52 protein-coding genes and 2 pseudogenes (1 of these 54 running past the window's edge) are annotated in these 56,552 nt (G+C 61.7%); 33 read left to right on the top strand and 21 right to left on the bottom strand.

What is annotated here, in order from left to right:
• From ACTDI4_RS22710 to ACTDI4_RS22645, 14 genes are all read left to right on the top strand, one after another.
• Window positions 1–40, top strand: the 3' end of a protein-coding gene (locus ACTDI4_RS22710; RefSeq protein WP_026227913.1) for a DUF1419 domain-containing protein. Its footprint begins 566 nt before the window's first position; only the last 40 of its 606 coding nucleotides appear in the window; its start codon lies off the left edge, out of view; its stop codon occupies window positions 38–40.
• Between the two features lie 12 nt (window positions 41–52).
• On the top strand, window positions 53–454 hold the full coding sequence (locus ACTDI4_RS22705) for a DUF3085 domain-containing protein (RefSeq protein ID WP_018431447.1): 402 nt from the start codon (window positions 53–55) through the stop codon (window positions 452–454).
• A 123-nt stretch (window positions 455–577) separates the two neighbouring features.
• Window positions 578–5,674, top strand: a complete 5,097-nt coding sequence (locus ACTDI4_RS22700) for an Eco57I restriction-modification methylase domain-containing protein (protein ID WP_442843471.1) — start codon at window positions 578–580, stop codon at window positions 5,672–5,674.
• 336 nt (window positions 5,675–6,010) lie between these two features.
• On the top strand, window positions 6,011–7,750 hold the full coding sequence (locus tag ACTDI4_RS22695; RefSeq protein ID WP_374818587.1) for a ParB N-terminal domain-containing protein: 1,740 nt from the start codon (window positions 6,011–6,013) through the stop codon (window positions 7,748–7,750).
• An 89-nt stretch (window positions 7,751–7,839) separates the two neighbouring features.
• Entirely contained in the window at window positions 7,840–8,316 is a 477-nt protein-coding gene (locus ACTDI4_RS22690; protein ID WP_374818584.1) for a hypothetical protein, read from the top strand.
• Window positions 8,313–9,197, top strand: coding sequence for a DUF7007 domain-containing protein (locus ACTDI4_RS22685; RefSeq protein ID WP_374818581.1), 885 nt, complete (start codon window positions 8,313–8,315; stop codon window positions 9,195–9,197). Before ACTDI4_RS22690 ends, ACTDI4_RS22685 begins: the two co-directional genes overlap by 4 nt.
• On the top strand, window positions 9,197–9,520 hold the full coding sequence (locus tag ACTDI4_RS22680) for a hypothetical protein (protein ID WP_374818578.1): 324 nt from the start codon (window positions 9,197–9,199) through the stop codon (window positions 9,518–9,520). The genes ACTDI4_RS22685 and ACTDI4_RS22680 overlap by 1 nt, the downstream gene beginning before the upstream one ends.
• A 480-nt stretch (window positions 9,521–10,000) precedes the next feature.
• Entirely contained in the window at window positions 10,001–10,588 is a 588-nt protein-coding gene (locus ACTDI4_RS22675) for a hypothetical protein (RefSeq protein WP_442843470.1), read from the top strand.
• Between the two features lie 334 nt (window positions 10,589–10,922).
• Entirely contained in the window at window positions 10,923–11,849 is a 927-nt protein-coding gene (locus ACTDI4_RS22670; RefSeq protein ID WP_374818572.1) for an ArdC family protein, read from the top strand.
• On the top strand, window positions 11,849–12,790 hold the full coding sequence (locus ACTDI4_RS22665; RefSeq protein ID WP_442843469.1) for a hypothetical protein: 942 nt from the start codon (window positions 11,849–11,851) through the stop codon (window positions 12,788–12,790). Before ACTDI4_RS22670 ends, ACTDI4_RS22665 begins: the two co-directional genes overlap by 1 nt.
• A gap of 646 nt (window positions 12,791–13,436) precedes the next feature.
• Window positions 13,437–13,682, top strand: a complete 246-nt coding sequence (locus ACTDI4_RS22660) for a PSK operon transcription factor (protein WP_026227915.1) — start codon at window positions 13,437–13,439, stop codon at window positions 13,680–13,682.
• A complete protein-coding gene (locus ACTDI4_RS22655; RefSeq protein ID WP_018431454.1) occupies window positions 13,682–14,086 on the top strand; it encodes a type II toxin-antitoxin system VapC family toxin in 405 nt (134 codons plus the stop codon). Before ACTDI4_RS22660 ends, ACTDI4_RS22655 begins: the two co-directional genes overlap by 1 nt.
• Before the next feature lie 678 nt (window positions 14,087–14,764).
• Window positions 14,765–15,073, top strand: coding sequence for a DUF736 domain-containing protein (locus tag ACTDI4_RS22650; protein WP_018431455.1), 309 nt, complete (start codon window positions 14,765–14,767; stop codon window positions 15,071–15,073).
• A gap of 301 nt (window positions 15,074–15,374) precedes the next feature.
• Window positions 15,375–15,539 (top strand): hypothetical protein, encoded by a 165-nt coding sequence (locus ACTDI4_RS22645; protein WP_198292933.1) that lies wholly within the window; start codon window positions 15,375–15,377, stop codon window positions 15,537–15,539.
• A gap of 46 nt (window positions 15,540–15,585) precedes the next feature.
• On the opposite strand, the gene ACTDI4_RS22640 is transcribed toward ACTDI4_RS22645, so the two are convergent.
• Both ACTDI4_RS22640 and ACTDI4_RS22635 read right to left on the bottom strand, forming a co-directional pair.
• Window positions 15,586–15,870: a WGR domain-containing protein gene (locus ACTDI4_RS22640; RefSeq protein ID WP_018431457.1), complete on the bottom strand. Its 285-nt coding sequence runs from the start codon at window positions 15,868–15,870 to the stop codon at window positions 15,586–15,588.
• A 462-nt stretch (window positions 15,871–16,332) separates the two neighbouring features.
• Entirely contained in the window at window positions 16,333–17,532 is a 1,200-nt protein-coding gene (locus ACTDI4_RS22635; protein ID WP_442843468.1) for a DUF1173 domain-containing protein, read from the bottom strand.
• 158 nt (window positions 17,533–17,690) lie between these two features.
• On the opposite strand from ACTDI4_RS22635, the gene ACTDI4_RS22630 reads away from it, so the two are divergent.
• Entirely contained in the window at window positions 17,691–18,119 is a 429-nt protein-coding gene (locus tag ACTDI4_RS22630) for a hypothetical protein (protein WP_245262445.1), read from the top strand.
• Window positions 18,120–18,173: 54 nt separating this feature from the next.
• On the top strand, window positions 18,174–18,443 hold the full coding sequence (locus ACTDI4_RS22625) for a hypothetical protein (protein WP_018431379.1): 270 nt from the start codon (window positions 18,174–18,176) through the stop codon (window positions 18,441–18,443).
• Here ACTDI4_RS22625 and traG read toward each other — a convergent pair.
• Genes traG through ACTDI4_RS22610 form a run of 3 tightly spaced genes read right to left on the bottom strand, consistent with a single transcriptional unit; the run spans window position 18,430 to window position 20,907 of the window.
• Window positions 18,430–20,346 carry a Ti-type conjugative transfer system protein TraG gene (gene traG, locus ACTDI4_RS22620; protein ID WP_442843467.1) on the bottom strand — a complete coding sequence of 639 codons (1,917 nt, stop codon included), beginning with the start codon at window positions 20,344–20,346 and terminating at the stop codon, window positions 18,430–18,432. The genes ACTDI4_RS22625 and traG overlap by 14 nt on opposite strands.
• Window positions 20,347–20,369: 23 nt before the next feature.
• Window positions 20,370–20,633 carry a conjugal transfer protein TraD gene (locus tag ACTDI4_RS22615; RefSeq protein WP_442843513.1) on the bottom strand — a complete coding sequence of 88 codons (264 nt, stop codon included), beginning with the start codon at window positions 20,631–20,633 and terminating at the stop codon, window positions 20,370–20,372.
• A 49-nt stretch (window positions 20,634–20,682) separates the two neighbouring features.
• Window positions 20,683–20,907: a TraC family protein gene (locus tag ACTDI4_RS22610; protein WP_442843466.1), complete on the bottom strand. Its 225-nt coding sequence runs from the start codon at window positions 20,905–20,907 to the stop codon at window positions 20,683–20,685.
• A gap of 220 nt (window positions 20,908–21,127) precedes the next feature.
• Between ACTDI4_RS22610 and traA the strand changes: the two genes are divergently transcribed.
• Genes traA through ACTDI4_RS22595 form a run of 3 tightly spaced genes read left to right on the top strand, consistent with a single transcriptional unit; the run spans window position 21,128 to window position 27,809 of the window.
• Window positions 21,128–25,759: a Ti-type conjugative transfer relaxase TraA gene (traA, locus tag ACTDI4_RS22605; RefSeq protein WP_442843465.1), complete on the top strand. Its 4,632-nt coding sequence runs from the start codon at window positions 21,128–21,130 to the stop codon at window positions 25,757–25,759.
• 16 nt (window positions 25,760–25,775) lie between these two features.
• Window positions 25,776–26,045 carry a hypothetical protein gene (locus ACTDI4_RS22600; protein ID WP_442843464.1) on the top strand — a complete coding sequence of 90 codons (270 nt, stop codon included), beginning with the start codon at window positions 25,776–25,778 and terminating at the stop codon, window positions 26,043–26,045.
• 3 nt (window positions 26,046–26,048) lie between these two features.
• Window positions 26,049–27,809, top strand: coding sequence for a zeta toxin family protein (locus ACTDI4_RS22595; protein ID WP_442843463.1), 1,761 nt, complete (start codon window positions 26,049–26,051; stop codon window positions 27,807–27,809).
• A gap of 615 nt (window positions 27,810–28,424) precedes the next feature.
• On the opposite strand, the gene ACTDI4_RS22590 is transcribed toward ACTDI4_RS22595, so the two are convergent.
• A complete protein-coding gene (locus ACTDI4_RS22590; protein ID WP_442843462.1) occupies window positions 28,425–29,171 on the bottom strand; it encodes an autoinducer binding domain-containing protein in 747 nt (248 codons plus the stop codon).
• A 566-nt stretch (window positions 29,172–29,737) separates the two neighbouring features.
• On the opposite strand from ACTDI4_RS22590, the gene ACTDI4_RS22585 reads away from it, so the two are divergent.
• Entirely contained in the window at window positions 29,738–30,070 is a 333-nt protein-coding gene (locus ACTDI4_RS22585) for a type II toxin-antitoxin system PrlF family antitoxin (RefSeq protein ID WP_374818536.1), read from the top strand.
• 2 nt (window positions 30,071–30,072) lie between these two features.
• Window positions 30,073–30,564: a type II toxin-antitoxin system YhaV family toxin gene (locus tag ACTDI4_RS22580; protein WP_442843461.1), complete on the top strand. Its 492-nt coding sequence runs from the start codon at window positions 30,073–30,075 to the stop codon at window positions 30,562–30,564.
• Window positions 30,565–30,879: 315 nt separating this feature from the next.
• Here ACTDI4_RS22580 and virB11 read toward each other — a convergent pair whose 3' ends face one another.
• The 13 genes from virB11 to ACTDI4_RS22515 are packed head-to-tail and all read right to left on the bottom strand — an operon-like array spanning window position 30,880 to window position 40,985.
• The gene (gene virB11 / locus ACTDI4_RS22575) at window positions 30,880–31,893 is read right to left on the bottom strand and encodes a P-type DNA transfer ATPase VirB11 (protein WP_442843460.1); all 1,014 of its coding nucleotides are present in this window, start codon (window positions 31,891–31,893) and stop codon (window positions 30,880–30,882) included.
• Between the two features lie 8 nt (window positions 31,894–31,901).
• Window positions 31,902–33,074 (bottom strand): type IV secretion system protein VirB10, encoded by a 1,173-nt coding sequence (gene virB10 / locus ACTDI4_RS22570; RefSeq protein WP_442843459.1) that lies wholly within the window; start codon window positions 33,072–33,074, stop codon window positions 31,902–31,904.
• A 10-nt stretch (window positions 33,075–33,084) separates the two neighbouring features.
• Window positions 33,085–33,918: a P-type conjugative transfer protein VirB9 gene (gene virB9, locus ACTDI4_RS22565; protein WP_442843458.1), complete on the bottom strand. Its 834-nt coding sequence runs from the start codon at window positions 33,916–33,918 to the stop codon at window positions 33,085–33,087.
• Window positions 33,919–33,938: 20 nt separating this feature from the next.
• Window positions 33,939–34,610, bottom strand: a complete 672-nt coding sequence (locus ACTDI4_RS22560; RefSeq protein ID WP_442843457.1) for a virB8 family protein — start codon at window positions 34,608–34,610, stop codon at window positions 33,939–33,941.
• Window positions 34,611–34,615: 5 nt separating this feature from the next.
• On the bottom strand, window positions 34,616–34,882 hold the full coding sequence (locus tag ACTDI4_RS22555; RefSeq protein WP_442843456.1) for a type IV secretion system protein VirB7: 267 nt from the start codon (window positions 34,880–34,882) through the stop codon (window positions 34,616–34,618).
• Window positions 34,883–34,933: 51 nt separating this feature from the next.
• Window positions 34,934–35,830: a type IV secretion system protein gene (locus ACTDI4_RS22550; protein ID WP_442843455.1), complete on the bottom strand. Its 897-nt coding sequence runs from the start codon at window positions 35,828–35,830 to the stop codon at window positions 34,934–34,936.
• 4 nt (window positions 35,831–35,834) lie between these two features.
• Complete coding sequence (locus ACTDI4_RS22545; protein ID WP_442843454.1) at window positions 35,835–36,071, bottom strand: EexN family lipoprotein; 237 nt, start codon at window positions 36,069–36,071, stop codon at window positions 35,835–35,837.
• Entirely contained in the window at window positions 36,068–36,766 is a 699-nt protein-coding gene (gene virB5, locus ACTDI4_RS22540) for a P-type DNA transfer protein VirB5 (protein ID WP_442843453.1), read from the bottom strand. Before virB5 ends, ACTDI4_RS22545 begins: the two co-directional genes overlap by 4 nt.
• Window positions 36,766–39,147: a VirB4 family type IV secretion/conjugal transfer ATPase gene (locus ACTDI4_RS22535; protein WP_442843452.1), complete on the bottom strand. Its 2,382-nt coding sequence runs from the start codon at window positions 39,145–39,147 to the stop codon at window positions 36,766–36,768. The genes virB5 and ACTDI4_RS22535 overlap by 1 nt, the downstream gene beginning before the upstream one ends.
• On the bottom strand, window positions 39,140–39,478 hold the full coding sequence (locus ACTDI4_RS22530) for a type IV secretion system protein VirB3 (RefSeq protein ID WP_442843451.1): 339 nt from the start codon (window positions 39,476–39,478) through the stop codon (window positions 39,140–39,142). The genes ACTDI4_RS22535 and ACTDI4_RS22530 overlap by 8 nt, the downstream gene beginning before the upstream one ends.
• Window positions 39,479–39,481: 3 nt before the next feature.
• Window positions 39,482–39,781, bottom strand: coding sequence for a TrbC/VirB2 family protein (locus tag ACTDI4_RS22525; protein ID WP_429098165.1), 300 nt, complete (start codon window positions 39,779–39,781; stop codon window positions 39,482–39,484).
• Between the two features lie 7 nt (window positions 39,782–39,788).
• Window positions 39,789–40,463: a lytic transglycosylase domain-containing protein gene (locus ACTDI4_RS22520; protein ID WP_429098163.1), complete on the bottom strand. Its 675-nt coding sequence runs from the start codon at window positions 40,461–40,463 to the stop codon at window positions 39,789–39,791.
• 3 nt (window positions 40,464–40,466) lie between these two features.
• Window positions 40,467–40,985, bottom strand: a complete 519-nt coding sequence (locus ACTDI4_RS22515; RefSeq protein WP_429098161.1) for a hypothetical protein — start codon at window positions 40,983–40,985, stop codon at window positions 40,467–40,469.
• Between the two features lie 155 nt (window positions 40,986–41,140).
• Here ACTDI4_RS22515 and ACTDI4_RS22510 point away from each other — a divergent pair, with 155 nt between their 5' ends.
• The 6 genes and pseudogenes from ACTDI4_RS22510 (at window position 41,141) to repC (ACTDI4_RS22485) (ending at window position 48,126) form a co-directional block, all read left to right on the top strand.
• Window positions 41,141–41,428: a MarR family transcriptional regulator gene (locus ACTDI4_RS22510; RefSeq protein WP_442843450.1), complete on the top strand. Its 288-nt coding sequence runs from the start codon at window positions 41,141–41,143 to the stop codon at window positions 41,426–41,428.
• A 156-nt stretch (window positions 41,429–41,584) separates the two neighbouring features.
• Window positions 41,585–43,324, top strand: a complete 1,740-nt coding sequence (gene repC / locus ACTDI4_RS22505) for a plasmid replication protein RepC (RefSeq protein WP_442843449.1) — start codon at window positions 41,585–41,587, stop codon at window positions 43,322–43,324.
• Window positions 43,324–43,917, top strand: a complete 594-nt coding sequence (locus tag ACTDI4_RS22500; protein WP_040457498.1) for a hypothetical protein — start codon at window positions 43,324–43,326, stop codon at window positions 43,915–43,917. The genes repC (ACTDI4_RS22505) and ACTDI4_RS22500 overlap by 1 nt, the downstream gene beginning before the upstream one ends.
• A 542-nt stretch (window positions 43,918–44,459) precedes the next feature.
• Window positions 44,460–45,623 carry a plasmid partitioning protein RepA gene (gene repA / locus ACTDI4_RS22495; RefSeq protein WP_157632963.1) on the top strand — a complete coding sequence of 388 codons (1,164 nt, stop codon included), beginning with the start codon at window positions 44,460–44,462 and terminating at the stop codon, window positions 45,621–45,623.
• Window positions 45,620–46,636, top strand: coding sequence for a plasmid partitioning protein RepB (repB, locus tag ACTDI4_RS22490; RefSeq protein ID WP_198292932.1), 1,017 nt, complete (start codon window positions 45,620–45,622; stop codon window positions 46,634–46,636). The genes repA and repB overlap by 4 nt, the downstream gene beginning before the upstream one ends.
• 179 nt (window positions 46,637–46,815) lie before the next feature.
• Window positions 46,816–48,126, top strand: a pseudogene (repC, locus tag ACTDI4_RS22485) (plasmid replication protein RepC).
• A gap of 40 nt (window positions 48,127–48,166) precedes the next feature.
• On the opposite strand, the gene ACTDI4_RS22480 reads toward repC (ACTDI4_RS22485), so the two are convergent.
• Complete coding sequence (locus ACTDI4_RS22480) at window positions 48,167–49,111, bottom strand: recombinase family protein (RefSeq protein ID WP_040457499.1); 945 nt, start codon at window positions 49,109–49,111, stop codon at window positions 48,167–48,169.
• Window positions 49,112–49,280: 169 nt separating this feature from the next.
• Here ACTDI4_RS22480 and ACTDI4_RS22475 point away from each other — a divergent pair, with 169 nt between their 5' ends.
• From ACTDI4_RS22475 to ACTDI4_RS22465, 3 genes are read left to right on the top strand one after another with little or no spacing between them, the layout of a single operon-like run.
• Window positions 49,281–50,573, top strand: a complete 1,293-nt coding sequence (locus ACTDI4_RS22475) for a hypothetical protein (RefSeq protein ID WP_442843448.1) — start codon at window positions 49,281–49,283, stop codon at window positions 50,571–50,573.
• 4 nt (window positions 50,574–50,577) lie between these two features.
• Window positions 50,578–50,916 carry an antitoxin Xre/MbcA/ParS toxin-binding domain-containing protein gene (locus tag ACTDI4_RS22470; RefSeq protein WP_038655373.1) on the top strand — a complete coding sequence of 113 codons (339 nt, stop codon included), beginning with the start codon at window positions 50,578–50,580 and terminating at the stop codon, window positions 50,914–50,916.
• An 8-nt stretch (window positions 50,917–50,924) separates the two neighbouring features.
• The gene (locus ACTDI4_RS22465; protein WP_442843447.1) at window positions 50,925–51,503 is read left to right on the top strand and encodes an RES family NAD+ phosphorylase; all 579 of its coding nucleotides are present in this window, start codon (window positions 50,925–50,927) and stop codon (window positions 51,501–51,503) included.
• 17 nt (window positions 51,504–51,520) lie between these two features.
• Here ACTDI4_RS22465 and ACTDI4_RS22460 read toward each other — a convergent pair.
• Window positions 51,521–52,583, bottom strand: a pseudogene (locus tag ACTDI4_RS22460) (site-specific integrase).
• A 286-nt stretch (window positions 52,584–52,869) separates the two neighbouring features.
• Here ACTDI4_RS22460 and ACTDI4_RS22455 point away from each other — a divergent pair.
• The 3 genes from ACTDI4_RS22455 to ACTDI4_RS22445 are packed head-to-tail and all read left to right on the top strand — an operon-like array spanning window position 52,870 to window position 56,394.
• On the top strand, window positions 52,870–54,486 hold the full coding sequence (locus tag ACTDI4_RS22455) for a Mu transposase C-terminal domain-containing protein (RefSeq protein WP_442843446.1): 1,617 nt from the start codon (window positions 52,870–52,872) through the stop codon (window positions 54,484–54,486).
• Window positions 54,479–55,360, top strand: coding sequence for a TniB family NTP-binding protein (locus ACTDI4_RS22450; protein ID WP_442843445.1), 882 nt, complete (start codon window positions 54,479–54,481; stop codon window positions 55,358–55,360). Before ACTDI4_RS22455 ends, ACTDI4_RS22450 begins: the two co-directional genes overlap by 8 nt.
• A gap of 20 nt (window positions 55,361–55,380) precedes the next feature.
• A complete protein-coding gene (locus tag ACTDI4_RS22445) occupies window positions 55,381–56,394 on the top strand; it encodes a TniQ family protein (RefSeq protein WP_442843512.1) in 1,014 nt (337 codons plus the stop codon).
• The last annotated feature ends 158 nt before the right edge of the window (window positions 56,395–56,552 follow it).

Raw genomic sequence — 56,552 nt, 5'->3', positions numbered from 1 at the left:
GGTGCATCTGCGCTACCTCCCCGACGCAATCGCGGCATGAGGGGAGGAGGCGATGTTCACCTTTTCCGTGACGGATGTCCGCGTCGTGATGATGCGCGGGCGGCTCGACGCCTACGTCAACGGCGGCTTCCGCAATCCTCATTATGGGCTTTATCCCGGCCGTGATGAAAAGCCCGGTGTCTGGCTGGTCGGCGACGAGGGCGTCTACATCCTCTCCAACGGCAAGCTCGCGGAAGGGCAGCGTCCGTTCGTCGTCTATGCCGAAGAGTGCAACCCGAAGACCAACCCCGATTACTGGCACTACAAGCGTCAGCATTTCGGCGGGGATGACGGAATCGAGTTTCTCGATGGCTTCATGCTCGTGAAGCTGATCGCGGCCAGGCCCGGCTGCACGCATCTGAAGATCGTCTTGCAGCCGAACTCGATGCAGCTCCTCGCAGTCCAGCAGGACTAGCATTTCCGCGATGGGCGCCGTCTGGCGGCCGCTCGCACCCCAATCCCGAACATCCGCACATGTCGAGCCTGCTGGAGGACACCAGCGGAGCGGCGAAGTGCGCCTTCAGCTAGGAGAAACAACATGTCGCACGACGACCCTTTCACCATCGATCTTTTCGGCAATACAGCCCTTTCGTCCGGTCTCGGTCTTGGCGTGATGGCCTTTGCCGGCAACTTTGAACCCGACGACGATCCCGACCCATCGTCCCCGGCGCCGGCGATGCCGATCGCAGCTGCCGCCCGCGCACCCTCCAAGCCCGTCCGGGAACGTGGTTCGAACTTCTATCTCACCGACGACCGAGGTCTCGCGCAGGGCTGGAAGGAGCGCGCCCGCGACAACGTTGCTGCGATCCGGCTCGCGGCGAAAATCGACGCGGATGAGCGCCCGGCGACCGCTGAAGAACAAGCGCAACTGATCCGTTTCACCGGTTTCGGTGCGTCCGATCTAGCCAATGGCGTCTTTCGCCGGCCTGGCGAGATCGATTTCCGCAAGGGCTGGGATGAAATTGGCATCGATCTGGAGGATGCCGTCGGCGAGAGCGATTATGCTTCCCTCGCACGCTGCACCCAGTACGCCCATTTTACGCCGGAGTTCATCGTCCGGGCGATCTGGTCGGGTCTCAAGCGCATGGGATGGCGCGGCGGGCGTGTACTGGAGCCAGGCATTGGCACGGGGCTGTTTGCAGCGCTCATGCCGGAAGGCCTGCGCGACGTCTCCCATGTCACCGGCATCGAGCTCGATCCGGTCACGGCGCGCATCGCCCGGCTGTTGCAGCCGCAGGCGCGCATCGTCACCGCCGATTTCGCCCGCACGGAATTGCCATCGAGCTTCGATCTCGCCATCGGAAATCCGCCCTTTTCCGACCGAACGGTCCGTTCCGACCGGGCCTATCGATCGCTGTCCTTGCGCCTGCACGACTACTTCATCGCGCGGTCGATCGACCTGTTGAAGCCGGGCGGCTTCGCGGCCTTCGTCACCAGCTCGGGCACGATGGACAAGGCCGACCGCAGCGCGCGTAAGCATATCGCGAAGTCGTCGGACCTGATCGCTGCGGTCCGGCTGCCCGAGGGAAGTTTCCGCGCGGACGCCGGGACGGATGTCGTTGTCGACATCCTGTTTTTCCGCAAGCGCAAGTCGGGCGAGCCGGAAGGCGACCAGTCCTGGCTTGACACCGAGGAGGTCCGGCCGGCCACAGCCGATGAGGGCGCGATCCGTGTCAACCGCTGGTTGGCGCGCCACCCGGATTTTGTGCTCGGCACGCATGCGCTGACCTCTGGTCCCTTCGGCGAGACCTACACATGCGTGCCCCGCGACGGCGAGAATCTTCATGCGGCCTTGTCGGTCGCCGTCAATCTCCTTCCGGAAGACCGCTATGACGGCGAACCCTCGGAAATCGATCCTGATCTGGATGGAGCGGGCAATCAGACCGGCGTCGATCTGCCCAATGGCCGGCATGTGCGTGAAGGGAGCTTCTTCTTCGACAACGCACGCGGCCTGATGCAAATCATCGACGGCGAGCCGGTTGCGATCAAGGCGCGCAAGGGCCGGGGCGGCGACGGCATTCCCGAAAAGCACGTCCGCATCATCCGCAAGCTTATCCCGGTCCGCGATGCGGTGCGCGAGGTGCTGAAAGCCCAGGAACTGGACCAGCCCTGTCAAGGTATTCAGTTCAGGCTGCGCATTGCCTGGTCGAGTTTCGTTCGTGACTTCGGACCGATCAACCACACCACCGTCTCGATCAGCGAGGACGTGGAGACCGGCGAGACGCGCGAAAGCCATCGGCGTCCCAATCTCCAGCCCTTCCTCGACGACCCCGATTGCTGGCTGGTCGCCTCGATCGAGGACTACGATCTCGAAAACGACACGGCCAGACCCGGACCGATTTTCACGGAGCGCGTTATCTCTCCGCCGGCGCCGCCGGTGATTTCCAGCGCGGCCGACGCGCTCGCCGTCGTTCTCAATGAACGGGGCCGGGTCGATGTCGATCATATCGCCGAGCTGCTGCACTGTGATCCGCAGGACGTTGTCTCCGAGCTTGGCAGCGCGATCTTCCAGGACCCCGCCGACGGCTCGTGGCAGATGGCTGATGCCTATCTGTCAGGCCATGTCCGCGACAAGCTGAAGGTCGCGGAAGCCGCTGCCCTTCTCGATCCAGTCTACGAGCGCAACGTCACGGCCCTGCAGGGCGTGCAGCCGGTCGATCTTCGCCCGTCCGACATCACCGCGCGTCTCGGCGCGCCGTGGATCCCCGCCCTCGATGTAGTGGCCTTCGTCAAGGAGACAATGAACGTCGACATCAAGATCCATCATATGCCGGAACTGGCTTCCTGGACTGTCGATGCGCGCCAGCTTGGTTATCTCGCCGTCGGCACATCGGAATGGGGGACCGGCCGCCGGCATGCAGGTGAGCTGCTGACTGATGCGCTTAACAGTCGCGTGCCGCAGATCTTCGACACGATCAAGGACGGCGACAGCGAACGGCGCGTGCTCAACGTCGTTGATACCGAGGCAGCCAAGGAGAAGCTCCACAAGATCAAGGAGGCCTTCCAGCGCTGGATCTGGTCCGATCCCGACCGCACCGACCGGTTGGCCCGTGTTTACAATGACCGCTTCAACAACATCGCGCCACGAGCGTTCGACGGTTCCCATCTGAAGCTTCCAGGCGCCTCGGGCGCCTTTTCTCTTTATGGGCACCAGATGCGTGGAATCTGGCGCATCGTTTCGGCCGGTTCGACCTATCTCGCCCACGCCGTCGGCGCCGGCAAGACTATGACGATGGCAGCCGCCATCATGGAGCAACGCCGTCTCGGCCTGATCGCCAAGGCGATGGTCACCGTCCCCGGCCACTGTCTGGCACAGGTGGCGCGCGAGTTCCTGGCGCTCTATCCGACGGCGCGAATTCTGGTCGCCGACGAGACCAATTTCACCAAGGACAAGCGGGCGCGCTTCCTGTCGCGGGCCGCAACCGCCACCTGGGACGCGATCATCATCACGCATTCCGCCTTTAAATTCATCGGCGTCCCTTCTGCCTTCGAGCAGCAGATGATCCATGACGAGTTGGAGCTCTACGAAACGCTCCTCACCAAGGTCGAAGGTGACGACCGCGTCTCGCGCAAGCGCCTCGAGCGACTGAAGGAGGGCCTGCAGGAGCGGCTCGAAGCGCTCTCCACCCGCAAGGACGATCTTCTCACCATCGCCGAGATCGGCGTCGACCAGATCATCGTCGACGAGGCGCAGGAGTTCCGCAAGCTCTCTTTCGCCACGAACATGTCAACGCTCAAGGGCGTCGATCCGAACGGATCGCAGCGCGCCTGGGACCTTTATGTGAAGTCCCGCTTCATCGAAACCAGGAACCCGGGCCGCGCGCTCGTGCTTGCCTCCGGCACGCCGATTACCAACACCCTCGGCGAGATGTTCTCCATTCAACGGCTGATGGATCACGCCGCGCTGATGGAACGGGGCCTGCACGAATTCGATGCCTGGGCGAGCACTTTTGGCGACGCGACCACGGAATTGGAGCTTCAGCCTTCGGGCAAATACAAGCCAGTTTCGCGGTTCGCGTCCTTCGTGAACGTTCCCGAACTGATCGCCATGTTCCGTTCTTTCGCCGACGTCGTGATGCCGGAGGATCTCCGCCAGTTCGTGAAGGTGCCGGCGATCTCCACCGGCAAACGCCAGATCATCACATCGAAGCCGACGCAGGCTTTCAAACACTACCAGATGGTCCTGGCTGCACGCATAGCGGAGATCGAGAAACGCGACCGGCCGCCCGAGCCCGGCGATGACATCCTGCTCTCCGTGATCACCGATGGCCGCCATGCTGCGATCGACCTGCGGCTGGTCGACGCCGACAATGACAATGAGGCGGACAATAAGCTCAACGCCCTCATCTCGAACGCCTTCAATATCTGGAAAGCGACGGCGGGTAACGCCTATCTTCGTCATGACGGCAAGCCTTTCGAAATGCCTGGCGCCGCGCAGATGATCTTCAGCGATCTCGGCACGATCAGCGTCGAGAAGAGCAGGGGCTTTTCCGCCTATCGCTGGATTCGTGACGAACTCATCCGCATGGGCGTGCCGGCGAGCGAAATTGCCTTCATGCAGGACTATAAGAAGTCCGAGGCCAAGCAGCGCCTCTTCGGCGACGTGCGTGCTGGCAAGGTCCGCTTCCTGATTGGAAGCTCAGAGACGATGGGCACCGGCGTCAATGCCCAGCTCAGGCTCAAGGCGCTCCACCATCTCGACGTGCCCTGGCTGCCGTCGCAGATCGAGCAACGTGAGGGCCGCATCGTGCGTCAGGGCAACCAGCACGACGAGGTCGATATCTTCGCCTACGCTACCGAGGGTTCGCTCGACGCCACGATGTGGCAGAACAACGAGCGCAAGGCCCGCTTCATCGCCGCAGCACTGTCGGGGGACACCTCCGTCCGGCGTCTCGAAGACCTGGGTGAGGGCCAGGCCAATCAGTTCGCCATGGCCAAGGCCATCGCCTCCGGCGATCAGCGCTTGATGCAGAAGGCTGGGCTCGAAGCCGATATCGCTCGGCTGGAGCGCCTGCGCGCGGCCCATATCGACGATCAACACGCCGTTCGCCGGCAACTTCGCGACGCCGAGCGCGATATCGAGCTCTGCACGCGGCGCATTGCTGAAATCGGCCGGGATATCGAGATTTTGGTTCCGACCGCCGGCGATGCATTCACCATGACGGTGGCCGGCAAGGTCTACACCGAGCGAAAGGAGGCAGGTCGCGCGCTCATGAAGGAAATCCTGACCCTGGTGCAGCTTCAGCAGGAGGGCGAGAGCATCATCGGCTCCATCGGCGGTTTCGACCTAGAATATGAAGGCCAGCGCTTTGGCAAGGACGGCTACCGTTACACCACCATGCTGATGCGCACCGGCGCCGATTCCGAAATCGAGCTTGCGATGACGGTCACCCCACTCGGAGCGATCTCACGACTCGAGCACGCGCTCAACGATTTCGAGGGCGAACGCGAGCGCTATCGCCAGCGTCTCGCGGATGCCCGCCGCAGGCTCGTATCGTATCAATCCCGGGACGATGGCGCCGACTTCGCCTTCGCGGGCGAATTGGCCGACAAGCGACGGCAGCTTGGTGAGGTAGAGGCGGCCCTTTCGGCGGATGTGGAGACATCCGCTGAACCTTTGCAAGATGCCGCATAGCCGACACGCAGGCCGAACGGGCCTGCCCCCGGCTCTTGCATGCTGAAGCGCAGACGTTTTGGAGGGAAGGATGGAGGGGAATAATAGAAAAGAAGATGAGGAATCCGCTCGCAGATCGGTCGGACCGCTGACGCTTGCGCTCAACCGCGCCGGCTCGCGATCCCGGCCGCGTCGGCCTTCGCAGGGCTGTTAGCCCCGCTGGTCCTGCCGGGCAGGGATGCTCGGCCGCAGTTGCACCGGCCCGTCCGCTCCGCGGGCCGGGGGGTGTCTTCGAGAGGAAGACGAGAAAGGACGCAGCGATTGGCTGTGTCCGGCAACCCCGTAAGGAGCATTTCCATGGAACTGAAGTTTGTCGATCCGCGCGCGCTGAAGGGAAACCCCGACAAGGCGCGACGCTCCAAGTCGAGCCCGCAGGCGGACGCATTGCTGCTGGCGACCATCCGCGCCGTCGGTATCGTGCAGCCGCCTGTCGTTGCACCGGAACCGAACAGCGGCAACGGGTTCGTCATCGATGCCGGCCATCGCCGCGTCAAGCAGGCCATTGCCGCAGGCCTTGAAGAGATCGCCGTGCTGGTGATCGAACGCGCCGAAGATGGCGGCGCCATGCGCTCGCTCGCCGAAACACTGGCGCATGAACAGCTCAATCCCGTCGATCAGTGGCGGGCGATCGAACGCTTGGTCGCGCTCGGCTGGACCGAGGAAGCGATCGCGGTCGCTTTGGCTCTGCCGGTGCGCCAGATCCGCAAGCTGCGTCTGCTCGCCAATGTCCTGCCGGCGATGCTCGATCAGATGGCCAAGGGCGATATGCCCAATGAGAGCCAGTTGCGCACTATCGCCTCCGCCTCGCTCGACGACCAGAAGGAGGTCTGGAAGAAGCACAAGCCCTCGAAGGCCGACCCGCAGGTCTCCTGGTGGAGCGTGGCGCAGGGCCTGCAGAAGACCCGCATGTATGCCCGCGATGCGAGCTTCGGCGACGAGCTCGCGCAGGCCTACGGCATTGCCTGGGTCGAGGACCTGTTCGCACCGGCCGATCAGGACAGCCGCTACACGACGGATGTCGAGGCATTCCTGGGCGCACAGCAGGAGTGGATGACGCAGAACCTGCCCAAGAAGGGGGTCATCACCGAGACCAACAACTGGGGCCAGCCGGAACTGCCGAAGAAGGCCGAGCGCGTCTATGGGAAGCCGGGCAAGTCCGACCATACGGCTCTGTACCTCGACCGCGAGGGGAAGGTTCAGACGGTGCACTTCCGCATGCCCGAGGCGAAGAAGCCGAAGAAGGGCGAACAGCCAGCGGGCGAGGATGACGATGCTGCGGTCGTCGTGAAGACCCGCCCCGATGTCACCCGCAAGGGCATCGAGATGATCGGTGATCTGCGCACCGATGCCCTGCACGAAGCGTTGTCGCGGGCTCCGATCGAGGACAACACGTTGATGGCGTTGTTGGTCCTGGCGTTCGCGGGGCAGAACGTGACGGTGGCGTCCGGCACGCGCGACATCTCCTATTACGGGGCGGCCGGCCTTGGCGAACACGCCGCGCGCCTGTTCGACCAGGAGGGCAAGCTCGACTTCGACATTGACACGCTTCGGGTCGCGGTACGCTCGCTCTTGATCGACGTGCTGTCGTGCAGGGAAAACCGTTCGGACAGTGGCATCGCCTCCCGCGTGGCTGGCGATGTGATCGGCGCCGACGGCTTCCTGCCGAACATGGGCACGGAAGACTTCCTGTCGTGCCTGTCGCGACCGGCGCTGGAGGCGTCGTGCGCCGACACGTCGGTTCTTCCCCGGCAGAAGGTCAAGGACACCCGCGCGGCCTTGGTCGAGCACTTCAAGGAAGGTCGCTTCGTCCATCCGTCGGCGCTGTTCGGTCCCGACCAGACCAAGGTCGCGTCGTGGCTGAAGAAGAACGAGCGCGTCGAGCAGCCTGAAGACGACGGCACGCCGGAAGGCGAGGACGAGTTCGACGGCGATGCGGTCGTCGGGCCGGCGCATGACTATGTCGATGAAGATCAGGCTGCGGCCGACCAGAACCTCACCGACGAGCAGCGCGAGGCCTACAAGGTGGCCGCCGAGTAAGCGTCACACCTTCTCTTCCGAACGAGCATCCCGCCGCCGGTGCATCACCGGCGGCGGTTCTGTTTTCCACCCAACATCATGGAGAAACCATGTCCGCTCAGTTGATCTACGACCTCGTGCCGCTCGGCTCGACCCTGACATATTCCGACGGCTCCCCGCGCCCGCCCGAGAGGCATCGCAAAAAGCTGGCCGCCTGGGAGAACCGCAATTCCGGCGGCCGCCTGATCCGCAAACAGGCCGAAGCGCGTGTCGGCAATACGACGATCCCTGCCTCCATCACCCTCCATGAGGGCGACTATGGCAGTCAGGGGACGATCGTCCTGCGCGTCCACCGGACGTTTTCGGTGGACAGCGACCTCAAGTTCACGGTCAAGGAACGGCCCGCGATCGGCTCGGTCCTCGTCCTCGATCGCGCCGGCGACGACGCCGAGCTTGTCCATCTTGCCGCCGATCGCACCGCCGCCGCGGAATGGCTGACCCGCCACGGTTATCCGCATGCCGTGCTGCAGGAAATTACGGCCGATACGGAAGCCGCGGACAGTGTGGAGGGGAGGACGGCCGCATGAGCGCACCTGCTTCCGAAACCAACGTCGTCGAGACCTCCGGTTTTCCGGGGGTTTCTTTTGGCAAAAGTGCAGATGGCCTGCCCGTTGCACTCGTCGACGAGCACGCCTTCGCCATGGCCCCCGCCCGAAACGGGCGCCATTTCCTTGTAACCGGGTGGCGTATCCGGCGGCCCATGGCCGACTGGACGCGGAGCGACTTCTACGGTCATGGAGGCGACCTTGCCGATGAGAAGGCGTTCCGGGCAAAAGTTCTGGAAAACGCCGAGCACCAGCGCGAAAAGATCGCGCTCGGCCGACGCGAAGAGCGATCCACGGCCAATACGCCGTGGGGGCCATCACAGGGCACGACGGTCTATGCCGATGGCGTTGTCTTCCACTCGACGGCCGGCCATGGCGGCTTCCTTCTTTCGCCCGACCGCAACCGCAAGGTTCATCCGTCGATCCGCGTCACCGGCGGGGCCTATGAAGAGGATGAGGCCTGGGCGATCGTCGCCTTCAGCTTTCCTCATTTGTTCACCGCCTTTGAGCGGCGGGCTGCTGAAAAGACGATGAAGGACAGCTTCCCGGATGCGTGGGAGGCGATCACCGGGAATGTGCTTGGCGCCGGTGAATCCTGGAAGAAGGACGAACGTGCATTCTTCGCGGAGCACCGCGACGACTGGATCGTCATCTCGGCGATCATCTGCGACCACCAACCCGGCTTCACCGAAGTAATCGCCACCCCTGGGGGAAAACGCGGGTGGGGCACCGAGGAACGGCGCTTTCTCATTCCGTCGGTTCAATATCGTGTCGGCGGCTTCGGCTTCGTCATCGATCCGGAGCGACACGCCGTCTATGGCGGGCCGTCGAGCTTTGTCGGCTGGCAAGGGAGTCCAGCGTGATGGTCGCGCGAGGTCGCCGGGCGCGGCTCTTTCGCATGGAGGAAGCTCGCCGGCAAATCCAGCGTCAGCTGGACATGATCGACCGGCAGATCACGCGGCGCATGACAGCGCTGATCCCGCAGTTGCATCCGCGCCAGACCACGTATCGGCGCGGGAAGTCACCAGACCCTGGCGCATTCCTCGAACGGTATCGTGCCAATCTGGCTGCGATCACGGCGGAACGTCAGCCGGAAATCGACGCCTTGACCCGCAAACTGGCACGCCAGGAAAGCACTATCACCGCATTGCGGGCGCAGCTCGACCCGGAAGAACTGTGTGCGTGACGCAGATGTCGTTCTCGCCGCGGGACGACATTCAACCGTGGGACGATGCTGGTTGCAGCCATGGTGGCCAAGCAGCCCAGGGCAATCGTGGATGCACTTCGGGTGCGTGACAGGCCGTGGAACACCATGGCGGTGCGGAGCGACTGGACGCTTATCGAGCCGCATGCCGGTGTCGCAGACCATCCCTCGCCGCTCTTCCCGGCGGGTTTGCTGCGGTCTGAACCAGCGGCTGGCCCCTTCAAGGCCGCTATCGCGCCGCGCAGCGGCCGGAACCCCGCCGATCTCGACAAGGCCGGCCCGCGTCCAGCGCAGGGACCAGTGAAGAACTGGCCTCCGCTTGTCCGCAAGCCGACCTCGCTCGCCTGGCACGGTCCGGACCCTGAAGCGTCCAGCTTCCGCTGGTTCCTTGCGACCGCACCCGCAGGAAAGACCGGCCGAGGGCCGGATCACCTGAAGGGCATCGCTAGAAAGGTAAGCTCAATGTCCAGTTCAACCCGCTCCCCCAAGTCCAAGGCCCGCGTCGTCCCGCTCCGCAAAGGCACGACCCTCGAAATGGTCCGGCTTTGCTGCCCGGACGGCAACCAGGCCGCCCTCATCTCCGAAAGCTTCGGCCTTCCGGTCCTCGACAGCGACGGCATCCGCGAATTCCACCAGCGCAGCCTGATCGAAGGCGCCGACACCCTCTCCGAGGGGCTTTCCGACAAGGCGATGCAGATCCACCTGCAACGGATCGTCGGCTCCTATGTCGGTTCCGCCTACGGGGCAGGCCAGTTCTACTCGAAAGCCGTCACCGAGGCGAAAGACGCCACGGCCAAGCTCGCCAACGACATCCGCGACGAGGATCTGGGCGGACCGGTCGGCTTCGACAGCAACGCCCAGCGCAAGCGCGAATTCGCCGCCGACATGGGGCTTCAGTCCCACGCCCTGCGCATGGCCGCCGAGGGTGCCGTCGCCGCCTACGAGCATATCGTCGGCGAGACCTGGAAGCCCTACGAGCGTCAGGTCGAAAATCCCGGCCAGACCGTCAGCCGGCAGGCGGCCGACCTCCAGATGGCGGCGCTCGGCTAGCCAATCCCGGGCGGAGCTTCGGCTCCGCCCTCATCTTCCCATCGAGGCTGGTGTCCTTGCGGACACCGGCCTTTTCGCATGTGCGTCGCAAAGGAAACCCGAGAAATGAAAGAGATTCTGCAGTCCGCGCCAGTCGCGGCCGTCACGAATGTTGGTCCTGCTCCGGTCCTCGGCCCGCGAAACGGCTGCGCCGTCCTTCACTGACGTTGCGGCCCGCAACCGACATCTCTCCTTTTTCCGATTGCTCTCGAGCGGGTTCGCGAACCTGCGGTCCTGCGCTTGCGGACCTCGTGACGGCCGCGACTGGCGCGGCCTCGAATGGAGGTTTTGGAAAATGAGCAGGAAAGAGAGCAAACCCCGCGTCGATATCTACGCGAAGATCACAGACCGCATCGTCGCGGAGCTGGAAAAGGGCGTGCGTCCGTGGGTTCAGCCATGGAGCGCTGGGAATACGACTGGTCGGATCACGCGGCCGCTGCGCCACAACGGGCTGCCGTATCAAGGCATCAATACGCTGCTTCTCTGGTCCGAGGCGGTAGCGCGGGGGTTCGTCTCGCCCACCTGGATGACGTTCAAGCAGAGCGTTGAACTCGGCGGTCATGTCCGCAAGGGCGAGACCGGCTCGATGGTCGTCTACGCCAGCCGCTTCACCCGCACAGAAACTGATGCGAAAGGCGAGGAAGTCGAACGCGGCATTCCCTTCCTCAAGGCCTATACCGTGTTCTGCGCCGATCAGATCGATGACCTGCCGGCGCAGTATTACGGCAATCCCGCGCCGGTGGCCGATCCGGTCGAGCGCATCGAGCATGCCGATGCCTTCTTCACCAATACCGGCGCTATCATCCGCCACGGCGGAGACAAGGCATTCTTCAATCCGGCGCTCGACATCGTGCAGATGCCGCCCTTCGAGAGCTTTCGCGATGCCCCGAGTTACTATGCGACTTTAGGGCATGAGCTGACCCATTGGGTTGGATCGGAAAAGCGGCTTGATCGCAATCTCTCCCGCTATCACAAGGATCGCTCCTTCAGGGCGCACGAAGAACTGGTCGCGGATTTGGGCGGTTGTTTTTTAGCGGCCGACCTCGGCATCGTCCCTGAACTGGAGCCGAGGCCGGATCACGCGAGCTACCTGGCGAGTTGGCTTGAAATTCTCAAGAACGAGAAGCGCTTCATCTTCGCCGCGGCTGCCCACGCCCAGCGTGCCGTCAACTATCTGCACGATCTCCAGCCGGGTGCGACGCAGGTCGCGGAGGCGGCGTGATGCTCTTCGCTCCGAACATCGTGGGGGAGGGCACTGAGCCCTCCCCGATCCGCCTGCGCGCGCTTTCGCTTGGTGCCGGCGTGCAGTCCACTACACTCGCCCTGATGGCGGCCCATGGCGAGATCGGCCCCATGCCCGATTGCGCCATTTTTGCGGATACCGGCTGGGAGCCACAGGCCGTCTACGATCATCTCGCATGGCTGATGTCGCCCAACGTCCTGCCGTTCCCGGTCCATATTGTTTCGGACGGCAATATTCGCGAGCAGCTTATCGCGGCCGGGCAGGGCAATCGCTGGGCCTCGATCCCCGCCTTCGCCAAGACCGTCACGCCGGCAGGCACGGTGGTCCCGGTCCTCGACGAGGACGATGAAGGCGAGCTCATCGAAGTCGCCACGCGCCAGACGACGACGGGGACCGTCTCGATCGGCATGATCCGCCGCCAATGCACCACCGACTACAAGATTGTTCCAATCCGTCGGAAGGTGCGCGATCTCGCGGGCCTTACCCGCAAACGCTCTCCCTCCTTTCCGGTCGTCGAATGCTGGATAGGCATCTCGACGGACGAGATTGTGCGCGCCAAGCCGAGTTTCGAGGCGTGGCAGGTCAAGCGTTTCCCGCTGATCGAAAAGCGCTTGAGCAGGCGGGATTGCCTCGCCTGGCTGCGTCGGCACGACTATCCCGATCCTCCGAAAAGCGCGTGCATCGGCTGCCCGTTTCACAGCAACGCCGTATGGCGATCGATGCGCGAACAGGATGCCGTTGCATGGCAGGACGCCGTCGAGGTCGACCGGGCGCTGCGGACAGGACTCAGGGGCATTCGCGGCGAGGTATACCTGCATCGATCCTGCGTGCCGCTCGAGGACGTCGATCTATCGACCGCCGCTGACCGCGGGCAGCTCGATCTCTGGCCGAATGAGTGCGAGGGCATGTGCGGTGTATGAGGCCGGCTTTGCCCCCGTAACGTTCGGGCCCATCACACGCGAGGAGCTTAACGCCCATCTCGTTCTATAGGGTCACAGGATGGGCGAGATCCACCGCCCGACGCGCGGCTGGTCCTACGGCCTGCGCCACGAGGGCCGGCTGCTTGCCGTCGTCGCGACCGACACGCTCATACGTGAGCGTGTCGCCGGCTTGACGCGGCACGATGCAGTCGAGCTTTCGCGCCTGTGCGCAGCAAAACCGGATCTCTGCCGCGTGGCGCTGCGCCTCTGGCGATCCTTCGCCTTCCCGGCAATTGCTGTCGCACGCGGCTGCCGCTGGGCGGTCAGCTATCAGGATGCCGCCCTCCACAGCGGCAATCTCTTTCGGTTCGACGGGTGGGTTACACTCGGTCGATCGCGGAGCGGGACCGACTCCCGGTCCGGACGCCGGGGCCGAAGAAAGGTCATCTGGGGCTGGTGCGACGATCCGCAAATCAGGCGGAGCCGGGCCGTCGGTCTGGCGACGACGCCGACGGAGCGAAAGAGCGGACCGATTACCTTCAACGCCGAGGATGGCGTCGCGGCTGTTCCCTTCCAGATCGGCGATCTTGTCAATGTAGACGAGAATATCTACATTACTGGCAAGAACTATCTACATGGAGGCCCCATGCCAATCAATGTCAATAACCCGGAGGCTGATGCGCTGACGCGCAGGTTCGCCCATATGGCCGGCGTCAGCATCACCGATGCGATCGTCATCGCGATGAAGGAGGCGATCGAGCGCCGGCGTGATGCCGAGAGCCCGCTTCAGACGGCTGCACGGCTTCGTGAAAAGCATGGCGTGTCGCTGCGCAAGGCGGCGAAGAAGCCGCTCCCGCGCGAAGCTTTCGACAAGATGTGGGAATCGGAGTGATGTTCGTCGACGCGTGCGCGATCATCGCCGTGCTGTCCGATGAACCGGAAGCGGGCCGCGTCTCCGATGCCATCGCTTCCGGGAAGAATGCCTTCACCTCGCCGGTCGCCGTGCTTGAGGCGGTGCTCGGTCTTGCGCGTCCCGACAAGTTTGGTCTTTCGGTATCGGAGGTGGAGCCGATCGTTGCCGAGTTCCTCGACGAGCGCGGGATCGAGGTCCGGGATCTGCCGCCTGCAGCCGAGACCACCAGGCTGGCACTGTCGGCGGCTCACCGGTATCGCTCCGGCCGCCATGGCCTCAATCTCGGCGATTGCCTGCATTACGCCTGTGCGAAATATTTCGCGGTGCCCATTTTGGCCACGGCCGACGAGTTTCGCCAAACCGACGTTGCCACCGTTCCGTAACGAATGCCACCTCGGTCCCGAGGCCAGGAGGCGGCGCGCCTTAGCCGGCTGTAGTTTGTCGGTCCGCGATCGGGACCCCGCCTGTACGGTCGCCCCTAGCGGTTAGCCATTCAGCTTGAAACGAGAGCCGGATAGGCAGATTGCCGGTCGCTTCTCCCTATCGCGCACCATAGACGCAGCGTCGTTTCAATCCGTGGGTCAGCCTGACGCGTCGTGTCGGGCGCTTCTCTCGGTGATCTCCCAGTGCGTCACCGTGTCGAAGCCGGTGCGAGACAATGTGGCTGCGGTCCCGCCTTTGGATCTGAGGCGCTGCGTGGCCTGACTGCGGCCGCGATGGGCTCTCGACCGAAAAGTCGCGGGCTCTTGGGTATGACGCCGTCGACGGAAATGCCGATCTTCATTCCGGTTTCCACAAGGCCACGCCCATCTGCGTTCTCGATGTGACTGGTCTGACCGAAGGAGGATCCCGCGAGCGGTCTCTCGATCTTGTCCCGGCAACGGCCTTCGCGACTTTCTTCCCCTGACGGCTGCGCCGCCATTCCTCGCGGACCAAGAAAGTCGCTCCCGGCCGCCTTCCACTTCGTTCCAGCCTTTCAGGTGCCAGTCGATCGCCTCCGGTCCACCGACCGTCATCGAGGTCGCGATGGGCGCGGCCCGAGCAACAAAGGAATGAGACACATGGCTACCATCGGCACCTTCGCTTCCACGGGCAACGGCTTCAGCGGCTCGATCAAGACCCTCAACCTCAACGTCAAGGCCAAGCTGGTCCGCATCGACAACCCCTCCGACAAGGGACCGCACTTCCGCATCTTCTCCGGCAATGTCGAACTCGGCGCCGCCTGGCAGAAGGTCTCCGCTGAAGGTCGCGACTACCTCTCGGTCAAGCTGGACGACCCGAGCTTCCCCGCTCCGATCTACGCCACCCTGATCGAGGTGGAAGGCGAGGAAGGCCTGCAGCTGATCTGGTCCCGCCCCAACCGGGACTGATCGCCCCGACAGAGGACCCCGCCGCACAGGCGGGGTTCCTCTCAGCTATGGAGAAGCCGGAACCAGGCATCGAGCCTGGCCCGACTTTTTTGCTGCCATCCGGTTGGGGGGAGGTCTGCACAGATCGTCCGAGGGTGTCACGGCGTTCCGAAGGCCCCAAGGACTTCGTGGTACCCCCAAAATGCTGACGCATTTCGGCTCCCCCACTCGCCGGCTCCGCCGGTCGCGTGCCGCGCTCCTTGACCCCTCCGGCCCACCATGACCGGCGGTGTCGTCTTTCACCAACATCAAGGAGATGAACATGTCGATCGATCAACACATCGAGGAACTGCGCGCCGAGCTGCGGAACGCTGTCTACCGCGACGAGCGCCGCGAAACCGAAGCCGCTTTGGAGCTCGCGCTTGCCGAGCGCGAAGCCATCTGGACCGAGCAGGAGGCGCTGATGAGCGCCGAGCCTCCTTTCTAGGAGGCTTTCGCCCTGATACCTAATCTCATAGGCCGGATCGACCGGCCTATGAGGTTCGCCGAGCCCGGCGATCATGCGGCCGGCCGCCCGTTTGCGGGCCGTAACCACGCGTGCGTTTGCTACGCAGCAATTCCAGGAAGAGCTGCACTGCCTCTTCCTCTTTGTTGAAATGATGTTGCATGACCTGCCCGCGCGCGCCGATGCGCCCCCATCTACGGGTCAGGCAGACGTCTCCGAACAGCGTCACCTCGATCGACATGGCGTAAAACCGGGCCATGTTCTTGGCGGGATCCATCCGCTCGACGTAGAGCTGGTAGGGTTGCGCGATCATAGGGACAGAATCGCGCTTTACCATTTCAAGGTCCAACGACTTCTATGAATCGGTTGCTGGTTGCCGATTCATTCTGGTGATGGATCAGCCCAAGCGTTCTGTCGTGATCTACGCCATGGCTCAGTAAGCTCTTCCTCGATCGACGGCTCGCCTCGTGGCGATGCGCGCGGTACGCCCATATCGGGGTGTATCAAGAAAGTGGGAGAGGTGCCTTTCCGGTTGACGGACGCAAGGCTGCTCGCAGAAAGATGCTGGGCGAGGCCCTACGGGCACGGCTTTGCTCGCTGCGCTCATCGAACCCGCTTCGCGGTTTCGCCCCATGGGGGCGGCGATCCTCTCGCGGTGCGGCGCTGCCGTGAGAACCTGATTGCCGCCGGGACAGCGGGAGCGGAGCAGGGCCGGCTGCGCTCGGCAAGCGCACGCGGCTTTGAGATCCCCTGGACGATGAACCGCCCCCTCCTTTCATAGGGGAATATCAGGCATAGGCCCGTCGGCAATCTCCCAAATCCACGAAGGCATTTCGCTCTCGGAGACAAGCAGTTCGAGGGTCCCGCGATACTCGCCATCCGCGTCATCGGGAACGATGTACATTGCGATGGGTTCGCCCCCGTCACGGCTCAGCACGACGCTCGCCATCGGTTGTGTCGGCGGCAAATTGTAACGCAGCCCCTTCGCGAATATGACACCGCGCTCCGCGAGCGCCTCGAGCAGCATGCCTTCGTATTGGCTTTCGAATGGGATCCACCGTTCGCTGACCAACATCAGCGCGATCGCCTCGATCACGGCAATACCGGAAACCCCGACGCCGAATGTGGCCGCGGCGATGAGATGCGAGTCCGGGCTCGCATCCCAAAGCGCCAGTTCGCGAGCAAAGACCTTATTCATGCGACGGTTGACGTCCTCGGCCAGCATGAACGGATAGCGCGGGGCGTGTTTGATGATCAATCGTGAGCCAGACCGGGCTGGCTGTATCTCCTTCACCTCTCCGATCAGGATCGCGAGCGAACGGCGATTGCCCTGCGACTGGACCGCTCTGCTCAGAAACTCCTGGCGACGCTGGACGATTCCATCCACGCGCGCCGCGTCAAACATCTCCGGCATGTAAAGCACCGCCGAAAGCGGCTTTCCCTTCGCGCTCGAACTTGACGCCGCCTCGATCAGGAATTTGCGGACCACCGCCCAATTGCGCCTGCCTGCCATCGCCGGACGCCAGCGATTGAACTGTGCCCGGTCCCATAGAAAATGCAGCATCGCCTTCAACGACAATCGGGCACCGTCGGTCCTGACGTCGCCCGGATCAGCGCTGTCACCGATTGCAGGCGCGGTCCGGCCGCCGAGCTTCGACAGGCTAAACCCGAGTTTCAGCGCCGTCGTGCCGTCTTGCACATTCTCGATGATTGCCTCGCCCTCGACTGCGCTGAGGCCCGAAAGGTCGGATGGCGGCTCGTAGGATTCGCAGTCGGGCGCGTGCTGCGCTCCGGTGCCCGGCATCCGTTTCAGGATATGGCGGTCTTCAAACCGCGCGATATACATCGGCACGCCGCCCGCCTGACAGAGGCAAAGGGGGTGTTCCCGATTCGAATAGGCATCCGCCAACCGGTCGTCGAACACAGTATCTGCGACATCGACATCAATCCCACCCATGCGGATATGCCGGCTCATGGTTTTTCGGTTCCTGCGGTCATCATGGGCATAGTCTCCTCTTCACGCGTAAGGCTGCGTTAGGTTGCTCCTGCGGTTTTCACCGACTTGCTGTTCGTCGGGGTTCTTCTTGCATCAATCGAACTCTGCCGATTCTCATTCTCCCAGTTTCAGGTACAATGACGCTCACCGCGAAAGGACAACGCATGCGAAATCCCGCAGACGGCGATCACAACCCCCTCAACGGTGCCTCCGGCGCTGCTGCCCCGATGTCCGTTCTCATCGCATTGCCCTTCAATGTGCTCGAGGCCATTGGGCGCGCTGGTTTCTACACCGCCTGGTATCTGCTCTATTTCGTCGCCTGCGCGTTTCGGGCCTTCACTGGCTTTCTCGTTCTCGCCGGCATCGTCATGCTTCCTGTATCGCTCGGGGTCTTCGTCAATCCCGATGCCGCGCCGATGCCGTGGTGGTTCTTCTTGTCTGCGGCTGTGGGCATGTTCGTATTCGCGCTCGCCTACAATCTGTTCATCGGCTGGTTCGCGCCGCCCGGCGCAGAAGATCCGTTCGACCGGTATCGGCCATCGCCAACGGCCTGCAAGCGCCGATAGCGCGAAGACAGAACCGGCAGACTTCAAAGAAACACCATTCAAGGAGATGGCCGCATGTCGAGTATCACCAAAGCGGCAAACGCCACGGACCAGATTCAGGACCACGTCAGCGTCGCAATTGATCGACTTCAGCACGGGTTCAACGGCCGGATTGTCAACGGATACGGCATCTATTCCGACCCCTCCATGCGTCGCTCGGATTTGGTCGAAGCGCAGAAAGCCATTGAGGCGGCGTTGTCTGTCATGCGAAGCACCGACTGGCCGAGCAACGCGGAATACGACGCGCTTGATCAGGGCAGCGAAGAGTCGGTCAACTCGCCTTGACGAACCTGTTTGGACCAGCCTGCGCATCCATGTCCTTTCTCCGGAAGTAGATCGCCCGCCCGCAGCGGATCGGATCATGGCCCTGCACGATGATGATCTGCTCGTCCTTGCGCATCTGTTGCGTGATTTCGTGGGGCATGATCAGCGGTCGGCGTTGCAGGTTCAGGCTTTCCGACTTCCGCATTCCGCCGTTCGAATTGCTCCACCCGACATTGCGAGATTTCCCCTGAACCTCAACGGTCATCTCACCGCATTGGGCGGAGACGTTGCGCGCCGTGTCGAGTGCTTTGATCGCGGCATAGGAGGCGAAGGCGCAGCCATCAATCCATGACGTCGCGCCATCTTTCCCGAAATGCCGTTCGAGCTGACCAACCGATTGGTACATGAGCATCAGGGTGATGCCATATTTGCGGCCGCGATCACGCGCCTCTTCGAGAACGCGCATATAGCCGAGCAAGTCCACCTCATCCAACATGAAGAGGGCGCGGCGTTCGAACGCGCCGTCGGCTTGCGTCATGGCATTGATCAGTGAGCCGATGATCACCCTGCCGATGCCGGGATAAGACCGCAGGATCGCCGCCGGGATGTTCAGGAACACGTCCTTTTTGCCTGAGACGATATCGCTCGATTTGAACGTTCGCCCGCAGACCAGTGCGGCGTAATCGTCGAGCGACAGCCACTGCGTATCCTTCGACGCCGTGGAGTACACGCCGGAGAATGTCTGCTCGGTCATGTTGGTGAAGACGCCGAGCGTTTCGCGGATGAACGCAGACGCCGATGTCTCCTGAATATCGCGCAGCATGGCGAGCACCGAGGGTTCCGGCTCGGAGACGATCTGGCGCAAACTGCGCAGGTTCCGTCGGCCGGCATATTCCGGAGAGAGCACCACATGGGCCAGCAACCCCGTCAGAAGGTTGTGCGCCTGGTTCTGGAAATAGCTACCGGTCGAGGATTCGAAGCGCGCGCTTTCCGACAGCAGCATGTGGGCTACCGCGACGATATCCTCCTCCTTGTGTTTTGACGTTTCGATCCAGTCGAGCACGTTGAAACCCGTCACCGGATTTGTCGGATCGAGAACCATGCATTCGCGCCCGAGCTTTTGGGTGCGGTGCTCGACAACCATCGGTGCGACCTCGGTCGAGGGATCGAGGCAGATCAGGGGGCCGGTATAGCGCAACGCCGTCGGCACCACATTGCTGGTGGTCTTGAATCCGCCTGAGCCGGCGAAGAACAGCATATGGGTGGAATCGAAATCCTGCTTATAGGTGAGCAGCGGCGCAGTGCCGCCGCTCCCCCATGTCTCGCGGTCGGCCGGATCGAACGGCACGTCGCGGATGGTCTCCTTGTCGACGCGGTAGCGTTCGCCGACGACGATCTCGCCATCTGGCGGAAACAGCTTTGCGGCGGCCGACATGGTGAGCCAATCGGCATCACCGAAGGTTCCGCGCTTGGCGCGCTTCACCGGATCGGACACGACGACCGATATCCGCGCCGATATCGCGACGATGACGAAACCGACGGCCGCAGCAATGACGGCGAAGAAGTCGAGATAGGACAGCACCTCGTCCCAGGTCACCGCGCCGCTCTCGACGGATGGGGACAGCCGCGCATATTCGCGCAAAGCGTAAAAGCCGGCGACCCCGAGAAAGCAGATCAGGCTGACCATCGCCACCGGCCGGCGGCGGTGCATCGTCAGCGCGAAGACAGTAATCAATCCCGCGATCGGACCGAAGAGCAGATTGGGAACGGGTGCTGAGCGTAAGAACCAATAGGCATTGGCAGGCGAGAACCCGCCCGCCATTGCCTGCCATCTGTACGATGTGATCGCCAGGGTCACCGCTGTCACGACGGCAGGCACGATTGCCCATAACAGCGCCGGCTTCAGTTTCGTCTTTCCCGCCATGACCGGCTTCCTCTTGCTGGCGCTTAGTCGCCGTTGGCCTGTTCGGAATCGTCGGAGACGGGCGATCCCGTATCCGCCGCTTCGGCGCCCTTCATCCGATCACGTTGGAAGGCCATGCCGCCTTTTGCCTTCAGCCGATGATGCTCCGGCGATCCGACGCGCACGGTCGCGGCTTCCAGCAGGACACCGAGCAGGAACGCCCGATCGGCCTGTCGCAGCCCGGCCTTCACCACCAATCCGCCGAGCGTGATTTTTTCGCGCGCGTCTTTCTTGCGATCCTCTGTCATCGTCTGCCGCCGCCTTCGTTCCAGGGCCACAATCCGCCGATCGAGGCGCTTAAGCAGATGCGCCTGAAGGCCCCTTGGCCCCCTTGCGAAATCGCGCGGCGATCTCCTCGAAGACGGCGTCGAGCTCATTGTCGGGAATATCCATCTCGGCCAGCCCTGCCTTGGCCGCCGCGCGCGCGAAGCGTTCATTGGCTTTGGCGAGAATTCCACGGCGTTTTTCGCGTAGTTTCTCTATCTGGGCGTCAATCTCTGAAATCGATGATTTAGCGCGCATTTTCTACTTTATCCTTTCCGGAAGCCTTCCTTTGCACGGCGATTATACCGTGTAGAAACGCATAGTAAAAGATGCTAGTTTGCGTCGCGCCGTGAGGCTCAATTTTGGTCTGCGCCCGCAAGGGCGCATCCCGAGAAGCGGCATCGGTCCTGCGGCCCGATCTGTTCGAGGGCGCAATATACGTCGCTGACGCGACATGCTTGGGAGAGGGTCTGATCGCATGGCGATCATGTTCGTACGGGCACAGGTGATCAGTCGGGGTGCGGGACGCAGCGTCGTCTCGGCTGCCGCCTATCGCCACCGTACGAGGATGGCGGAAGAGCAGACGGGGATGAGCTTCCGCTATGAGGGTGGCAAGGCCGAGCTCGTGCATGAAGAGCTGGCGCTGCCGGACCAGACGCCGGCGTGGCTCCGCACCATGATCGACGGGAGGACGATCGCCGGCGCCAGCGAGGTGTTGTGGAATGCCGTCGATACCTTTGAGAAGCGGGTGGACGCGCAGCTTGCGCGCGAGATGATCTTCGCGCTGCCGGAGGAGCTGTCGAAGGCGGAGAGCATTGCCCTGGTGCGCGAATTCGTGCGCGACCACCTCACCTCAAAGGGGATGGTTGCGGATTGGGTCTATCACGATAAGGACGGCAATCCGCACATCCACCTGATGACCACCTTGCGGCCTTTGACCGACGACGGCTTCGGCAACAAGAAGGTCGCGGTTCTAGGCGATGACGGGAAGCCGCTGCGTGTCGTCACCCCTGATCGGCCGAACGGCAAGATCGTCTATCGGCTGTGGGCCGGTGACAAGGACACGATGAAGGCATGGAAAATCGGCTGGGCGGAGACGGCCACCAAGCATCTGGCGCTTGCCGGTCACGATATCCGCCTGGACGGTCGCGCCTATGCCGAACAGGGCCTCGACGGCATCGCCCAAAGCCATCTCGGCCCGGCAAAGGCGGCGCTCGCCCGGAAGGGCAGGGAGATGTATTTCGCACCGGCCGCCCTGGCGAAGCGGCAGGAAATGGCCGACCGGCTCGCCGACGAACCCGGCCTTTTGCTGAAGCATCTGAGCCGTGAACGCTCGACCTTCGATGAGCGGGAAATCGCCAAGGCGCTGCATCGTTATGTCGATGATCCCAGCGTCTTCGCCAATATCCGTGCGCAACTGATGGCGTCGTCGGATCTGGTGACGCTGAAGCCGCAGCAGATTGATCCGGACACAGGAAAGGTTGCCGACGTCGCCGTGTTCACCACACGCGCCATGCTGCGCACCGAATACGATATGGCGCAGTCGGCGCGGGAGCTGTCGCGCCGATCCGCTTTCAAGGTGACGTCCGAAAGGGTCGATGACGCCATTCGCGTGGTGGAGAGCCGCGATCCGGAAAGACCGTTCAGGCTCGACGCGGAACAGGTCGATGCGGTCCGGCATGTCACTGCCGATGGCGCCATCGCCACCGTGATCGGATTGGCCGGTGCGGGCAAATCGACCCTGCTCGATGCGGCGCGCATTGCCTGGGAGGCGGACGGCCGTCGCGTCGTCGGAGCGGCCCTTGCCGGTAAGGCCGCCGAGGGTCTTGAAGAAAGTTCCGGGATCAAATCGCGCACGCTCGCGTCATGGGAACTGGGCTGGGCGGACGGGCGCGATACGCTGCAAAGGGGTGACGTCTTCGTCGTCGACGAGGCCGGCATGGTGTCATCCGAACAGTTGGCGCGAGTCTTGAAGATTGTCGAGGATGCGGGCGCAAAGGCGGTGCTGGTCGGTGATCCGATGCAGCTTCAGCCGATCCAGGCAGGCGCCGCGTTTCGGGCGATTGTGGAGCGCATCGGCTTTGCCGAACTGACCGGGGTGCGCCGCCAGCGTGAACAGTGGGCGCGCGACGCGTCCCGCCTGTTCGCGCGCGGAAAGGTCGAGGAGGCGCTCGATGCGTATGCGCAGCATGATCGCATCGTCCAGCTTGAAACCCGCGATGCGGCGATCGAGCGGATCGTCGAGGATTGGGGGCAGGCGAGGGAGGACTACCGGAACAAGGCGGAATCGGAAAGCCGAGTCCTCAGCGGTTCGGAACTGCTGGTTCTGGCGCAAACCAATGATGATGTCGGAAAGCTCAACAATGCGATCCGCTCCGTGATGCGTCGCCAGGAAGCGCTTGGCGAGGACCGCGCCTACCAGACCGAACGCGGTGTACGACAGTTCGCCGTTGGTGACCGTCTGATCTTCCTCGAAAACGCCCGCTTCTTTGAAAAGCGCGCCGAGCATCTTTCCGTACAGCATGTGAAGAACGGTATGCTCGGCACCGTGGTACGCACCACGAACGAGCGCGGCGAGACGCTGCTGACGGTAAAACTGGATGCGGGGCGGGAGGTAACGTTCGGCCAGGACACCTATCGCAATGTCGACCATGGCTATGCGGCGACCGTGCACAAATCTCAAGGCGCGACCGTGGACAGGACGTTGGTTCTGGCCACCGGCATGATGGATCAGCATCTCGCCTATGTTGCGATGTCGCGACATCGCGATCGGGCCGATCTCTATATGGCGCACGAGGATTTTGCGCCGCGCGAGAAATGGGGCAGGGCGCAGCGCGTCGATCACGCCGCCGGCGTCACCGGTCAACTGGTCGAAACCGGCGAAGCGAAATTCCGTCCAAACGACGAAGATGCAAAAGAGAGCCCATATGCCGACGTCAAAACCGACGACGGCGTGGTCCATCGCGTCTGGGGTGTCAGCCTTCCGAAGGCTATTGAGAAAGGCAGCGTCGAGCTCGGTGACACCGTCACCTTGCGCAAGGACGGTGTCGAGCAGGTGACGGTGAAGATACCCATCGTGGATCCCGAAACCGGCAAAAAGACCTTCGAGGACCGGGAGGTCGAACGCAATGTCTGGACCGCAGAGCGGGCCGAGACTGCGGAAGTCCGGCAGGCGCGTATCGCTCAGGAAAGCCATCGCCCGGAACTGTTCAGGCAGTTGGTCGAGCGGCTGTCCCGCTCCGGCGCCAAGTCGACTACGCTCGATTACGAATCCGAAGCGGGCTACCAGGCACAGATTGTCGACTTCGCCCGCCGCCGCAACATGGATCATGCCATCGAGCTTGCTGCCGGAATGGAGCAGGGGGTGGAGCGGCATCTGTCGTGGATCGGCGCACAGCGTGATCGCGTGGCGCGGCTTTGGGAGCGCGCCAGCGTCGCGCTCGGCTTTGCGATCGAGAAGGAGCGCAGCGTCTCCTATGACGATCGGGCGGTTCGGACGCAAACGGTCGCACCGGCATCAGTCGAAGAGGCGCGATATCTGCTCGCGCTACAGGCGCGTTTTGTCCGGTCGCTCGAAGAAGACGCGCGGATCGAGCATCTGGCCTCGGCACGGTGGAAAGAGCGAGAGGCGATCCTGCTGCCCGTGCTCGCGCGCATCTATCGCGATCCTGCTGCCGCCCTCGATCGGCTGAATGCGCGAGCTTCGGACTTCGATGGCGAGCCGCGGCGGCTTGGTGAAGATCTTGCGCGCAGTCCCTCGATGCTCGGCGCCATGCGTGGCAGCGACAGCCTGGTCGATGGCCAGATCGCGCGGAAAGAACGGGCTGAGGCCGTCGCCGCTGTTTCGGATCTCGAGCCTCTGGCCCGCAGTCACGCCGACAACTTCAAGCGTGACCGGGCCACGTATGAGAACCATGAGCATGCGCGTCGCGCCGCCATGGCACTTTCGGTTCCGGCACTTTCCCCGCATGCGGTGGCGCGGCTCGATGAAATCGAAGCGGTGCGCGAGAAGGGCGGCGAGGGCGCCTACAAGACCGCCTTCGCCTATGCAGCCGAAGAGCGTTCGCTGGTGCAGGAGATGAAGGCCGTCGGCGAAGCGCTGACCGCCCGCTTCGGCTGGAGCGCCTTTACCGAAAAGGCCGACCAATATGCCGAAAAGCAGATGGTCGCGCGCATGCCTGAGGGAGTGTCCGAGGCAAAACGGCAAGAGCTGACGACGTTGTTTGCGGCCGTGCGCCGCTTCAACGAACTGCAGCATCTGGCCGAGAGGCGCGATCCGTCGCGGATCGTGGCGCCAGCGGCCTACGATCCGGCACAGGCTCCAGAGATGTCCAAACCGCCTGCCTTGCCGATGCTCGCGCCGGTCACCGAGTTCGCATCAACTGTCGATGAAGAAGCCAAGCAGCGTGCGCTGGAGGTTCCCCGTTACAGACAGCAGCGCGCCGCACTTGCCGAGGCCGTGCAGCGCGTCTGGCGCGATCCCGTCGCGGCACTCGCCACGATTGAGGATCTGGTCGTCAAGGGCGTCGAGCCCGAGCGCATCGCTCGTGCCGTCGGGAACGACCCTGCCGCCTATGGCGCATTGCGCGGTTCCGACCGTGTTGTGGATCGGCTCATGGCCACCGGGAGGGAACGCAAGGCGGCGGTCGAAGCCGTGGGGAGTGTCACCGCCAGCGTCGTTGCGACGGGCAAGGTCTGGCAGGGCGCGTTCGACGCCGAGAAGGCGACCATTGCCGCGGATCGGGAGCGGATGAGCGTACCGGTGCCCGGACTGTCGCCACGGGCGGTATCCGAGCTGGCCCGCCTGACCGACGCTGCCGAAAAGTCACCCAAGGATATTACCCGTCTGGTGCGTTCTCTGGACGCAACGGTCAGAGCGGAGTTCGCATCCGTCAGCAAAGCGCTCGACAAGAGGTTCGGGCCGAACGCAGTCGGCCGTGGACAGGCCAACGTCATCGATCGGGTGCCGGCGGCGCAGCGCAAGGTCTTCGAGGCCATGAAGCCCGGCCTCAAGGTGCTGCAGAATGCTGTTCGCGCTGACAAGGCCCAGGACATCATCGCCGAGCGCCAGATGCGGGCGCTCAACCAGACCAAGGGCATCACGAGATAGCGGAAGGGATAAGACAATGACCGAACTGACAACAACGTTCGACGCGATCGTGCGGGCCGAGCTCGCCATCGAGATCATGAACCAGGCGCGCGGGCTGGTATCGGAACGCGTTGCCGCCATCGAGGCGAATGATCCGGCCGGCGCCGAGGCGCTACGCGCGAAGCGGCGTCAGTTGCTTGCGGTGCAGAATCGCATCCGCGTCGGCGATCGTGAGCACATCGAAGCCGTGATCGCGGAATGGGGGCCGCGGGTCAAAGACGCGGCCTCCTTCTGGCGGGAGCTTTGATCCATGGCGGTCGAAGCTAAACTCGGCCGGCTGTCGGAGGCCCAGAACGAACACATCTTTCGCACGGAGATCCTGCCCGACTATCTCCCCGACGATATCGGCAAGGCGGATCGGCCGACGCTGATCGTGCTCGGTGGCCAGCCCGGTTCGGGCAAAACAGCTCTGCTGACAACGAGCCTCACGGAGCTGGAGCAATCCGGTCCCGCCATCCGCGTCGTCGGAGACGATCTGCGGTCCTACCATCCGGGATTTGTCGCACACCAGAATGCCGATCCGATGACGGCGTCACGCTTCACGCAGGCCGATGCCGGCATCTGGAGCGAGAAGTTGCTGACGGCTGCCACCGAACGCGGTGTCCACGTCGTGTTCGAAACCACGATGAGGACCCCCGACAATGTCGAGAAGGTCATGACGACCGGACGATCGGCCGGCTATCGCATCGAGGCGCGCGTGCTGGCCATCAGTCCGCGGGTCAGTTGGCAAGGTTGCCACTACCGCTTTGAGGAATTGCATCACGCCGGCGCTGCAGCGCGGATCCCGCCGCGCGCCGTCCATGATGCCGCCGTCACCGGCCTCGCAGAAAGCCTGGAGCGCATCGAGCGCCGCAAGCTCGCAGATCGTCTCCTGATTCAACGGACCGATGGCGAGGCGGTCTATGACAATGTTCTATCCAACGGACAGTGGCTGGCGGCAGCCAGGGCGCGACAGGTGCTTGAGGAAACGCGAAGCCGTCCATTATCCCGCGAGGAAATCGACGGCTTCGCGCTTGTCTGGGCCAAGGTCGTCGCTCGGATGGAGGCTCGCAGCGCGCCGGCAACCCTGCTTGATGAAGTCAAGGCCCACTCACGCGATGATCTAGCATGGTTCCTGTCGGAGCGGCGCCGTGCGGATGAGGACGATGCCATGAAGACGGCGAGGGAGGTCAAGCAGCGGATCGCCATCGATCGAAGCCCCATCATTCCAGGCGGCGAAGAACCCCTGGCACGTCCTCACGCACGGGATCGTGAGGAAGAGAAACCGGAGTGGCAGGTTCGACCAGGAGAGGTTTTGATTCCCGGAAGGGACGTGCCCGATCTGAGCGACGCAGAGATCGGCACCAAGCTGCGGCAATCCACACGGTTGGAGCAAAAGCGTTCTGAAATCGAACGGTTGTCGCAACTGGTCTATGGAAGTGCCGCTGCCACATCCGCAACGGTCGAAGGCGTTGATGGGGCCATGGCTGGCTCGGTCGCGGGGCAGGATATCCGGTCGGGAAAGCTTGGACCCATGGCGGGCGAGGGCGGTCGGTTCCTGCGTGCCGAGAGCCCCGAGCGCCAGACTGCGAAAGCACATCTGCCGCAGCTCGCCGCCGCTATGGAAGACTATGGCCGCACGGTCGATTTCGAGCGGCATCAGATCGAAACCGGACATCGTGAGGAACAGCATCGTCAGCGGCAGGAAATCCGAGCGCCATCCGAAGGTTTGACGGCGATCCTGCGGGCGCCGGCGCACGAGCAGGCTGCGAGGCTGCACGCCGCCCCGCAGTTGCGACGGGAACTGGACGGCATCGAATCGTCAATTAATCGGCGGTTGACGCCCGCGGATCGAAGCGCCTTGAAATCAGGGGATCTCAATCGACTGTCGAGAAACCTCGCTGTCCCCCATGACCGTGTCGCCACGCTTGCACGCGTGCAGTCTCAGGTGCAGGCGGTGCATGGACAGACCCAGCTGCAGCGACAGCAATTGGAACGCGGTCGCAACGCTGCAATCGCGCTCAAGCGATAGGCAGTTGGGTCCCGCCGGCAGAAGGATCCACCGGGATCATGAAACAGGATTGTCCTCTGGGGGCGCTCCCGCCCCTCGGTACGGCGGCGGGCTCGAGCTCTAGTCTAGCAGGAGGTTATCTGACCGGATTTGACGATGGCCCGGACGGCCGCAAATGGCTCTTCGTCCGCCTGCATCCACAGAACACACCTCGGCGCATCGTCTCGGTGCGTCCTCAAGGCGGACTCGAGCAACATTTTCGTTCCTATGCAGGTCAGTAGATCCACAGCGTCAACGCGCAGCCACAGCATTCCTGGCACGGGTCGTATGACAGCTCGAGAGGATTCGAGCTCCAGAACAAGGTCATCGCCCTCCCACCTCTGATCCTTGCAGTGCGACGCAAGCGCAGCATTGATTGTTTCAGCGAGATTTTCCTGATCAGTAAACCTTAGACATGCTTCATTCGAGGTACGCATATCAAGACACTTCTATATAATCCCTGCGGATCGCCGAGCATGATCTTCCTGTCGGCTCGGCTCAAGTGTCCACCTTGACACTCGTTTAACGGAGAAAAATCCGATAGTGCGACCCCTGCTGCAGTGAAGCGAAGCCGCTGAACGCCTTTCGGGGCGGGCTTTACAGTGTCTGATGATCGCTCCAGGCAAAGAAGACTTGAGCGGCTTGGAGACGGGTAGCGACGCGTAATTTGAGAAGGATGCGACTCACGTGATAATGGACCGCTCGAGTTCTCAGGTTCATGATCGTCGCAATGTCGGTGTTCGACTTTCCGTCAGAGATCCATTTGAGGATTTCCAGTTGACGTCCACTGAGCGCTCGCAGCCCAATTGCCTCGTCGGCCGAGACGTTTGCGCAAAGTCCCAGCATCTCTGCTTTGGCCTGCGCCGCTTGGGCGACGCATTGAGCAGATCTGACAAGGTCGGGTGGGAGTTGCATCGGTCGATAGGCATCGAGGGACATCAGGCTCGCATATCCCGGACCGTGCGCGAGCGGCACCATAATGCCGGTCGCCAGGCGGTTCTCGTGAAGAAATTCCAGGAAGCTTTGACTGCGAACGTCACTATAGCGTTCCGAAGATCCATCCCAAACAAAGGGGCGGCTGCTCCCGATGGTGCGCGCGATAAGCACGTCGTCATCGAGCCAGTTCAGCCGCTCATAGTCGTTCATGAATTGCTCGGTATAGGTGGTGAAAATGGGGTTCATCACCAGCTCTGCCTTCGATTGCCGATGACATGACAGCATGAATGCATCGAAACCGAGCACGCCGCAGGCCCTGTCAAGCGCAGAGAACAGCGACTGCGATGTCTCGGCAGCATGGATTTCGCTGAGCATTGTCATGCTCTTCTCGTGCACATCACCGCTCATTATGACCTCCTGACATGATGCCTCTGTCATCATTTCAGCTTCATGTTCGATCCGGTGCAGATGATGGCGGGCGCCTGCACCTATCGATCGCCGTTTGCCATAGCGCTACCTTTAATGGCGAACCGTCGCAAACGCGACAGAACAGCTATTCGGCGACCCTTCTTCATCCGAAAACATGCCGGTGAACGTTGGCGGGTCTCTATGCGCAGATCGTGAGAAGCTGGGTTTGGCCTAGATTACCACGTTGCCACTTCCCGGTAATGCGAGGCGCCGCGCGCTAGTAAAGCAAAATATATAGAAATATCAATTATTTAGTTCCATAATGAAACTTATGCGATTCAGTCTCAACACACTCAGCTGTCTCGCCGTGCGGACCCGCTTAATGACACGCTTGGCGGTATCGCCAATTTCGTAGATCATCTGGCCACGACCTGATTGCGGGACGCTGCATGGCGACTGCGAAATGAGTGCAGGCGGTAACCGCCGAACCGCGAACCGCGATCGCCGAGCTTGACGAAGTAAGGAAAATTCCTTACCTTTGCTGAAGTTTAAGTTTGGAGCCAATCATGGGCGCGCTGTTGAAAGAGGAAAGCACCATCACCGCCAAGGGCCAGACGACCGTCCCAAAGGCTGTCCGCAAGGCTTTGGGTGTAGACTATGGCGGGCGCATCGCCTTTTTTGTCGACGACCAGCACCGGGTCTATGTCGAGAAGGCGACCGAAGAGACCAGTGATCCGGTTGTCGATCGCTTCCTTGAATTTCTGGCGCACGACATGGCCAAGCACCCCGGCAGGTCCATTGTCCCGCTGCCCCCAAGCCTGCGTGATCGCATGATCTCCCTTGTCGGGACCATGGACGTTGACCTTGATGCCGAGATCGACGGGGATGTCGCGCTCTAGCCATGCTCACGATCAATGGCTGGAGCATCCTCGCGCATACCCTCTTTCTCGATCAGTTGGAGAAGCTGACCGAGGCTGTCGAGTCGTTGAAGGCGAAAAAGCCTGACGAGTACCAGAAAAATGCGAACACGAAGCTCCTGGCAGCGTTGAACAAGCTCGTGTTCCAGACGATCCCTGCCGACCCCACGGCAACTGTCTATCGACAGGGCCTAACGCTCGGCGATGCACATAAGCACTGGTTTCGGGCGAAGTTCGGCAATGGTCGATTCCGCCTGTTCTTCCGCTATGACTCGGCCGCGAAAGTCATCATCTTCGCTTGGGTGAATGACGAAAAGACCTTGCGGACCTACGGCGCGAAAACCGACGCCTATAAGGTCTTCAAAGCAATGCTGAGCGATGGGAACCCGCCAGACGATTGGGCCTCGCTCAAAAAGGAGGCGTCAGAGAAGCCGGCCGTTGAGCGGCTGGAAAAAAACTCGCCCCCTGACCTCTGACGATGAGGCAGGAGCGCGTTGGTGCTTCGGACCATATCGTCACGCTATCACCGAACCAAGGATGGCCGCCGAGGCGATGGCAGTCAGTGCCGTCACCGGGATCGGCTACCGGATCGCCATGAGGATTGTGATCTCCTCGCTAGATGGCTGCCCACAAAGTCGAGCGCGACTGATCGTGATGAGCACCGGTCATCATCTGCTGCTAGTCGTTCTCGCAAGTTTATTGCCCGCACCGAAGCGAATTGGGTCATTTGCAACCCGATCCAGCGAATGCCGGGGCCAGTTCGTCCTCTCCGATCGGAATGTGCGAGCTGATCACGGCCTGATGGTTGCCGATCGCTCATGGTCTGCGAAATAGATCTCGGTCACACGGAAACGGCCACCGACCCTCTTGCACTGGACGATCACGTCTATGGAAATCTTGAGCAGATTGCGGATATCGTCCCGGTCGAGGTCTTGCCCCCCGTCGGATTCCTTGACCAGGAGCGTCAGTTGCTCGAACGCCAGGCTTGGTGAATCCGCGTGAACGGTGGTGATCGAGCCGGGGTGCCCGGAATTGATGTTTCGGATGTAGTAGAATGCAGTGCCGTCACGTAGCTCCTGCAGCAGGACCCGATCTGGACGCATGCGCAGGCACGATTCAAGCAAATCCTTCGCGCCGAGCTTTGCCAGCCCCTGCCCGCCCTTGGAGTAGAACAGCCGGACATGGTTCGGCTGCGGGATCGTCAACTCCGGTGTATCTTCAATGCTGATGAGCCGTTCGTCGTCTGGAATGTGCTGGATCAGCGCCTTCGAGATCGTGGTCTTGCCGGATCCCGTGGCGCCGGAGATGATGATGTTCTTGCGCGCAAGAACCGCACCTTCGAGAAAGACGCGATACTGTCCGCTGCGGTAGCTCGCCAACAACGGATCTTCACGAGAGGTCTGATCGGCGCTCGCAACGACATTCTCGAACAAGCCGCCCTCCTCCAGGTCGGCTGTGGACAGCGCAACGGATGAGGGTTTGCGGATGGTGATGGAGACGGTGTCTCGTGTCGTCGCTGGCGGGATTACGATCTGGATGCGTTCGTCGTCCGGAAGGGTGGCGGAGAGAAGCGGTCGCGTCTCGTCGATGCCCTGATTGGAGTAACTTGCCACCGCCCGCGCCAGCCGCATCAGCTTGTCAAACGACAGGTCCGGCAGATCGTGGCTTTGCCAGCCAGCCGTTCCTTCCGTCAGCACTTCGCCGGGTCGATTGATGACGACCTCGTAGAGGCTCTCGTCTTTCAGGAAACGATCGAGCGGCAGAAGCAGTTGGCGGACGACGCCGGCATCGGAGTTTTCCGCCATCCCCTGCCCTATTTCGTGATCAGATCGGATTTTGGGTAGAAGTCGCCCATCACGGCACGGTCGTAAATCGTATTGCGGGGTTCGGTAACCCGCAGGCCATAGATGCTTGAGAAATCGAGATCTCGCGCCACAAAGATCGAAACGAGCGACCCTTGGTGCTTCGTCAGGGTCGGCGGAATATTGATCGACTGTTCGACGGCGATCGCGGCGGCATCCTTGCCGGCGCTTGTCGTGCCCTGCGCTTGCACGTCGCTGCGCTGTAGTTCCTGACCGGCATAAGTAGCAATATCGCCAACCACAGACAGAAGCAGCGCGCTGCCGAAGCGCTCCCACCAGTGGGTGTCGACATAGCCATCGAATCCGGCGCGGCCGATCGCATCGGTTGCCGGCGAGGCCAATGTGATGATGACGCCCGTGGGCGTCTTGGCTCGGTTCCAGAGCACGAACAGCCGGCTTTGGCCGCGGCGCAGACCGCCGCGATACTCGCCGACGACCTGAGTGCCTTTCTCCATCAGCACGACCCGGCCGTTGTCCGAGAGAACGTCGCGGGTAATCACGCAGCTGGTGAATCCCGGCCGATCCGATGACAGCGCGGTTTCAAGCGCACAGGGAATCGAGGTCCCCATCGCGACGATGAAGTTGCGGTTGCCGAGATGTCCGGCCTTCGACCCTTCCAGGACAGTTGGCTTCAGCATCCGGTTGAAGCGCTGATCCTCGTTCTCTCCCTGCCCCCCTCCCCCCAGGAGGCCGTCGACTGGGACGAAGTTCGAATCTGTCGTCGCGCCGGCGTTGTTCGTAGGCCTGGCATTGTTTCCGGATTGACCGCCGCCAAACGCCATCACCGGCGCCCGTCTTGCCGCATCGAGTAGCTCATCGACCGGGGGCGTCTCCGCCGTCTCGACGGCCGGCGTCGGTAGTTTGATCTCCGGAACTGGCAGGGCCACGGGCTCGGGTTCGACCCGGGCCGGTTCGAACTCCGTCGTCTGACGGATCACCCCCGATCCCGGCTGCTCGACGTCCTCCTTCGGCCCCTGGCGCATTGACCACATGGCGAAACCCAAGAAGGCGACGACCGCCAGTACGACGGCGCCTCGCTTGAGCAAGGGATTGCTGTCAACCTTGCGCGCCGCCAAGGTCTGACCGCGTTCGCCGGGAATCGTTGTTTCTGGCGTATCTGTCATGGCGGCTCCCTTATTGTCCCGCTGCCGGAACCTTGACCACACGTTCGACCGAAGGCGAGGTCGTATTGGTTCCCGGGTTGACGCCGACCGGCGAATAGGCCTCGTTGAAGATGCAGAGCGTGTCCGATCCACGCCGCAGGATGAACTTTCGGCTGATAGCGTGGACGAGAACGAGATCGCCCTGAACCGTCTTCGGCACCAGGCTTTCCGTTCCATCCGAATTCTCGATGTAGATCGCGGGCATCTCCTGATTGCCGCTGAAGGCAAAGGTCGTCACCTTGCCATTATCGTAGACCGCCTGCGGTTCGATTGCGGCGGAGCCTTGCGCCGAATAACGCCAGTTGCGGGGGCCGTATTGTTCATGGATGCCGAGGACCTGATCGGCATAACCAGCCTCGGCCGCACGCTTCTTCGCCTCATCCTCGAGGCGGCGTCGCTCGGCTTCATCGGCCGGATAGCGGTACTTCACATAGAAATATGTGTTCTGCCCGGCATCGACCGAACCGTCGCGCACCACCAATTCCATCTGATAGCTGCGCTTGGAGCCGTCCCGCCGCGTCGTCACAACCGAGATGTTGGTGGCCGGCTGGTTCTCACGTGGTTTGAGGAACAAGATGTGGCCGGCCGGCGCGACTTCCCAGGCAACGGTATTGCCGAGTGCCACATGAGCGATTTCCTCGTCTGGCGCGAACTCCACCTGGACCGAAGAACGGATCGTGCCGACAATCCGGGTGATATTGTAGGGCTGGTAGCTGACGAAGCGCACGCGGTTGTCCTGCTGCGCGCTGGCCGGGATCTCCAGGGCCTGAACAGGAAATGCAGCCAGTGCCGCGATGACGGCCATGGCAAGGAACGATTGATTTCTCAATTCAAGGCCTCCGGATCGGCCCGGTACTCGCTCACCACGAACCCAAGCGGGTTCACCAACCGGTCGCTGGAGGATATTGGGGCATTGGCATAGGAATAGGTGATCGTTGCCACCCAATGGGTTGTGCGGACGTCTTCGCCGCGTGTGATTGTCCTGATGTAGCGGACGGAAACGACATTGCTGTTGATGAGCGAGATCGACTTGATCCCGATGCGGGAGGTTGCGGAGCGCCCATAGACGTTCTGCGGCGATTCCGGATTGCCGCCGCGATATGCGGCGGCGAAGCGCTGCTGCTCAGCCGCATTCGACATCAGCGAGGCGGTCCGGAAATTCTCCTCTGCTTCTGACCAGACATAGCCTTCGCGTGCCCGGACGTAGCGGGCGGCGAAATATTTGGTGACTTCCTCGTCATAGCTGCCGGGGGTCGATGCCATGGCCGACACGACGTCGACGATGCCGGTGGAATTGTCGACACGGATGACGAAGGGTTCGACCGTCTTGAGCGGCGTCAGCGCGACCACGGCGGCAACCGAGACGCAGGCCAGCACGCTGGCGACGATGGCGACGAACCAGGCCAGCCGTTTTGAGCGCTCGGCCGAGACCATCCGGTCCTGATCGAAGCGGCGCGCCTTGTCGAAATATTCCTTGAGACTGTCTGTCGTCACCATGCCCCCTACCCTGCCCGGCAAGCGGCGTGAGAGCCGGCTTCGTCGAAGTCGGCGAAGGCTACAGTCTCGACGGTTGGTTCATGCTCGGCGAAGGCCAAGGCGGTTCCGTTGCCGCTGGCGAGCGAAGATTGCTGGCGCGGATCGTCCTGTGCTTTTCCGGCTCGCCAGTCCCACATCGAACGATTAAGCGGCCGCTTCGCATAACCGTCGCATTTGGGCAGCGGGTAACTTAGCGTCGCGCAGCCGGAGAGGGCGGCCAGCAGCCCCATCATTGTTACAACTCGAACTATATGCACGCTGGAATACCCCTCATGGTGATGGCGTCAGGCTCCTCTGCCGGTCAGCCTGCGCCAACCCCAACCGATCGTTCTCGTGATAGTGCTTTGATGGGCATCTCGACCCGCAGCAAAGCCATAGGTGAGTGAGGCCCCTCCGCTCGCGAGCGCCGACGCGATGCCCGGCAGCTGATAAAAGACATAGAGGGAAGCAAGGCCGATGGCCCCGACGGCGATCGGCCGCATCAGGACGTCACTGTAGGCCTCGACGGTGGTGAACATGGTTGCGAAGCTGGTGACCAGCAGCGAGCCGACCGCGACCACGAGAACCTGCAAGATGACAAAGTTGGCGAGCTGTCCGATCCATGCCTCGGTGAAGCGGCGGGTCGACTGGAACATGGCCAGTGCGATGAAGATCGGCCCGATCGCGAGAATGATTGCAAGTGCAACCCGCGCGTAGAGCGACGCGACATAGCCGATCGAGGCAACAATGAACGTCACCACGATCACCACGAGACCGGCAAAGCCGGTTAGCGGGTCCACCGGCCAGGACGCCTGCGCCCAGATATCGTTGGCGGACTTCTGACCCTTGTCGAGCAGGCTGTCGAAGGTTGTGGCGCTTGGTGCGCCGCCGGTGTTCAGGGCTTCCGAAACTTCCCTGGGCAGAATCTCGAAAAAAACATTGGTCACATAGGTCTGGTATTCGCCGGCATTTCTGACCAGCATCAGAATGATGGCGAGCTTTATCGCCCGGAAGGCAAATTCCATGATCGGTTCCTGCACCGATCCGCGCAGGATCAGGAAACCGTAAAGGACCACGTAGAGGGTCAGCGCCGCCGTCAACGGCCCCGTCACCCACGCGCTGATCCCGCTCGTACCGGAACTGATGAAGTTCTGGAGCGGCGTCGTGAACTGGCGATCGAGGAAGTCGAAGACGGTGTACATGTCGCTATCCCCCCAGCGCCCTGTTCATGCGCTGGAGTCGGGCTTTGCCCTCAGCCTCTTCGGCATTGCGGCAATTGGGCGTCTGCCCGAGCTCACCGGGGTTCTCATGGCATTCTCCGATTTGATCAGCGCGCAGGCTCTCATCGGCGAGAAACTCGCTGACGGTGATGACCGTGGCCGGCGGGGGTTCCGAACACGCTGCCAGCAATGCCATCATGACGAGAGCCGCGACACGCTTCATTGCGACAGCGCCGTGTTCATCGTGTCGATGCGCTTGCGCCAGTCTTCTGCCTTGCGCTGATCCTCGACCTGGGCCTGCGCCTGCTGGACCATCTGGAGACCCTGCATGCGCAGGAGATCGGTCTGCAGGAAGGCACTTTCGGCCTGAATGCGCGCCTGAAGATCGGCGATATCCTTGGCATCGCTCGCCGAGGATATCTGCTGGCGCAACTGATCGATCCCATCGATGCGCTTGGTGGCGGCATCGTAAATCTGCTGCCCAAGGCTCATCTGACCGGCATTGCGGTTTTGGACGCGCGCCAGCTCCTGGGCATAGAAATCGTTCGCGGAGGTCTGGTAGGTCGAATTATCACCGAGGAATTTCGAGGCGGCTTCGCCGAACGCACCCGAGCCGTTGCCGCTGAGCAGGCTTTCGATCGCCGCAAAGTCTTGCGGTAAGGCCTTGCGTATTTCAGGCCGGTTCAGAAGCGAAGCAACATCGGCCATATTTGTCAGCTTGTTCAGCGATCCGAACAATTGCTCGGCTTGCGTGATCTGTTGATTGAGCGCATCGAGCTGTGACTTGAGCTGCGTGATGCTCTCGATGTGCTTCAGGATCGCGGTCTGATCGATCACGGGGATCCCTTGTGCGCCGGCGCCTCCGGTCGACAGGGCAAGGATGGCGACGGCGGCCATCATCGAACTGCGCATACACATCAGCCTGCACTCCTTTGCTGCTGGAAGAGAGGAAGCCAGGCTTCCGGGTCATCGCCGGCCTGCGCTCGGATTGTTTCTGCAAGCTCGACATTGGCAGTGCGGCCGGAGAGCACCGCGAGTTCGTCCTCGAAGCCGCTGAGATTGAGCTCGGCGACGACGCTGTTGTGGCCCTGCTTGACAATGAACCGCCGGCTCTCGTTTGAAAGCTCGCGCGCGATCAGCTCGTATTCCCGTTCGGTAAGTTTGAATCCGTCGACATAGTTGACGCGACTGCCGCGAGAGTTCGGCATGAATACCTGCGTTGGGCACTGCTCGATGATGGTGTGCGCGATAGGCGAATTGATCGCATCGCGCGGGCTTTGCGTGGCAAACAGCATGAGCCCGTTCTGTTTGCGAATGGTCTTGAGCTTGTTCTGGGCCAGGTCGCGAAAGCCCTCGTCGGCAAGCGCCTTCCAGAACTCATCGATGACGATGATGATGCGGCGCCCATCGATCAACTGCTCGACCCGGTGGAACAGATAGGCCATCAGCGGCGCACGGATCTCCTCGTTGTCGAGAAAATCGGTCATGTCGTAGCCTACGAACTTGCCACCCACTCCGAAGTCGCCGAGGCCAATGTCCTCGACGACGTTGTCGAACACCCAGCCCAACGGCCCTCCCCTCTCCCAGCGTCGCAACCGCGACGCGATGCCTTCTGGATCGGTGTTATTGAGAAACGTGCGCAGCGCGCCGATCGTGCGCCGTTCCGCCGGCAGATCGGCGAGCCCATCAATGGCATTTGCGATATCACGTGTCTCCGCGACGGAGAGTTCGCGCGTTTTCGACCCAACGAGTTTGGTCACCCATTGCGCCAGGAACACCTTGTTTTCCGGCGTCAGTTCCATGCCCTTAAGCGGGGCGCAACCAGTCGGCCGGCCATTCTTGAGCGGCAGATAGGTTCCGCCGGCCGCACGCACGAAGAGATCGGCGCCGCGGTCCTTGTCGAAGAACACAATATTGGCGTCGAACTTCTCGCCCTGCGACAGGAGGAAATTGAGGAGTACGGTTTTGCCCGAGCCGGATGGCCCGCCGATGAAGGTGTTGCCGAGATCGCCGTAGTGCAGATTGAAGTAGAGCGGCGACCCCGAGGCCGTCTTCAGCATGGCCACCGCCGGACCCCATTCATTGCCGTCGCGCTGACCGACCGGATAGGAATGGAAAGGTGAAAAGGCTGCGAAATTTTTCGAGGTGATCGCGCCGGACCGGACACGGTAGCGGAAATTGCCGGGAAGCTGCGCCCACCAGGCCGCTTCAAGCCCGAGGTCCTCGCGGGCGACGACGGCGCCGCCATTGGTCAGATGCGTCCGACTCTTGGCCAGATTGTCCGTCAATTCCCTTACCGAGTCGGCGAAGACTGTAAGCGTCAAATGATGGTCGCCCAGCACGAAGCGGTTCGATTCCAGATCGTCCAGCGCATCGTCGAGCTCCTCGAGCTGTGATCCGGCTTTGTCGCCGGCGCTGACCATCTGGTTTTGCTTGCGACCCATCACCGTCTTCGCGTCCGACTTCGACAGGAAGGAGAAGCTTTGGGTCAGGATCAGTTCATAGGGAACGGTGAGCAAGCCGTCGAACATGCCAGGTCGCGTGCGGGCCGGATATTCCTTGAAACCGAACATGCCGGCATAACGGCTCGATCCTTCGTGACGGATCTCGACCGTCTCGCGACCGACAATGACCCGATCGGAATAAATCGCGGATGAAACGCGGCCTGCGGTCAGAGGGACAGCTTCACGGCGCCCACCCACCAGCTGATGCAGCACTTCGCTCGGCTCAGAGAAGATCAGACCCTCGCGTTCCTGAAGGGTGAGGACGCGCGGGCCGAAACGCTTCAGGCCGGCTGTAACGTTGACGATCACGTCATCGAGGTGTTTGAGGGCATCCTCATCAAGCTCGACCCCGCCGCGCCGCGCCTTGCGCAATTTCGACAGGAACGCTGCCACCCGCTCGGCTGCGTCCTTGCCTGGGTGCCATACCAGGCTGAGATAGAGATCGTTGCGGAACAAGTCCTCGCCGATCATGCGGTTTCGGTACTTGTCGTTCAGCGCGCGCGAGAAGGCGTTTGAGAATTCGCCGTCAGGATACTCATTGTCGCGTCGCCGAACGACATGCGTCCACAGCGCCAGCCGCTCATCCGCGATGTTGCGGTAGAGCGTGTTGAGGTCCCGGTGCAGGGCGTTAAGGTCGAGCGTGTCAGCCGTCTCGAAAGACACGCCTTCGAGCGCGATAACCACCATGAGGGCACGGGAGTCGAGTGCGAGCATCCGTTCGTCGATGTGGCGGACGTAGGGGATGAAGGTCTCGGGTTCGAGCTCACGGCTTCTGACGGTAGCGGTACTAGGCAAGGCCGAGGTCCCTTTCGTCATAGCGCCGAACGAGCTTCATCGGGGTGAGACTCGATCCGCCCCAGAACCCGCTGTTGCGAGTTCTGCCCCGCGTCTCCACCCAGCCGAGCAGCACGCGGAACATATTGTGGTCGTGCTTGACGATCGCCTTGAAGATGACGTGGAACACCAGGCCGACGAGCGCGTAGGCCACCGATCCCGCGACGATGAAGAGGATCGTCGTGAAGATCATATTGATCCCCATCGCCTCCATCGTCACGCCGCCGATCATCGCCGGCCTGGTGCAGGCGAGAAACAGCGTGTCTTCCACAAGGGCAATCCGCTCGGTCACGCACTAGCCTCCTGAGATCATGTTGACGATCTCGGTCGCACCGAAGATGATTCCGATGCCAAGCACGACAAAGGCCGCCTTGCGTAGATCGAGGTAGCCGAACATCCATGCGATGCCGACAATGATCACGGCGATGATAGCCAGCAGTCTCGCGACATTGCCGGTAAGCATGTTGACGATATTCTGCAGCACACTTTCGATCCCGCCCGCCTGGGCGAAGCTAGGCTCGACCAAGGTCAGGGAAAATACCGCCGCTATCGCTGCGGTCGCCGCGTACGGCCTTATGCGAGCCGATAGGTTCATAGGCGCATTACTCCTTTTGCTCGTTGGAAAAGACGAGGACGGAGGATTGCCGCCCCGAACTGTAGACATCCCATCGCGGCACTGAAGCCTGGGATTGCTGCTGGCTCTTCCCGGCCGGACCGCTGTCGACCGTGGCGGCAGACGACTCCCCTGCCCTTTCGCGCGCCGGCAACGCCTCCGCTTGCGCCTCGATAATCTCGATGCTGTCGAGACGGTCGGACAGCCGCGCGCGCTCGGCCAGAACCCGGCTGTCGTAGCCGACCATTTCGCCGACCGAGGCGTCACCATTGCCGAAATAGCTCCGCAGCATGACGGCTTCGGCTTGTGCCGTCGTCGCGCCACCTTGGAGAGCTATTTGGTAGTAACCGTCAAGTAGCGACGCGCTGGCCTTGATGTTGAGGCAGAAGTCGAATGTGTCGCTGACGGAAAGGCCAAGCCGACCGAGATTACCGGAATTGATCCCGGCAAGTCCGAGGTCGATATCGTGACCCTCGGCGATCAGGATCGTCGCCGTCTCGATTGCCTCGGCTCGGGTCTTGGGTTGCTCGGCGAGCGGATGATCTGTGTTGATACGGATTGCAAAGGGCTGGAACCCGCTTTCGACGCTCACGACAGCCGCAATTGTTTCCGAGGCGACCTGCGGAGCGCAGTTTTGAGCGAGAGCGAGGAAGGCAACCGGCATGGGCTAGAACCACACGCGCTGGCGGCCGGCGCCATCGATAGTAACGTCGACATACCTCGGCTGCTCGCGCACATGAGGACGTTGGGTGACCAGTGCCTTGCAGACCCGCTTGCCGTCTTCGAAATGCCAGCGTCCCGAGGCGCCGCCATTGTCGCGATCGCTGCACATGGCGCTGTCGACGACCTTGGGTTCGGTGGAGACGCAGCCGACGTCATTTCTGCGATCTCCCGAACGTGTGACCAGCCGGAACCCGGCGTCACAATAGTACGGCTCATAACGCGGCTTCGTCGCTGTGAAGCCAACGCCGCTGCAAATCGGGAACGATCGCCCCTTCGCGAGATGCGACCAAAGCCGTTCGATCGGCGGGCGGCACTCGGTGTACTGCGTTGCGCCACCGGGGTTCGAAAGGCATAGGAGAACCTGGCAGCCCCAATCATCTGCTCGCGCAATGGAGGACGAAAACGTGTACAATGGAACGCAGAGTAAAACGGCAGAAAGTGCCCGAATGACCGCATTTTTCATGCCCAAACTCCCGTTTTTCTCTCCATTGGCCCGCCGTCCGTGAGGCTTCACCACCTTGTCATACTGCACGATAACGAATAGATAAGAAGATGCCAAGCCCATTAAACCAACGCTGGCACAACACGGTTTTTGCGACCTTGGCTACGCACGAGATCATGTCGAAGCCCCTGCCCGACGAGACGCCGAATTCGCGTCTGCGCCAGCTCGGCATGATGAATCTCCTGTACACTCTGCAAAAGGCAGATACGGCGCTGACCATCACGAACGTGACGGAAGTCACTGGAATGACAAGGAAAGCGGCGCAAGAGGCAATTGATCCGCTGGTCGTGCGAGGGCTTTTGAAAGAGTCCTGGGGGCGCACGTCGATCGGGCGCGGCAAGGCCCGCCAGTATGAGATCGCGCCGGAAATCTTCGAGAAGCTTCAGGGCGTTTACGGCTCCTGATCCCGTGCTGAGTGGCTTCTCTCGTCTGAAAAAGACTTCCATTACGTGGTGAAAACGCACAGTATTGCTTGCGCTAAAGCGCGCAAGCATACTTCGCGCAGCGACTCACCTGCTCTCACGGGCAGACTGATTCGTTTCGCGTAGACAAACCGTGTGATGGAGAAGCTATACGGCAAAAAAGGAACGGCCCCGGAAGTTGACGCTTCCAAGGCCGGTTCACTGAAGATCGAAATTCTTTGCTGGGGCTCTTTGGCGAGAACCGCAACCTGTGACGGGACGAATAATCGCAAAAGCCCAAATTTGTGTCAAGGCAAAACGCCACTTCGGCGAACGATCCTGCTTGCCGTTTCGGGAGGTACCGAAATGAGCACTACTGAAGAATTTGCATCGGCCGAAGGATTGAAACCAGTGCCCGGTGTTCGTCGGATCACGCCTGCCGGCCTGGCAGCGCACCGGGCAGCTCGGGACTATGCTGGCGATCGGACACTTGCCGTGAAGCGGATCGAGGCACTGCAGTTGGCCAAGCGCGCAGCCGCCGCGTTGGGACTGAAGGCGGCGAAGATTGCGATGATAGACAAACTGTTCGGCTATTCGCCTGCGGCGGACTGGACCAGCAAGGACTCCAGCCCGATCGTTTGGCCTTCCAACGAGGCCCTCGCGCGGCAACTCGGGTTATCCATCTCTACTGCCCGGCATCATTTGCGCGGGCTCGCCGCGGCAGGACTTATCGCCCATGCATCGCACCCCACCTACCAGCGTCGTGGTGTTCGGGACGACCAAGGCAAGATCGTAGAGGCATTTGGGATCGACCTATCGCCGATCATCATGCGTTATGACGAACTCCTCGAAATAGCCCTTGCCTATGAGCAGGAAGGACGCGAGCGCCGAACGCTCTCGTATCAGCGTACACAGATCCGCAGAGAGATTGAGGCTGTCCTGGTGGCGGCCCAACGCGATAGGCTCGTGGGCAACTGGCAACACTTCCACGCGCAGCTGGATAGGCTGCGGGAATGTGTTCCGAGTGACGTGGGGCAATTTCGCGGGTTAGTCGAAGCATTGACCATTCTCCGAGAGGACGTTGAAGAGGCCTACGAAAGAGCGTCCCAACGCTCAAATTTCGACACCGCGGTGGCGAGTTTTCGTCAGGTACAAGCTACAGCGGATCTTCCCTTTGTAGAAGATAGTAGAGCATCGCCCCCTGCCGAAACGGACAAAATCATTGCCAGCGTCCCACCCCGCCCCACCCAACGGACTTCCGGAAGAAGAATGGAAGAAGCGCCACCGGCCGCCGGAAGAGATGGCAGGCCGGCGTTGAGTCCGGCTGACGACATCGGAAATGTATCGCTCGGACTGGTGCAAACCGCCTGCCCTTCCCTTCAAAAGCATGTCCCCGAGATCTTCGACAGTTGGACAGCGCTGCGATCGTCGGGCCGCCGACTGTGTGCCGCGGCCACAATCAATACGCAGGTATGGACCGAGGCGGAAAACTATCTCGGACCGGACGCGGCGATCGCCGCGCTTGCTGTCACTGTGCAGCGTGCAGACGATGGTCAGGTCGCCAACCCCGGCGCGTACCTCCGGAGACTCATTCAGCGAGGCAGAAGCGGGCAGTTACGAATTAGCAGGTCTTTGTTTGCGCTTGCCGGCGCCAGGGGCGGCGGCGTTCCAAATCATTCCTCGGGTCCTGTAGCTCCCTATCGCGGCTTTCCTTTGGAACGCATCAACTGGTCCGGCTGGGCGGACTTGGTGCGTGAGCATGCGCCTAAACCGACGCCTGATGTCGAGAGCGTGGCGGATGCCTTCCGGTCCTGGTGCCGCAAGGGAAATATCGATCTCGCCCAACCGAGCATCGAGAAGGCATTTATCGGATTCTGCAAGAAGTGGCGGAGGCGCTGATGAAGGCGCCGACGAGATACGTGGAGAGCCGAGCCCGCCGCTCTCCCCCGGCGATCTATGCCATTGGCTTTGCTTTGCGCTTGTTAGCCGCCGGTGTGGGTGTTGCGCATGGGCTGCCGGAGACGCTTACAGGCAAAGTGCAAATCTACGACGGCGTCACATTCGACTTAATTCAGGACGGTGGGCGGTATCGCATGGCAACCCGAATCCGCCTGGAAGCGGTCGATTCCTGCGAGCTCCGGCAGAAAGCGCGCCTTGGAAATGTGGACTGGCCATGTGGCGCAGTGGGAACCGCGTGGCTCGCATCCCGGACATTGGCCAAGGATGTCGAGTGCCGGCCAACCCGTGTTATTCGAGGAGGAGGGTACCATGCCCAGTGCTACGTCAATGGATTGGATATAGCAGCTTTGGGCCTGGAGGAGGGGATGTACGTCGTGGCGGTGCCACAAGGCGAGCAGCCACCTGCGGGCTACCCGGAGTTGGAAGCGAGGGCGAAGGCCGCAGGTGTGGGTATTTGGTCAAGCGAATTCATGAAACCTGCCGACTGGCGTCGCGCCTATGGCACCTACAATCCCTTGGCTCCGCAACGATGACCGCGAGCCGACGGAGCGGATGGTGAGTGGCAGAGTTGCCATGTGGCAACTGCGTGATTTGCATCCTTCACGTTGGTCAAGGAGGTTGAAGCCGACCGGTGCGTTTTCTCTCGGGTTAAGCTATCGTGCGCCGGGCTTCTCGATGGAACGCTTGTCGGAGCTTAGCCTGGGCTGCAGTCCATCTGGTGGCAGACAAGAGCAAAGGAGTCGCCGCCGGGCTGCTTGAAATTGAGGCGACGGAGAAGGCCGCGAGCGGGAAGACGGTTGAAAGAATTGTCCGGCACCGAGCGAATGACCGTGCCAACCTCTAGCTCCGCACTGATTAGCGTGAGCAGGTCGTAGGACAGGTCGCAATCCGAATTGCCATGTGGCAACGGCAGGCGATGTCATAGACGTAAATTTCCATTAACCTTAAACTCCTTGCATATTTACCCGACTCGGGGCAATTCTACCTACGAAAAATCGGCGTAGTTGGAACAGACCCCGTAGTTATGGAAAAAGCTCGTAGCACAAAAACCCTCGCTCAGGGAACAAAGCCGCTGATGACGGACGTCATTGCCGGCGATGGCGCCGCATTGTCAGCCGAGTTGCTGGCGATGCGTGAGGCTCTCTTTCCACCAGTATCGAAGAAGACGCTTCGCTCTTTTTCGTCCGTAGAGACCGCGAAGCTCATTGGCATCGCTGATGCATATTTGCGTCAACTTTCGATTGGCGGAAAGGGCCCGCAGCCGTCGATCGGCGCAGGCGGTCGCCGGTCGTATACCCTTGACCAGATCAATGAACTGCGAGCGGTCCTTGAGGAGGGCTCAAAGGGAAAGCGGTATGTACCGCACCGAAAGGGTGAAGAGCACTGCCAGGTAATGGCAGTGGTAAATTTTAAGGGCGGATCCGGGAAGACGACAACGGCCGCGCACCTTGCTCAATATCTCGCATTACAAGGGTACCGGGTACTCGCGGTCGACCTTGATCCGCAAGCCTCGTTCACGGCGCTGCATGGCTATCAACCCGAATACGATATTCAGCCGAACGAGACGATGTACGCAGCCGTGCGATATGATGACGAACGCCGCCCTCTCAGGGAAGTCATTCGCAAGACCTACATTCCAGGGCTTGATATAATCCCCGGAAATCTCGAGCTCATGGAGTACGAGCACGACACGCCGCGCGCTCTTGCGGAGCGCGATGCCGAGCCCTTTTTCGGACGGGTGGCTACGGCTTTGGGCACTGTCGCTGATGACTACGACGTCATGATCCTTGATTGCCCTCCGCAGTTGGGTTTTCTCACACTTGGCGCCCTCTGCGCCGCGACCGGACTTCTCATCACGGTCCATCCGCAAATGCTGGATGTAATGTCGATGTGCCAGTTTCTCTTGATGGCAGCCGACATACTCCGTGTGGTGCAGGGTTCGGGCGGTGATCTCGAGTACGACTTCATACGCTACATAGTGACGCGCTTCGAGCCGGCGGATGCGCCGCAGACTCAGATGGTGGCATTCATGAGGTCACTTTTTCGAGAGCGAGTGTTGAATAGCACGATGGTCAAATCCACCGCTATTTCCGACGCGGGCCTTTCGAAGCAGACCCTCTATGAAGTTGGAAAAGAGAACTTTGCCAAGCAAACCTATGATCGGGCGATGGAGTCTCTCGATTCCGTGAATGACGAAATCGACCGGTTGATGCAACAGGCATGGGGGAGGGCGACGTGAGCCGGAAGGACACCCTCAAGGCGATGCTGACACGCCGATCGGAGGAGTTGCCACATGGCAACTCGGAGCCAACTCCACTCACGCCACAGCCGCCGCATCCCGTTCCGCATGTCCAGTCGGGCGCGGTTGGTGCGATGGGAAGGTCGCTTGGCCAAATAGCATCTGCGGCAGAGCGCGCGAAAGCGTTAGTCGCTTCCGGTGCCGCTGTCGTTGAAATACCGGCTGATAAGCTCGCTGGTTCGTTCGCCCCAGATCGCCTAGACGATGAGGGCGCGGACTTTATGGTGCTCTATCAGGCGATAAAGGAGTCGGGGCAGAAAAGCCCCATCCTGGTTCGGCCTCATCCAGACAACCCCGACACATACCAGATCGCGTATGGCCACCGGCGAGCGAAGATTCTCGCAAAGCTCGGTCGGCCGGTCCGCGCCGTGGTTCAAAATCTCACAAACGAAGAACTCGTCGTTATCCAGGGGCAGGAAAACTCTGCCCGAAAGGATCTCAGCTACATCGAGCGTGGGCTCTTCGCGCTGACGCTCGAGGAGCAAGGTTTTGACAGAAGCGTGATTATGTCGGCTTTGAGCATGGAGAAAACGCAACTATCGCGACTTCTCTCGCTCACCAAGTCGATTCCCAGGAGTGTGATCACCGCAATCGGTCCGGCGCCGAAGGCAGGGCGGCCGCGGTGGAACGCTCTCGCCGAGCGGCTTGCCGCTCAGAAAAATCAAAGCCGTATAGATGCTGCGGTGAACGATCCGAAGTTTCTGGAGGCGGACACGGATCAGCGCTTTGTACGGGTTTTCAACGCTCTCGCCCCGAAGAAGACAGCTGGCCCCTCCAAGAGATCGGTTGTGACTGCGGCGAGCGGCCAAAAGATTGCGACCGTTGAACGGACGCCTAAATCGGTTGCCGTTGTGGTCGGTATCGAGGGCTCAATGGAATTCGGGGAGTTCGTGGCAGCCCGCCTGCTCGACCTTTACCAACAATTCGAAAGCGAAAAGGAGAAGACCGACTAAGCAGAACGTAAAACGTATAGGCCGCAAAAGAAAAAGGCCCCCGAAACCGTCATCCGGAAGCCCTTCTCTGTCATGTGGTAGCCAGAGAATCGCATTTCCGGAATCGCAGTCAAGGCCTTTCGGCGATGAATGTCAGTTCGGCGAGCAGATTTCTTTTGCCTAGCGATAGGTGAAGGACAATGCAGACGCATATTTCAACGACGCCCTTCGGGCGGCGAACGATGACGCTTGGCCAGATTGCAAGCCAGGCGGCCGCGAAGGCGATGCCGAAGGAGGCTACCGCTAATAAATGGCGGGTGTTCGAGGACATCCGTAAAGCCCGTGAACTGCTTGGTGCGACGGACCGTTCTCTGGCGATCCTTAACGCCTTGCTGTCATTCCACAGAGAAACGCAGCTCTCGGCCGAAGGTGAGCTTATCGTCTGGCCATCCAACGAGCAGCTTATCAACCGTGCTAACGGGATTTCGCCGGCGACGCTCCGGCGGCATCTATCCGTTCTGGTCGAATGTGGATTGATCATCCGGAGAGACAGCCCGAACGGCAAGCGCTTCGCCCGTCGGAGCAGGGCAGGGGAGATCGAGCAGGCCTATGGTTTCGATCTGTCGCCGATCGTCGCCCGTGCAGCAGAGTTTCAGGGATCTGGCAGAGGCCGTCCAAGCCGAGAAGAAGGCATTCCGCGTCGCCCGGGAGCGCCTGACGCTGCTACGGCGCGATATCGTCAAGATGATCGATGCCGGGATCGAGGAGGGAGTGCCAGGGAACTGGGGCAGGGTGCTTCAGACCTATCAGGGCATCATCTTCAGGCTTCCCCGCACGGCCTCGAGGCAGCTCACCGAAGACATTTGCGCCGAGCTTCATCATTTGCATGTTGAAGTCCAGGATGTGTTGGAATCCTTCGCAAAAACACAAAATCTGAACGCCAATGAGTCTCATGCTGAACGCCACATACAGAATTCAAACCCAGAATCCATTTCTGAATCTGAATATAGCTTTCGAGAAAAGAAAGAAGCGAGCGGCAGCGTTGCGAAAACCGACAACGTACGGAACCTGCCGAAGACGAGATCTGCCATTGAGTATCGTGCTGGATGCCTGCCCGACCTGCGAGATGCGGCCCATGCGGCGAAATCCGCCACTGGCGCGATTTTCTGGCGGCAGCGGAGCTGGTGCGAACGATGCTGGGGGTCAGTCCGAGCGCTTGGGCAGAGGCCGGCGAGGCCATGGGCGAGGTTCAGGCGGCGATTGCGCTTGCAGCGATCTATCAACGGGCGGACCAGATCAACAGCGCCGGCGGATATCTGCGTAGCTTGACCGAAAAGGCGAGAGACGGGAAATTTTCGACCTGGCCGATGGTGATGGCCCTGCTCCGGGCCAAGCTGGATGAGAGCAAGCGGCGGCAGTCAGAAGCCGAGGCCAACGCCGGCGGAGCACCGCGACTTGAGGTCTCGGAATCGCTCGTGAAAAGTCTGCAGAAGTTAAAGCCGCTGCCATGACGCGCTCGTTTGGTGTTTCTCACGATCAGGGCAATGGCCGTCACCGACCAGGCAGGTCAAGGAGCTCGCTCGTCAGCAGTCCAGAGCGCCGGGCGCGGTCGAGCAGGTTTTTCACCGACGATGGAGACCACTTTGCTCCGCCGCGTGGTGTGCGCTCGTGAAGTTTCTCGAGCTGCGCACCAATGTCCCGGAGCGTCAAAGCCGGGTTCGAGGCGTGGATACCTGTGACCAGCGTCATCAGCCGGTCCTCCGGGAGGCGAGGCGGCGATTTCCGAAGCAGGGCGGGATCTGCCATGTGCTCGGTAACCAGCCATCTCACGGCACGACGAAGCCGCTCGGGGGTCCAGTCGTGCCCTCTTTGCTTCAGTACACGTGCAATGTCATCCCAAGTATGGTCCGGTCGCATGCGCTTCACAGTCGGAAGCCACTGGTTGGCAGTTGCCTGGATGCGTGCGCCGTAAGCTGCCTTCTGGGCGGCTGTCATCATGGCGAGCGTCTCCGGCCGGCGTTCGCGGATTCCGGGATTGCCGGAGAGCTTTCCCCTCGCCTTCGCCGCCCTTATGCCGGCCCTCGTGCGTTCGGAAATCAAGGAGCGCTCCAGCTGCGCCACGGCGCCGAGCACTTGGAGAGAAAACATGCCCTGCGGCGTCGTGGTGTCGATCGGATCTCGCAGGGAGCGAAAATGCACCCCTCTTTCCGTCAGGCCCTCGATTACCTCGAGCAAATGGCTGACGGAGCGCGCCAGCCGGTCGATCCGGACGACAAGGAGGGTGTCGCCAGCGCTCACGTCGCGCAGCAGCTTGCTGAGAGCCGGCCGGACCCGCGATACCCCCGAGCCATGCTCCTGAACGATCACATCGCAGCCGGCGGCGCGCAGTTCGATTTCCTGCGCTTCCGTCGCTTGTTCATCCGTAGACACGCGCGCATAGCCGATCAGGCGGCCCTGTGGTCGACGAGAAGCTTGTTTTTGCGTCTCAAAAGCCATTTGGAGCGCCTCCGAGCCGCCCGTCGTTCCGTTTTCCAAACATAGAAGATACGGATAAACGATCGAATGTGGACGCATCTGAAGTGCATAGAACCGCTCCAAGTTGCATAATGATTTCACAGCTTGACAAATATGAAATCAAAACGTAAGTAGCAGCAGGAGCACAAAGATGAGCGAGAACGTCGTCTACCTGCATGGCCAGCCGAAACCGGTCGGCCACTTTTTGCGCGTTGGAACCAGCGGTCACCGACAACTCGAGACCCTGTTGGGTTCGGGAAAAATGATGGTGGATCGGGTCGTGGTCGAAGCCTCCGCGGCGCTGAGGCAACATGATCTCCTGACGGCGCTCACCGAGGTCGGCGGCGAACTTATCCTGGATACCAATGTGGCCGAGCTTTCGTCGATTGGCCGATTTGGTGGAGCGGCCAAGTCTGCGCCTTGGGCAAATCCTTTGAGCGTTCTGACGCCCGACGATCTGCGACCAAACGCCAACCGGGACGTCATCGGCCAGATAGCCCGCTTTGCGGTCAAACAGGGCTTTCATGCCGTACAGGCACCTGCACATGTCCTTGAGGGCTCGACAGACCAGCTTTTTGCCCTCGACTGCGAGGCCGCCGCCGCTCTGCGCTGGGCGCTCGATGCGGAAGGAGGCAAGCACATCGGCATCGACTACCCGCTGATGATCAAGAATTCATCTCTTCGCGATCCTGCTCAGCGACGGGCGTTCATATCCGCGTTGAAGAACGTGCCGTTTGACAATCTGTGGTTCCGGGTCTCGGGCTTCGGCGCGGACGCCACGCCAATGGGATTGCGGCGGTACATAGCAGCCATGATGGACTTTCACAGGCTGGAAGTTCCCCTTGTCGCTGATGGGGTCGGTGGTCTTGTGGGTGTCGCCATTGCGGCTTTCGGTGCCGCCGGCGGGATTTGTCATGGCGTCGCCGAGAAGGAACGCTTCGATACTAGCGACTGGGCGAAGCCGCCCCAGACTGGCGGCGGAGGACGCGAGAAGCGGGTTCTGATCGGTGGCCTGGATCGCCTTCTCAGCGTGAAGCAGGTCGAGGCGCTGATGGCGGCGCAGGGGGCCAAACCCCTGCTGAGCTGCCACGATCGGTCGTGCTGCCCAAATGGACTGAGCGACACGTTGAAAGATCCGAAGGCGCATTATCTGCGCCAGCGCGCTCGCCAGATCCGAGAACTGTCGGCGGTCCCCGACGCGCGACGTCCGCAGCATTTTCTTGAAAAGGAGCTGGCTGCGGCGGAACGGGTCGCGCGGTCGGCCGCGAAGCTCAAGGTATCGGACGAAGGCTTGTCGGAGGTGCTGCAGCGCAGTAGCGACCGGCTGGAAAAGATGCATGCGGTGCTGGAGTCCTTGAACGGCACGATTGCCGGCCAGCCAAGGGCACCCGTTCCACCGCGGCGGCAAGGGAGGGGTGCGAGCGTAGCGTCGCACCGCAGGTAACAACATGAGCACAGCTGTAGCACGAATTCTGGACGATCTTCGGTCTCGGGGAGGCCTGCAGGGAAAGGACATCGCCAACATTGTCGATGTATCGACCGCGACTGTGTCGCGGTGGTCGCACGGCAACGGCTCCCCAAATCTTCGAACTCAGACGGTGATTGCCGATCTGCGGTACGTTGTTGACCGCCTCTCTGACTTTTATACGGCCGATGAAACTCGGCTTTGGCTGCATTCGCGCCATCCCCTTCTCAACAACGAGCGCGCGATTGATCTCATCAATGCGGATCGTACCCAGGAAGTCCTGGCGGTGATCGAACGCCTCGATGCCGGCGCTTACATCTGAGGCGACGCGTGGAGCGAAGGGCGCGAGATCTTGAACTGCTTGACCTGCTTGACACGCACAAGGGCGTGTCATTCGAGGGGGATGTCTGGCGCATTGTCCGCGAGGAGCGCGAGCCGCTGCTGGGCTATCCGGCTGGGGCTCGTTGGGATCCAGGTTCGTTCGACGTGCTCTACACCTCGCTGGAGCGGGAGGGCTCACTCGAGGAGATTCACTTTCATTTAAGCCGTCAACCGGTCTTTCCGTCCAAAATTCGATCGGTCCTGCATCGGATCTCGGTTCGCACCCAACGGACGCTTCGAATTGCCAACCTGGCCGAGCTGAAGACACTTGGGATAACGCCGGAGACCTATGGGTCGCTCTCCTATCAGCGCACGCAGGAAATTGGGGATGCCGCCGCCTTCCTCGGATTCGATGGCATCCTGGCGCCAAGCGCGCGATGGCCATGTCAAAACCTTGTTCTCTTTACCGAGCACTTCACACCGGCGGATCTTAGTATCGTCAGCTCGGAGCCGGTCGATTGGGACGACTGGAGGAAGCGAAGAAATACCGAGCGACAGCACCGCGACGGCAAATCCGGATCTCAGTAGGGCAGGGGAGGGGGCTTTCAGAGCCCGGAGGCTTTTGTCAGATTGACGCGGAAGCGATCGCGGCGGCGCTGATATTTTCGCGTCATCTCGGCGCTGGCGTGGCCGAGCTGCTTTTGGACGTAGCGCTCATCGACCTCGGCCGAGGAGGCTAGGCCAGACCGCAATGAGTGGCCGGAAACATTTTTTCCACGCGCGCCCTCCGGCAGATCCCCGCGCACGCCGGCGGCCAGGGCCGTCCGCTTGACCAGGCGGGCGACCTCCTGGTCGTTGAGCCGATCGGCGCCGACCGCCTTGCCTTGCCCTGTCACCCGGCGGAACAAGCGGGCCGTGGCCGATGCGGCCGAGCTTGAGCCATGTCTCCAGTGTGACGACCGGGCAGGTGGCGTCGGAAGAACCGCGGCCGATCTCGACCTCACGCCAGCCGGTCTTGCCGCGCAACGTCACCAGCATGCCCTTTTCCAGGATTTCCACCCAACCGAGCCATCCTCAGTCTGGTCGCGGCCGACGTCCAGCCCGACGATCTCGGAACGACGCAAGCCGCCGGCGAAGCCGAGCAACAGCATGGCGCGGTCGCGCAGGCCGCGTAAGGTGCCGCGATCGAGCGTTTCCAGCATGGCGATCAGATCTTCGGGCAACACCGCTTCCTTCTAACGAGGAGGGGAGGCGTGCTTGTTCCGAATGCCAGCCATCACCGTGGCGATATGCCTGTCCTTGCGGTCAAGTGGCTGGCCGCGCTGGGAATAATTCCAGTCAGCGACGACATCGGCGCTCGATGGTAGACACGGACTTTCTTCTTCCCCGGTCGCCGTGCCGGATGCGATCGCGGTGATGTAAAGACCAACACTCTGCGGATCGGGCGGAACCATGTTAAGCCCTGGCGCCGACACCAGCTGGAAAATGCTTCCAGTCGGAGGCATAGGCGCGGCGTGTGTTGGCCGAGCTCGCCGCCTCGACATAATCGCGGGCGCGAGCCCGCGAGTTGAGATGTGCCGGGAGGCGGGAACCCGAAATGGCCGGAAGGGGAGGGGAGGGAGCTTGGACTTCCGCCGCGGGTTCTTCCGATGCGCGACTCATCTCCATGACGACGTCGATGATGTCGGGAAGATCGTCTGCCGTATCCTGCGCCGTAGTGTCGTCCTGCGCCGTAGTGTCGGCCGACAGCCGCTCATCCGAAACATCATTCCTCGGCCCCGTGCTGTGGGACGGTCCGGTGTCGGATTGCTGGGGTTTTTGAGATAGCCATTCATTTAATTTCAATGGGTTATCCGTGTCGTAATTATGAGACCGATTCAGGGTAAATGAGACTGGACGCGGTACTGAGTCGGCATTCCTGAGACCAACTTGCAGCCAAACGACGAGGCTGTCCATGTCCGATCAGAGCGAGAACGAGCAGCGCTGGCGGGAGGCGCGAAGGCGCGCCGAAATCCTCGCCAGGCTTCCTGATCGGCCGGGCGAGGCAGAGGTCCAGAGTGCCATCGGCTCGCTTGGGATCAGCCGCGCGACCCTGTTTCGTTGGCTGAAGCGGTTTCGGCAGGACGATCGGACCAGCACGCTGCTGCCGCGCCGGCGTGGCCCGAATGCGGGCATGCAGCCCTTGGATCCGGCGGTCCTTGTCATTGTCGAGGGTCATTTCGAGAAGCTCTATGCAACGCGTCGCAAGCCGACGCTGAGCCGTTTCCAGCGGGAGGTGGCGGCAGATTGTCGTGCTGCGGGGCTGCAACAGCTATCGATCCGTCGCCTTGGCCGGTGGCTTGAGACGAAAAATCAGGCCGATCTGATGCGGCGGCGGGAGGGCGCTGGCAAATCCGAGCCGGTGTTCCTGGCAACGCCAGGTGGACTGGAGGCGCCCGCTCCACTCGACATCGTGCAGATCGACCACACCAGGGTCGACGTTACAGTGGTCGATCCGGCGACGCGGTTGCCGATCGGCCGGCCGACGCTGACCTTGGCGATCGATGTCAACACGCGGATGGCGATGGGTTTCTATCTGTCGTTGGAGGCGCCGTCGCTGACGGCCGTGGCGTTGTGCCTGATCCATTGCGTGATCGACAAGACGGCATGGCTGGCGGCACGGGGTATCGCCGCTGATTGGCCGGCTTTTGGCATCCCCAGGACTATCCATGTCGACAACGGCGCGGAATTTCATGCGCGGGCCTTCGAGCGCGCCTGCGCCGAGCACCGTATCGATCTCGTCTACCGCCCTCCAGGCACGCCGCGTTTCGGTGGCCACATCGAAAGGTTGATCGGGACGATGATGGGCGCGGTTCATCTCATCCCGGGCTCGCACTTCTCGAACATCCGCGACCGCGGCGACCTCGACCCGGAAGCGGAGGCGGTGATGACGCTCAGGGAGTTGGAGACCTATCTCGCGCTCGAGATCGTCGGCGCCTATCACGCGCGCATCCACAAGGCGCTGGATCTGCCGCCTGCGGCCGCGTGGAATACGCGCATTGCCGATGTCATGGTGCGCAAGCCATCGGATCCGCGACGGTTCCTGATTGATTTCCTGCCCAGCGAAGAGCGCACCCTGCAACGCGACGGGCTGCATCTGTTTCACATCCGCTACTGGTCGGACGAACTGCGCTGGCTGATGGGCCACGACCGGCAACGGCTGACCATCAAATACGACCCGCGTGACCTGTCTTGCGTGTTTGTCGCGACAGGGGAGGGATATCTGGAGGCGCGCCCGGCCGACCGGACCCGACCGCCGATTGCCCTATGGGAGCAACGCGCGGCGCGCCGTGCGCTGCGGGCAGAGGGGCGCAAAGCGCTCGATGAAGAGCTGATCTTTTCGACGATTCTCGCCCAGCGCGCCCTGGTCGACGAGGCGACGCGCGCGACCAGAGCCATGCGGCGGGATAGTGCGCGGCGAGAGCACCTTGGCGGCGGCAAGATGATCGACGTGACGCCGGAGACAGCATCGGTTGGAGACGACAAGCCCTTGCAGCTGCCCTATTTCGCGGTGGAGGAATGGGATGACTGACGAGTTCGAGCACCTTTTCCCCGCCAGCCGGACGATTGCGGCACTCAGCGCCGAGGAACGCATCCGCAGGATCCGTGCCGATCGATGGATCAACTATCCCCGCGCCGAGCAGGCCTTGGCAAAGCTGGAGGCCTTGCTGACCTTTCCGCAGCGCGCCCGCATGCCCAACCTGCTCATCGTCGGCGCCAGCGGCATGGGCAAGACCATGATCGTCGAGAAGTTTGCTCGTGACCACCCCTCGCATTTCGACAAGGCGACGGGACGGATGCACATGCCGGTGATTGTCGTGCAGATGGTGGCAGGCCCCGACGAAGCGCGCTTTTACAAACGATTGCTGGCGGCGATCGGTGCTCCGGAGCCGCCTCGGGCGACGCTATCGGTGCTGGAAAGCCTGACGTTGCGCTTGCTTTCGGAAATCCGCCCGGGCCTGCTCGTCATCGACGAGGTGCACAGCCTCCAGGCTGGGACGGTGCGCGAGCAGACGCGCTTCCTCAACCTGCTGCGCTTTCTCGGCAATGAGCTCAGGATCCCGCTCGTCTGCGTCGGCACGCAGCAGGCGCGCAACGCCCTTCGCACCGACGATCAGCTGGTGCGCCGCTTCGAGGCTTTTGCCTTGCCGCCGTGGCAGAACGATGAGGATTTTGGCGGTCTGATCGGCAGTCTGCAGCGGACCTTGCCGCTGCGTCGGCCGAGCGAAATCGGCGACCGCATGCTGAAGAGATTGGTGGAGGTGACGGGCGGCATCTCCGCCCACGTGTTTTCGCTGATGGGCATGCTCGCCATTGCGGCGATCGAAAGTGGCGAGGAGAGGATTGTCGCGACCGATGTCGCCGATACGCGCAATGTTCTGGCGCTCCTGGGCGAGCCAGTATGAGCACGGCGTCAGCCTTGAACGTGCTGCCGGTCGTGCTGAAGCCTGAGCCCGATGAGCGTTTGTCGGGCTGGCTAGGCCGTCTGGCACAGCTCTACGGTATGCCGATCGATGCGTTTCTGGAATGCTGTGGCCTGCCTCGCGGCGAGGTCAACGACCTCGAATGGCGGCTCGGGGGAGGGGAGGGGGCTTTGCTGGCCGCCCGTACCGGCTTGGCGGTCGACGAGTTGAGAGCCATGACTTTCGCAGATATCTTGCCAAATGCGCGTTTGATGGTGGCCCGCGGCAGCCGCTATGCGTGCCCGCTTTGTCCAGGCGGCATTCAACGCAAGACCACGGCGCTTCCCTGGAGCTTTTGGTGCCCAGTGCATGGCGTTCGGTTGACGACAAGGGGCGTGAGAGCGCTGGAGAGGCTGTCAGAGACGCAGTTGATGATGCTCGATCTCAATGCGCGCGCCGGGGCCTTGCGCCTGGCGAACTGGGCACGCGGAAGGGATGAGGGGTTGCCTTCCGTCCCGCAATTGCTGGACGTCCTGACGGCACGGCACCGCAGATCCTCGCCGCCATCGCTGGCCGAGCAGCCTCGGCTGTCACTGGAAGCGCGCAGGGCCAACCATGATTTCCTTACACGGCCGATCGCCAGGCAGACGCTGCTGGTGGTCGTTCCCGAATATGATCGCGTCGCGCCCGTTCTTGCCAAGCCGGTGCGCGCCGGCTTGTTTTCCCTCGCGCAGGGCTCATTGTTGCAGAATTATGCCCTTGCCGTGGGCATTGGGAGACTGTCGGTCGATCCGGTCGGCTACAGCGCCGCCGTGCTGCTGGCCAGCGACCGGGAAGGCGAGGAACGGCTGAGGGGAGCATTGCGGGCATGGCCACTCACGTTGCGCAGACGCATCTATGTACGGCTCCGGCGTCTTCGCAGTGCCCGAAGCGGCACTTCGTCAGGCGCCGAACGTACCGGTTCGGGCCGGAAGCGCGGGCAGTCTCAAAAACTCCGATTCATCCAGTCTCACAATTATGCGCCGGGAATCTCATAATTGTGCGCGAGATTTCCGCCCAGTGCCCGGGGTCTCACGAATTTCGCTTATCCGACATAGTCTCACGAAAACCGATTCAAAAAGGCGGCGAATCTCACGAAATCCGGTCAGCTGACACTGCTCGACGTTTTCGGCCATTCTCAATATAAAGAGCAATA

The organism is Mesorhizobium sp. PUT5 (assembly GCF_052216645.1).
Taxonomy (GTDB): domain Bacteria; phylum Pseudomonadota; class Alphaproteobacteria; order Rhizobiales; family Rhizobiaceae; genus Mesorhizobium.
The sequence above is the reverse complement of the archived record's forward strand: the minus strand, read 5'-3'. Positions and strand labels throughout refer to the sequence as shown.

Excerpts from the sequence above, each read along its gene's own strand:
- ACTDI4_RS22475 (WP_442843448.1), top strand. The coding sequence starts at position 49,281 with ATGAGCGAGAACGTCGTCTACCTGCATGGCCAGCCGAAACCGGTCGGC.
- virB5 (WP_442843453.1), bottom strand. The coding sequence starts at position 36,766 with ATGTGTATGCGCAGTTCGATGATGGCCGCCGTCGCCATCCTTGCCCTG.
- ACTDI4_RS22555 (WP_442843456.1), bottom strand. The coding sequence starts at position 34,882 with ATGATGGGGCTGCTGGCCGCCCTCTCCGGCTGCGCGACGCTAAGTTAC.
- ACTDI4_RS22680 (WP_374818578.1), top strand. The coding sequence starts at position 9,197 with ATGGTCGCGCGAGGTCGCCGGGCGCGGCTCTTTCGCATGGAGGAAGCT.
- ACTDI4_RS22480 (WP_040457499.1), bottom strand. The coding sequence starts at position 49,111 with ATGGCTTTTGAGACGCAAAAACAAGCTTCTCGTCGACCACAGGGCCGC.
- ACTDI4_RS22525 (WP_429098165.1), bottom strand. The coding sequence starts at position 39,781 with ATGAACCTATCGGCTCGCATAAGGCCGTACGCGGCGACCGCAGCGATA.
- traG (WP_442843467.1), bottom strand. The coding sequence starts at position 20,346 with ATGGCGGGAAAGACGAAACTGAAGCCGGCGCTGTTATGGGCAATCGTG.
- ACTDI4_RS22450 (WP_442843445.1), top strand. The coding sequence starts at position 54,479 with ATGACTGACGAGTTCGAGCACCTTTTCCCCGCCAGCCGGACGATTGCG.
- repC (WP_442843449.1), top strand. The coding sequence starts at position 41,585 with ATGGAGAAGCTATACGGCAAAAAAGGAACGGCCCCGGAAGTTGACGCT.
- ACTDI4_RS22585 (WP_374818536.1), top strand. The coding sequence starts at position 29,738 with ATGGGCGCGCTGTTGAAAGAGGAAAGCACCATCACCGCCAAGGGCCAG.
- ACTDI4_RS22635 (WP_442843468.1), bottom strand. The coding sequence starts at position 17,532 with ATGAGCCGGCATATCCGCATGGGTGGGATTGATGTCGATGTCGCAGAT.
- virB11 (WP_442843460.1), bottom strand. The coding sequence starts at position 31,893 with ATGGCGGAAAACTCCGATGCCGGCGTCGTCCGCCAACTGCTTCTGCCG.
- ACTDI4_RS22500 (WP_040457498.1), top strand. The coding sequence starts at position 43,324 with ATGAAGGCGCCGACGAGATACGTGGAGAGCCGAGCCCGCCGCTCTCCC.
- virB9 (WP_442843458.1), bottom strand. The coding sequence starts at position 33,918 with ATGGCCGTCATCGCGGCACTGGCTGCATTTCCTGTTCAGGCCCTGGAG.
- repA (WP_157632963.1), top strand. The coding sequence starts at position 44,460 with ATGACGGACGTCATTGCCGGCGATGGCGCCGCATTGTCAGCCGAGTTG.
- ACTDI4_RS22510 (WP_442843450.1), top strand. The coding sequence starts at position 41,141 with ATGTCGAAGCCCCTGCCCGACGAGACGCCGAATTCGCGTCTGCGCCAG.
- traA (WP_442843465.1), top strand. The coding sequence starts at position 21,128 with ATGGCGATCATGTTCGTACGGGCACAGGTGATCAGTCGGGGTGCGGGA.
- ACTDI4_RS22675 (WP_442843470.1), top strand. The coding sequence starts at position 10,001 with ATGTCCAGTTCAACCCGCTCCCCCAAGTCCAAGGCCCGCGTCGTCCCG.
- ACTDI4_RS22470 (WP_038655373.1), top strand. The coding sequence starts at position 50,578 with ATGAGCACAGCTGTAGCACGAATTCTGGACGATCTTCGGTCTCGGGGA.
- ACTDI4_RS22550 (WP_442843455.1), bottom strand. The coding sequence starts at position 35,830 with ATGTACACCGTCTTCGACTTCCTCGATCGCCAGTTCACGACGCCGCTC.
- ACTDI4_RS22590 (WP_442843462.1), bottom strand. The coding sequence starts at position 29,171 with ATGAGCGGTGATGTGCACGAGAAGAGCATGACAATGCTCAGCGAAATC.
- ACTDI4_RS22660 (WP_026227915.1), top strand. The coding sequence starts at position 13,437 with ATGCCAATCAATGTCAATAACCCGGAGGCTGATGCGCTGACGCGCAGG.
- ACTDI4_RS22665 (WP_442843469.1), top strand. The coding sequence starts at position 11,849 with ATGCTCTTCGCTCCGAACATCGTGGGGGAGGGCACTGAGCCCTCCCCG.
- ACTDI4_RS22545 (WP_442843454.1), bottom strand. The coding sequence starts at position 36,071 with ATGAAGCGTGTCGCGGCTCTCGTCATGATGGCATTGCTGGCAGCGTGT.
- ACTDI4_RS22700 (WP_442843471.1), top strand. The coding sequence starts at position 578 with ATGTCGCACGACGACCCTTTCACCATCGATCTTTTCGGCAATACAGCC.
- ACTDI4_RS22560 (WP_442843457.1), bottom strand. The coding sequence starts at position 34,610 with ATGGTGACGACAGACAGTCTCAAGGAATATTTCGACAAGGCGCGCCGC.
- ACTDI4_RS22515 (WP_429098161.1), bottom strand. The coding sequence starts at position 40,985 with ATGAAAAATGCGGTCATTCGGGCACTTTCTGCCGTTTTACTCTGCGTT.
- ACTDI4_RS22455 (WP_442843446.1), top strand. The coding sequence starts at position 52,870 with ATGTCCGATCAGAGCGAGAACGAGCAGCGCTGGCGGGAGGCGCGAAGG.
- ACTDI4_RS22630 (WP_245262445.1), top strand. The coding sequence starts at position 17,691 with ATGACGCTCACCGCGAAAGGACAACGCATGCGAAATCCCGCAGACGGC.
- ACTDI4_RS22695 (WP_374818587.1), top strand. The coding sequence starts at position 6,011 with ATGGAACTGAAGTTTGTCGATCCGCGCGCGCTGAAGGGAAACCCCGAC.
- ACTDI4_RS22650 (WP_018431455.1), top strand. The coding sequence starts at position 14,765 with ATGGCTACCATCGGCACCTTCGCTTCCACGGGCAACGGCTTCAGCGGC.
- ACTDI4_RS22640 (WP_018431457.1), bottom strand. The coding sequence starts at position 15,870 with ATGATCGCGCAACCCTACCAGCTCTACGTCGAGCGGATGGATCCCGCC.
- ACTDI4_RS22625 (WP_018431379.1), top strand. The coding sequence starts at position 18,174 with ATGTCGAGTATCACCAAAGCGGCAAACGCCACGGACCAGATTCAGGAC.
- ACTDI4_RS22595 (WP_442843463.1), top strand. The coding sequence starts at position 26,049 with ATGGCGGTCGAAGCTAAACTCGGCCGGCTGTCGGAGGCCCAGAACGAA.
- ACTDI4_RS22655 (WP_018431454.1), top strand. The coding sequence starts at position 13,682 with ATGTTCGTCGACGCGTGCGCGATCATCGCCGTGCTGTCCGATGAACCG.
- ACTDI4_RS22580 (WP_442843461.1), top strand. The coding sequence starts at position 30,073 with ATGCTCACGATCAATGGCTGGAGCATCCTCGCGCATACCCTCTTTCTC.
- ACTDI4_RS22600 (WP_442843464.1), top strand. The coding sequence starts at position 25,776 with ATGACCGAACTGACAACAACGTTCGACGCGATCGTGCGGGCCGAGCTC.
- ACTDI4_RS22690 (WP_374818584.1), top strand. The coding sequence starts at position 7,840 with ATGTCCGCTCAGTTGATCTACGACCTCGTGCCGCTCGGCTCGACCCTG.
- ACTDI4_RS22670 (WP_374818572.1), top strand. The coding sequence starts at position 10,923 with ATGAGCAGGAAAGAGAGCAAACCCCGCGTCGATATCTACGCGAAGATC.
- ACTDI4_RS22610 (WP_442843466.1), bottom strand. The coding sequence starts at position 20,907 with ATGCGCGCTAAATCATCGATTTCAGAGATTGACGCCCAGATAGAGAAA.
- ACTDI4_RS22520 (WP_429098163.1), bottom strand. The coding sequence starts at position 40,463 with ATGCCGGTTGCCTTCCTCGCTCTCGCTCAAAACTGCGCTCCGCAGGTC.
- ACTDI4_RS22615 (WP_442843513.1), bottom strand. The coding sequence starts at position 20,633 with ATGACAGAGGATCGCAAGAAAGACGCGCGCGAAAAAATCACGCTCGGC.
- virB10 (WP_442843459.1), bottom strand. The coding sequence starts at position 33,074 with ATGACAGATACGCCAGAAACAACGATTCCCGGCGAACGCGGTCAGACC.
- ACTDI4_RS22645 (WP_198292933.1), top strand. The coding sequence starts at position 15,375 with ATGTCGATCGATCAACACATCGAGGAACTGCGCGCCGAGCTGCGGAAC.
- ACTDI4_RS22685 (WP_374818581.1), top strand. The coding sequence starts at position 8,313 with ATGAGCGCACCTGCTTCCGAAACCAACGTCGTCGAGACCTCCGGTTTT.
- ACTDI4_RS22705 (WP_018431447.1), top strand. The coding sequence starts at position 53 with ATGTTCACCTTTTCCGTGACGGATGTCCGCGTCGTGATGATGCGCGGG.